Source organism: Streptomyces sp. KR55 (assembly GCF_052245645.1).
GTDB lineage: Bacteria > Actinomycetota > Actinomycetes > Streptomycetales > Streptomycetaceae > Streptomyces > Streptomyces flavusporus.
Genome location: NZ_JBQQCE010000011.1, coordinates 1 through 48,553, shown reverse-complemented (window position 1 = coordinate 48,553; position 48,553 = coordinate 1). Strand labels below are relative to the sequence as shown.

The window sequence follows — 48,553 nt, the reverse complement described above, 5'->3', positions numbered from 1 at the left end:
CCCCCAACCGGAGGCAACCGCGTAAGAAAGGAGCCGCCCCGTGCCGGAGGGCCACACCATCCACCGCCTGGCCCAGGACTACGCCGCCCGCTTCAAGAGCCGCGGCCCCGTCCACATCACCAGCCCCCAGGGCAAGTTCTCCGACGCCGCAGCCCTCCTCGACGGCTCAACCCTCCACACCGCCGACGCCCACGGCAAACACCTCTTCCTCGGCTTCCGGGACCCCGCCCCCGAGAACACCGACTGGATCCACATCCACCTCGGCCTCTTCGGCAAGGTGACCCTGGGTGAGGTCGGCGCCGGCGTTCCCGCACCGCCACCCACGGACACCGTCCGCCTCCGCCTCGCCAACCCCACCGCGTACGTCGACCTCCGCGGCCCCACCACCTGCGCCCTGATCACGGACACCGAGAAGCAGGCGATACACGACCGCCTGGGCCCGGACCCCCTCCGCACCGACCACCACGCCGACCCCGCCACCGCCTACCGCCGCATCTCCCGCAGCCGTACGACGATCGCCGCCCTCCTCATGGACCAGAAGGTCATCGCCGGCGTCGGCAACGTCTACCGCGCCGAGGTCCTCTTCCGGCACCACATGGACCCGTACCGCCCGGGCAGGGACATCACCCCCACCGAGTGGGACGCGATCTGGAACGATCTCGTCGCCCTGATGCGCGACGGCGTCCGCACCAACCGCATCGACACCGTCCGCCCGGAGCACACCCCGGAGGCGATGGGCCGCCCGCCACGCGTGGACGACCACGGAGGCGAGGTCTACGTGTACCGCAGGGCCAACCAGCCCTGCCACATCTGTGGCGGCGAGATCCGCACCGCCGATCTCGCCGCCCGCAACCTCTTCTGGTGCCCGACCTGCCAGCGAAACTGACCCGCCACCCGGGCCACGACCACCAGAACCGTCAGAACCCGTGCGGCAGCCAAGGCGCCACCACGCCCCCGAACCCCACCGACGCCTCCGCCAGCGCCCCCGCCCGCAGCTCCCGCACCCGCCCCGCCGCCGCCAGCGACCCGAGGCTCACCCCGCCGAGATACGCCGCCGCCAACTCCCGTACGGACAAGGCGAGATCAGCCGCATCCGGCGTACGCACACACGACGCCCCCTTCGCATCCCCCGTCAGCCGCCAACGCCCGGCGTTCCAGGGGCAGAAGTCGTCCGCCACCTCGAACACCACGTCCACCGGCGCCTGATAGGTACGCGCCTCCAGCGCGGCCCCGACATCCACCAGCCGTGCGTAGAGCGAGTCCCGCAGCCGTGGCTGGCACCGCCGGATGTCGGACACCAGGTACTGCCACGCGTCGTCGACCGGCCGCCCGCGCACGGTCAGCGTCGTCGTCAGGTCGATCCCGAACAGGAACCGCCACAGCGCCGCCTCCGTCATGGGGTCGAGCGCGGCCGAATCCGCCAGCGCCACCGTGCCGTTGTGCCCGGTCACGCCCCATCCCAGCCTGACTCGGAAGCGCGCGTACCCGGTGACCTCCCCGTCCCGTTCGGCGACGACGCACTGCAGCGGCGACGCCCCGTCCCGCTCGCTCTCCGGATCGAGCAGCCCCACCCGCTCCCAGCCCGGCTGCCGCGCGAGCATCCCGGGACGCCGGGGCACCAGCCGCGCGTAGACCGCCTCGCATGCGTCGAGCACGTCCGCGGGCGCCGCGTACCGCAGTCGTACGTCATCGGTGCCGGCCGGCACCGACAGCCGTACCCGACTCGTGTCGATCTCGGCGCTGAGTCCGAACGTCGCGGCGGCGTACCCGAACCGGCCGTAGATCGCCGGCTCGGAGGCGGTGAGCACCGCCAGCGGCTCGCCCCAGGAGCGGACGTCGTCCAACTGCCGCCGCATCATGGACGTCAGCACCCCGCGCCGCCGGTGTGTGGCGGCGACACTGACCATCGTGACGCCCGCCGCCGGCACCGACGCCCCGCCGGGCACGCTCAGCCGGAACGTGAACGCCCCGGCCGTCCCCACGCAGGCGTCGCCCTCCCAGGCGCCGAGGGACCGGTCGCACTCGGTGAGCGCGTCCCACAGCTCCCGCTCCTCGGCCGGCTCCGGCATGCCACCGAAGGCGCGGATCAGGGTGTCGTACCACAGGCCCCATTCGTCCTGCCGCAGCACCCGTAGCTCTGCCGCCGGGCCTGTCGCGAAGTCTGTCGCCATGAGCCCATGCCTACCAGGGCACTGCGGGGCGGGCGAGGGAATTTCTCCCGGACGGCGGCGCGGCGGCTTTCCGTGGAGTTCACTGTGAAGTCGAGCCTCGGACGGGGGACAAGTGGGACCTCCCGTGCCAAGCAGCTGGTCCGATGGATAGGGTCCCGAACTAATGGCAGCAGGACGAGAGCGGCGCGCGGCGGCCGATACGTTCCCGGCCCGGTTGAGGATGAGGTGGCACCGGGCCCGCGTCGGCGTGCGCAGAAGCGCCGTCGACTACTTCCGCGGCGACGGTTCGGACTGGATCGCGCTGGCCGGACTGCTGCTCACCGTCCCGCTGATCACGATCACCACGCTCGCCAACTCGGTGTGGTGCTCCCCGGCCGCGCTGGTCCTGCCGATCGTCGCGGGCGGTCTGCTGCTGCGCCCGGCGAGCCTGCTCGGCCTGTATGCGGCGGCGGCCACGGCGCTGATCGTGGAGTCGATACAGCTGGGCCCGTACACGGAGGGGCCCTCGCGCGTGACCCCGGGCGTGGTCCTGGTGGTGGCCGCGTGCGGTTTCTTCGGGCTGCTGATCGCGCAGTTCCGCAGCCGGGTCGGCGTGCCCTGGCGGCGCGGCGGCACCATGCTGTTCGACCTGCGCGAGCGGATCCGGGTGCAGAGCAAGCTGCCGAAGCTGCCGCAGGGGTGGCACCGGGAGATGGCGCTGCGGCCGGCGGGCGGCCAGTCCTTCTCCGGCGACTTCGTGGTCGCGGCCCGCACGAACGGCGGCCGCACCCTGGAGGTTGTCCTCACCGACGTCTCCGGCAAGGGCATGGACGCCGGCTCGCGCGCCCTGCTGCTGTCGGGTGCCTTCGGCGGTCTGCTCGGCTCGCTGCCGCCGCACGCCTTCCTCCCGGCGGCGAACGGCTACCTCCTCCGCCAGGACTGGGACGAGGGCTTCGCGACCTCGATCCACCTGGTCCTCGACCTGGACTCCGGCGACTACGAGCTGTACTCCGCGGGCCATCCGCCGGGCCTCCAGCTCAACGCGGGCAGCGGACGCTGGGAGGAGAAGGCGGCGGAGGGGCCGCTGCTGGGTGTGTACGAAGGCGCCCAGTTCGACTCGGTGAAGGGCTCGCTGCGGCCCGGCGACGTGCTGATGCTGTTCACGGACGGTCTGGTGGAAACGTCCGACCGCGACATCGTCGAGGGCCTCGACCGCCTCACCGGCGAGGCCGACCGCTATGTCGCCGGCGGCTTCCACGGCGCTGCCTGGCACCTCATCGAGGCGGTGGCGAAGGACGTCAACGACGACCGCGCCCTCCTGCTGATCTGCCGTGAGGGCCCGACGGCCCTGGCGGCGGCCGCCCGCTGAGACACTCGACGAGTGACCGAGCACCCGCACCTCACCCTGGCCGAAGTGGAGGCCGTCGCCCGCGCCGCCCACCAGGGGCAGACGGACAAGGCCGGCCGCCCCTACGCCGAACACCTCGCCGCTGTCGCCGACGGCGTCCGTGCCCGCGGCGGTGACGAGGAGCAGATCGCGGCGGCCTGGCTGCACGACGCCGTCGAGGACGAGGCCCTGTCCGAGCAGTGGCTGCACGAGGCCGCGCTGAGCCGCCGTACGAAGGACGTGGTGCGTGCGGTCACCAAACGCGCGGGGGAGCCACCGGAGGTGTACGCCGCCCGCATCCTCGCCACGCCGGGCGCACTCCTGGTCAAGGAGGCGGACCTGGCCCACAACGCGGACCCGGCCCGCCTCGCACGCCTCGACGAGCCCACCCGCACCCGACTGACCGAGAAGTACGCCCGCATGCGCACACTCCTCGGCCTGCCGGACGACTGACTAGGCGTCGGCCTTCTGGAGCTGCTTCTCCCGCGCCCGTTCGCGCTCCCGCGCAAGGTCCGCGGCGTCCCGCTTGAACGCCCACTCCATCTTCGGCTCCATCGCGAACCGGAAGACCCGCTGGACGGGCTTGGTGCACAGCAGCGTGACGGCGACGGCCGCGAGGACGCTCACGAGGATCTCGCCGGACGGCCGGTGCAGCCAGGCGTGCTCGTACCAGCCGCCGTACCCACCGGCCTTGACCAGGAAGCCGTGCAGCAGATAGCCGTACAGCGTGCCCGCGCCGAGCGCTGTGAACCACATCTGCCGGCCCGGCACCCAGGCGAAGAAGCAGGCCGTCAGCAACAGCGAGCAGCCGAACAGCGCGAGCACCATGACCGGCCCGGTCCACCAGGGCGCGCCCAGCTCCTGCGCGGCGTCCCGGTGGTAGAACCACCCGGTGTTCATCCGCGGCACCGCCCACCAGCCGACGACACCCGCGGCCGCGAACACCGGCACCGACAGGATCCGCACCGAACGCCGGCGCACCATCTGGAAGTGCTCGGGCTTCATGCACAGGCCCAGCACGAAGAACGGCAGGAACTGCAACACCCGCTGCAGATCCAGGTCGTTGCCGATTCCCGGGGCGGCGGACGCCAGCATGGCGATACCGAGCGCGAGAGGGAGCGGCCACCGCACCAGCTTCCAGACGGGGGTGGTCAACCGCCAGATGAACAGCGCGATCAGGAACCAGGTCAGATACCAGGGGTCGAGCAGACTGATCTTCTGTTCCGGGTCGTCGCCGAAGTAGCGCTCGCCGAGCGAATAGGCGGTCTCGAAGACGATGTACGGCACCACGACACCGGTGATGAGCCGCTGCAGCCGGTCCGCGCGCATGTCGAAACTGCGGGAGAAGAAGCCCGAGATGACGATGAACGCCGGCATGTGGAACGCGTACACGACCATGTACGCGGCCTCCAGGGTCCGGCTGTCCCCCTTCAACGGCTCCCATGCGTGGGCCACGGCCACCAGGACGATCGCCAGATACTTTGCGTTGTCGAAGAAGGCGTCGCGCTGTCGAAACATCTGAGGCACCCTAGCGTCGTCTGCGGGTTCCCGTAAAACCCTCGGCGTCATTCCTGCTTTTCCTCCGCGCCTACCCGTGTTTCCGCAGAGTTGGCATGGCGGACGACGTGACGGTCAACACAGTGAGTCGACGTGGTGGATGACGGAATGTCCGCTTCCTCTCTCTTTATGCGCAACAAATCGAATTCCCTGCGAACGCGTTGTGTGGAGACGGAAACGAACCGGCCGAATTCCTTGCGCAGTTGACTGTCGAATTGCGTCGCCGGCTGCGACAGGGGTGTGTGCGCGCCCGGACGGGTCCGGACTTGTCCGACACGGGTGTGGCGGACGATGCGTCACGGCCCGCATACCAGGGCCGTGTTGGTGGCACGATGGTTCTGCCGGGGGTGCGCGGTCTGCATCCCAGGCCGGGAGAGCGGACCGACCGAGGGTGTGATCAGTTGTGGCCATTTCGCTGTCAGTGGTGCTGCTATTGGCGATCATCCTGGTGGTGATGATCAGGGCAGGGAACATCAAGGCGGGCCCCGCGATCGTTGCGGTCCTCTTCGGCTTCTTCCTCGCCTCGACCGGCATGGCCGACGACATTCAGCGCTTCCTGGACTCGATAGCCCAGACCATCAACGAGATCCAGTTCTGACCGGCCGGCCTCGGCGCTGATCAAGAGCGGACGTACGCGACCTGTGGAACACGAAGGGCCCGGTTCCGAGGAACCGGGCCCTTCGCCATGCAGAGCGGGCGACGGGAATCGAACCCGCGTAGCCAGTTTGGAAGACTGGGGCTCTACCATTGAGCTACGCCCGCACACAACGCGCCGCAGGTCAGCCGACCGCGGCACTGCAGGCATCGTAGCGGGTCGGCCCCCCTCACCGCACACCCCATCCGTAGGGACGCCGACACCGCACCGGTGCTCGGGAAATGCGGCGGCCGCGCTGCCTGCGGGCATGTACCCTACGTGTCGCACCAGACGGGGTGTGGCGCAGCTTGGTAGCGCGTCCGCTTTGGGAGCGGAAGGCCGTGGGTTCAAATCCCGCCACCCCGACCACCCATCCGATCACTTTGCGTGATCGCCTTTTGGGTCGTGTAGCCGCTGCCGTTACTATGCAAGCTGCACGCCCGTGTGTCTCATCACTGATAGTCCTCCGGGCGGCCACATCCGCCGGACCCGTCGGGTCCCGGCAGAACCCGAGAAGTCAGCCACAAGGAGACCGAACCGTGAAGAGCGCCGTGGAGAACCTGAACCCGACCCGGGTTCGGCTCACTGTCGAGGTGCCCTTCGAGGAGCTCAAGGACAGCCTCGACGCGGCGTACAAGAAGATCAACCAGCAGGTCACGGTGAAGGGCTTCCGCAAGGGCAAGATCCCGGCCCGGGTCATCGACCAGCGGTTCGGCCGTGGCGCCGTGCTGGAGGAGGCCGTCAACGACGCGCTTCCGAAGTTCTACACGGAGGCGGTCAACGAGGCCGAGATCGACGTGCTGGGCCAGCCCGAGGTCGACATCACCGAGCTGAAGGACGGCGAGACGCTGAACTTCACCGCCGAGGTCGACATCCGCCCGGCCATCGAGATCCCGGACTACTCCGGCATCGAGGTCGAGGTCGACGCCGTCGAGGTCAGCGAGGAGGACGTCGACAAGGCGGTCGAGGAGCTGCGTGAGCGCTTCGCCTCCACCTCCCCGGTCGAGCGCGCCGCCGAGGACGGCGACGTCGTCACGATCGACCTGGAGGCCAAGGTCGGCGGCGAGGTCCTCGAGGACGGCGTCGCCGAGGGTGTCTCGTACACCATCGGCTCCGGCGAGCTGCTCGACGGCATCGACGACGCCGTGAAGGGCCTGGAGGCCGGTGGCGAGGCCACCTTCACCTCCGAGCTCAAGGGCGGCTCCGCGGCCGGCCAGGAGGCCGAGGTCACCGTCAAGGTCAGCCAGGTCGCCGCGCGCGAGCTGCCCGAGCTGGACGACGACTTCGCTCAGCTCGCCTCCGAGTTCGACACCCTCGAGGAGCTGAAGGCCGACAGCCGCAAGCGCCTGGAGAACATGAAGCAGTTCGACCAGGCCACGCAGGCCCAGGAGCGCGTCCTGGAGAAGCTGCTCGAGCTGGTCGAGGTCCCCGTCCCCGAGAAGCTGCTCGAGGACGAGGTCAACACCCGTAAGCACAACCTCGAGCACCACCAGCTCGCCCAGATGGGTCTGACCCTCGACAAGTACCTGGAGCTCCAGGGCAAGACCGCCGAGGAGTTCGAGACCGAGACCCGCGAGGCCGCGGTCAAGGGCATCAAGACCCAGTTCGTGCTCGACGAGCTCGTCAAGCAGGAGAAGCTCAACGTCAACCAGGAGGAGCTCACCGAGCACCTCATGCGGCGCGCGGCCTCCTCCGGCATGTCCCCCGACCAGTTCGCGCAGGCCGTCGTCGAGCAGGGCCAGGTCCCGCTCCTGGTCGGCGAGGTCGCCCGCGGCAAGGCCCTGGCCGTCGTCGTCGAGGCCGCGACCGTCAAGGACACGAACGGCGAGATCGTGGACCTGGAGGACGAGGACGAGGCCGAGGCCGCCACCGAGACGGTCGAGGGCACGGCCGAGGCCGAGGCCGAGGAGAAGACCGAGGGCTGAGCCCACGGCGCCTGAACGTCGTACGAGGGGCCTGGGGAGCATCACGCGCCCCGGGCCCCTTCGTCGTACGGTGGACAGTGCCCCTTCAAGGGCGCGGGGCGGTGTCGATATGCGGCTCCGCCGGGTGGGCGCGAACGGCCACGACGGGCCCGCAGCCGCCCACCACGGAGTCACCACGGCGCTACGCCCCCGGCGAACACCCCCCTTCGCGGGATTCCCCGAAGGGACCCGCGCGTTAGGGTCCATGAATACGAGGGGAGGGGAGTCTCCGCGGCTCCAGCCCCGCAGGGAAACGTGAGACGGCCCGGCGCCGTCGTAAGACGAGCAGGTGGATTACGTGACGAATCTGATGCCCTCCGCCGCCGGCGAGCCTTCCATCGGTGGTGGCCTCGGCGACCAGGTCTACAACCGGCTGCTCAACGAGCGAATCATCTTCCTCGGCCAGCCGGTCGACGACGACATCGCGAACAAGATCACCGCACAGCTGCTGCTCCTTGCCGCGGACCCGGACAAGGACATCAACCTCTACATCAACAGCCCCGGCGGATCGATCACGGCCGGTATGGCGATCTACGACACGATGCAGTTCATCAAGAACGACGTGGTGACGATCGCCATGGGTCTCGCGGCCTCGATGGGGCAGTTCCTGCTCAGCGCGGGCACTCCCGGCAAGCGCTTCGCCCTGCCCAATGCCGAGATCCTGATCCACCAGCCGTCCGCCGGCCTGGCCGGCTCGGCCTCGGACATCAAGATCCACGCCGAGCGGCTGCTGCACACCAAGAAGCGCATGGCCGAGCTCACGGCCCTGCACACCGGCCAGTCGGTCGAGCAGATCACCCGCGACTCGGACCGCGACCGCTGGTTCGACGCCCATGAGGCCAAGGAGTACGGCCTCATCGACGACGTGATCGCAACGGCGGCCCACATGCCGGGCGGCGGCGGCACCGGAGGCGGCTCCTAAGGGCCGCTCGGGCCCGCAAGGCCCCCGCGTCCCTTCCAGCCCCCAGCCACCGCTCCAGCCCCCCTTCAGGAGACACCGTGAACGACTTCCCCGGCAGCGGCCTCTACGACCGTACGCGTGCCGAGTACACCGGCCCTGCGGCCGAGTCCCGCTATGTCATCCCGCGCTTTGTCGAGCGCACCTCCCAGGGCATTCGCGAGTACGACCCGTACGCGAAGCTCTTCGAGGAGCGCGTGATCTTCCTGGGCGTCCAGATCGACGACGCCTCCGCCAACGACGTCATGGCGCAGCTGCTGTGCCTTGAGTCGATGGACCCCGACCGGGACATCTCGGTCTACATCAACAGCCCCGGCGGCTCCTTCACCGCGCTGACGGCGATCTACGACACGATGCAGTTCGTGAAGCCGGACATCCAGACGGTCTGCATGGGCCAGGCGGCCTCCGCCGCCGCCGTCCTGCTGGCCGCCGGCACGCCCGGCAAGCGCATGGCGCTGCCGAACGCGCGTGTGCTGATCCACCAGCCGTACAGCGAGACCGGCCGTGGCCAGGTGTCCGACCTGGAGATCGCCGCGAACGAGATCCTGCGGATGCGCTCGCAGCTGGAGGAGATGCTGGCCAAGCACTCCACCCAGTCGATCGACAAGATCCGTGAGGACATCGAGCGCGACAAGATCCTCACCGCCGAGGACGCGCTGGCGTACGGTCTGATCGACCAGATCATCTCCACGCGCAAGATGAACAACGAGTCGGTCCGCTGACGCGGATCCTGTATCGTCTGCCGCCCCTTGGCGCGCTGTGTCACCGTGCATCGCAAGGTGCACGTCAAAGTGAACCGTGCCAAGGGGGGCCCGAACGGGGGGCTCGGCAAGGTACCGTCGGACATAAGGCAGCACCAGGAGCCGCTGGACTCATCGCGTCCAGGCGTCTCCCAGGCGAAGGGGAAGCACACCGTGGCACGCATCGGTGACGGCGGCGATCTGCTCAAGTGCTCGTTCTGCGGCAAGAGCCAGAAGCAGGTCAAGAAGCTCATCGCAGGCCCCGGTGTGTACATCTGCGACGAGTGCATCGATCTCTGCAACGAGATCATCGAGGAAGAGCTCGCGGAGACCAGCGAGGTGCGCTGGGAGGAGCTGCCGAAGCCGCGCGAGATCTACGAGTTCCTCGAGGGGTACGTCGTCGGCCAGGAGCCCGCCAAGAAGGCCCTCTCCGTCGCGGTGTACAACCACTACAAGCGTGTCCAGGCCGGTGAGAACGGCGGCGCCCAGGGCCGCGACGACGCCATCGAGCTGGCGAAGTCCAACATCCTGCTGCTGGGCCCCACGGGCTCCGGCAAGACCCTCCTCGCCCAGACCCTGGCCCGCATGCTGAACGTCCCGTTCGCGATCGCCGACGCCACGGCGCTGACGGAGGCCGGCTATGTCGGCGAGGACGTCGAGAACATTCTGCTGAAGCTGATCCAGGCGGCGGACTACGACGTCAAGAAGGCCGAGACGGGCATCATCTACATCGACGAGATCGACAAGGTGGCCCGAAAGAGCGAAAACCCGTCGATCACCAGGGATGTGAGCGGCGAGGGAGTTCAGCAGGCGCTCCTGAAGATCCTCGAGGGCACCACGGCCTCGGTCCCGCCCCAGGGCGGCCGCAAGCACCCCCACCAGGAGTTCATCCAGATCGACACGACGAACGTCCTGTTCATCGTGGGCGGCGCCTTCGCCGGTCTGGAGAAGATCATCGAGTCCCGGGCGGGCGCGAAGGGCATCGGCTTCGGCGCGACGATCCGCTCGAAGCGGGAACTGGAGGCCAAGGACCAGTTCGAGGACGTCATGCCGGAGGACCTGGTCAAGTTCGGCATGATCCCCGAGTTCATCGGCCGCCTCCCCGTCATCACCTCCGTCCACAACCTCGACCGTGAGGCCCTGCTCAAGATCCTGGTCGAGCCGCGCAACGCCCTGGTGAAGCAGTACCAACGCCTCTTCGAACTCGACGGCGTGGAACTGGACTTCGAACGCGAGGCCCTGGAGGCCATCGCCGACCAGGCCATCCTCCGCCAGACCGGCGCGCGAGGCCTGCGCGCCATCATGGAGGAAGTCCTCATGTCCGTGATGTACGAGGTGCCCTCGCGGAAGGACGTCGCGAGGGTCGTCATCACGGCGGACGTCGTCCACTCCAACGTCAACCCGACCCTGATCCCGCGGGATGCGCGGGGGCGGGGGACGGGCGAGCAGAAGTCGGCGTAACGCCGCAGCAGCAGAGCAGACAAGCGAAGGGGCCCCGGTCAACCGACCGGGGCCCCTTCGGCGTTGAGCTGGTGTCAGGCCTTGACGCGGACCTGCTCGCGCAGCTTGGTGGTGATGTCGATCGCGGTGTCCTTGCCGACACCCGTGCCGTTGTTGTCGCCGGGCGAGACCATGGCGACCGTGCTGTAGTCGGCCCAGGCGCAGAACCAGTCGGTCGACTCCTTCTTGGTGAGCGCGTTGGTGCTCTTGGTCGACTGGCACTTGGCGACCGCGCCGTCGATCTCGACCTCCTCCGGCTCGCCGACCAGCTCCGCGTTCTGCATGGTGTTCGAGTCACCTGAGGAGGACTCCTTGACCTCCTTCTGGATGGAGGCGAAGAACTTGTCCAGGGTGGTCTGGGGGTCGGCGATCTCGCCGTAACCGCCCACCATGGTGAAGCCCTTGGCGGTCAGCAGCTCGGACTGGTCGGGAATGGTGGAGGGGTCCTGCGGGTCGTAGTTGCTGAAGTCGGCGGTCGACCACTGCCCGACGACGGCCGTACCGCTCTTGACGCCGCTCTTCTCCATGTCCTCCGCGGTGTCGGAGTCGCTGACCTGGTTGCCCTCGCCGACCCGCTTGTACTCGGTGAGCGCCGTCGCCGGCGTCGTCAGCTTGTGCGGGCCGTCGTCCTCCAGGCCGCCTGCGCCGCCGCCTCCGCCGATCACGAAGTACGCTCCGACGCCGATCGCCGCCACGACCGCCACCGCGCCGATGATGAGGCCCGTCTTCTTCTTGCCGCCGCTCGGGGCCGGGGGCATCGGGGCGCCGTACGGGGCCTGGCCGTAGGGAGGCTGCTGGCCGTACGGGGGCTGCTGGGGCGGGACGCCCTGCGGGGGCTGCTGGGGGTAGCCGTAGCCGGGCTGCGGCGGGGCGGGCTGCTGAGGGTAGCCGTAGCCGGGCTGCGGAGCCTGCGGCTGCTGGCCGTACGGACCCGGCTGGCCGTACGGTCCGGGCTGCTGGGGCTGCCCGCCGTACGGGCCCGGCTGGTTGTAGCTCATTACTGGGTTCCCCTCCAGATGCTTATGTGTTCCTGACATCCTGGCGCAGACACAGCGCACGCATCGCATCGGGGGTCGCACCGTTACAGAGAAATCGAGTTTCGGGACACGCCCGCGACACCCCTAAACTGAGCCCGTGACCGAGAACGCTCAGCAGCAGCCACCAGCGCCCACGACCGAACTGCCGACCCAGTACGCGCCGGCCGAGGTAGAGGGGACGCTGTACGAGCGCTGGGTGGAGCGGGGTTACTTCGAGGCGGACGCGAAGAGCGACAAGCCGCCGTTCACCGTCGTCATCCCGCCGCCGAACGTCACGGGCAGCCTGCACCTGGGGCACGCCTTCGAGCACACCCTCATCGACACCCTCACGCGCCGCAAGCGGATGCAGGGGTACGAGACGCTGTGGCAGCCCGGCATGGACCACGCCGGTATCGCCACGCAGAACGTCGTCGAGCGGGAGCTCGCGAAGGAGGGCAAGTCCCGGCACGACCTGGGACGCGAGGCCTTCGTCGAGCGGGTCTGGCAGTGGAAGGCCGAGTCCGGTGGGCAGATCTCCGGGCAGATGCGGCGCCTCGGCGACGGTGTCGCGTGGTCGCGTGAGCGGTTCACCATGGACGAGGGCTTGTCCAAGGCCGTTCAGACCATCTTCAAGCGGCTCTACGACGACGAGCTGATCTACCGTGCCGAGCGCATCATCAACTGGTGTCCCCGGTGCCTCACCGCCATTTCCGACATCGAGGTCGAGTACCAGGACGACGACGGCGAGCTGGTCTCCATGAAGTACGGGGACGGGGACGACACCATCGTCGTCGCCACCACCCGTGCCGAGACGATGCTCGGTGACACGGCGGTCGCCGTCCACCCCGACGACGAGCGGTACCGGCACCTCGTGGGCAAGCTCATCAAGCTGCCGCTGACCGGCCGTTCCATCCCGGTCGTCGCGGACGAGCACGTCGACCCCGAGTTCGGCACGGGTGCCGTCAAGGTCACCCCGGCACACGACCCGAACGACTTCGAGATCGGCCAGCGGCACGACCTGCCGGCCGTCACGATCATGGACGAGCACGCCGTCATCACCGCCCACGGCCCCTTCCAGGGCCTGGACCGGCTCGAGGCCCGCTCCGCGATCGTCGCCGCGCTGCGCGCCGAGGGCCGGATCGTCGCCGAGAAGCGGCCGTACGTCCACTCCGTCGGCCACTGCTCGCGCTGCAAGACCACGATCGAGCCCAGGCTCTCCATGCAGTGGTGGGTCAAGGTCGGGCCGCTCGCCAAGGCCGCAGGTGACGCGGTCCGCGAGGGCAAGGTCACCATCCACCCGCAGGAGATGGAGAAGCGGTACTTCGACTGGGTCGACAACCTCCACGACTGGTGCATCTCGCGGCAGTTGTGGTGGGGACACCGGATTCCGGTCTGGTACGGGCCCGATGGCGAGGTCGTCTGTGTCGGTCCCGACGAGGAGCCGCCGAGCGGTGAGGGCTGGCGGCAGGACTCCGACGTCCTCGACACCTGGTTCTCGTCCGGCCTGTGGCCGTTCTCCACGCTCGGCTGGCCGGAGCAGACCGAGAGCCTCGCGAAGTTCTACCCGAACTCCGTCCTGGTCACCGGCTACGACATCCTCTTCTTCTGGGTCGCCCGCATGATGATGTTCGGGCTGTACGCGATGGACGGCACCCCGCCGTTCCACACCATCGCCCTGCACGGCATGGTCCGTGACCAGAACGGCAAGAAGATGTCGAAGTCCTTCGGGAACGTCGTCAACCCGCTGGACTGGATGGACAAGTACGGCAGCGATGCGCTCCGGTTCACCCTCGTGCGCGGTGCCAACCCCGGCGTCGACGTCCCGATCGGTGAGGACTGGGTCCAGGGGTCCCGGAACTTCGCCAACAAGATCTGGAACGCCACGCGCTTCGCGCTGATGAACGGCGCGACGGTGGAGGGTCCGCTGCCGGACGCGTCGAAGATGTCGTCGACGGACCGGTGGATTCTGTCGCGACTGAACTCGGTGGTCGCCGAGGTCGACGCGTACTACGAGGACTACCAGTTCGCGAAGCTGTCCGACGCGTTGTTCCACTTCGCGTGGGACGAGGTGTTCGACTGGTACGTCGAGCTGTCCAAGACGACGTTCGCGGCGGGTGGCGAGGCGGCCGAGGTCGGCAAGCGGGTCCTGGGTGAGGTCCTGGACGTCATGCTGCGGCTGCTGCACCCGGTCGTTCCGTTCGTGACGGAGACGCTGTGGACCACGCTGACCGGCGGGGAGTCGGTGGTCATCGCCGAGTGGCCCACGGACAGCGGGTTCCGGGACGCCGACGCCGAGCGGGAGATCGAGACGCTGCAGTCCGTCATCACCGAGGTGCGGCGCTTCCGGGCGGACCAGGGGCTGCAGCCGGGGCAGCGGGTGCCGGCACGGCTGTCGCTCGACGGTACGGCGCTGGCTCCGCACGAGGCTGCGATTCGGTCGCTGCTGCGGCTCCAGCCGGAGGGTGAGGGGTTCGCGGCGACCGCGACGCTGCCGGTGGCGGGGGTTGAGGTCGCGCTGGATCTCTCCGGGGCGATCGATGTCGCCGCGGAGCGGAAGCGGCTGGCGAAGGATCTTGCCGCTGCGGAGAAGGAGAAGGCGCAGGCCACGGCGAAGCTGGGGAACGAGGCGTTTCTGGCCAAGGCGCCGGATCATGTCGTGGACAAGATTCGGGGGCGGCTGGCCAAGGCCGATGAGGATATTGCGCGGATTCAGGCGCAGCTGGAGCGGTTGCCTTCGGCGTAGGTGGTGGTTTTACGTCGGTGCAGGCCCCCGGAGCCGGTTGGTTCCGGGGGCCTGGTGCTGGGTGGGGGCGTTGCGCAGCCCGGCGCTGATGGGGTGCCGCCCGCGCCCACCCGTGCCGCCCTGGGGGTCCCCCCCAGGCCCTTAAGGCACGATTGCCCGCGGATCGACGGCGGCACGATCGCCCGCAGCGAGGTACGTAGACTGGCTTCGTGAGTGAGCTCCCCCCGGATGACAGTAGCGAGCAGCCCGATCCCGTTGAGGCGTTTGACGAGATCATTGCCGCCGAGACCGAGCGTGACCCCGATCTCGCCGTGATCGAGGCCGGTAGCCGGACCCTGCGGACGCAGGGTGGGCCGCCGGAGGCCGATGTGCCGGGGCGGCCGGAGGATCCCGAGGTCGACAAGGCGCTGCGGGAGGTCGAGGCGGAGCTCGCCACGCGCTGGGGCGAGACCAAGCTGGAGCCCTCCGTCAGCCGGATCTCCGCGCTGATGGACGTCCTGGGCGAGCCGCAGCGGTCGTACCCCTCCATTCACATCACCGGCACCAACGGCAAGACCTCCACCGCCCGCATGATCGAGGCCCTGCTGGGCGCCTTCGAGCTGCGTACCGGGCGGTACACGTCCCCACACGTGCAGTCCGTCACCGAGCGGATCAGCCTCGACGGGGCGCCGGTCTCCGCCGAGCGGTTCATCGAGACGTACCACGACATCAAGCCGTACATCGAGATGGTCGACGCCCAGCAGGAGTTCCGGCTGTCCTTCTTCGAGGTGCTGACCGGCATGGCGTACGCCGCCTTCGCCGACGCGCCCGTCGATGTGGCCGTCGTGGAGGTCGGGATGGGTGGCAGCTGGGACGCCACCAACGTCATCGACGGGGACGTCGCCGTCGTCACCCCCATCGACCTCGACCACACCGACCGGCTCGGTGCCACGCCCGGTGAGATCGCCGCCGAGAAGGCCGGGATCGTGAAGCCCGGCTCGACCGTGATCATGGCGCAGCAGCCGGTGGACGCGGCGCAGGTGCTGCTGAAGAAGGCCGTCGAGGTCGATGCGACCGTGGCGCGGGAGGGGCTCGAGTTCGGGGTGGTGGACCGGCAGGTCGCCGTCGGCGGGCAGCTCGTCACCCTGCGCGGGCTCGGCGGTGAGTACACCGAGGTGTATCTGCCGCTGCACGGTGCCCACCAGGCGCACAACGCCGCCGTCGCGCTCGCCGCCGTCGAGGCCTTCTTCGGAGTGGGCGCCCAGCGGGCCGAGCCCCTCGACATCGACACGGTGCGCAAGGCGTTCGCGGCAGTCGCCTCGCCGGGGCGGCTGGAGGTCGTCCGGCGATCGCCGACCGTCGTGCTGGACGCCGCGCACAATCCGGCGGGGGCCCGCGCGGCCGCCACGGCGATCGGGGAGGCCTTCCAGTTCAGCCGGCTCATCGGGGTCGTGGGCGCGAGCGGCGACAAGAACGCACGCGGGCTGCTGGAGGCCTTCGAGCCGGTCTTCGCCGAGGTCGTCGTCACACAGAACTCCAGCCATCGCGCGATGGACGCCGACGAGCTGGCCGCGATCGCCGTCGAGGTGTTCGGCGAGGACCGCGTCCAGGTCGAGCCGCGGCTGCCGGACGCGCTGGAGGCCGCGATCACCCTGGCCGAGGAGGAGGGCGAGTTCGCGGGCGGCGGCGTGCTCGTGACCGGCTCCGTCATCACCGTCGGCGAGGCCCGACTGCTCCTGGGGAGGGGCTGACTCTCGTGCGTACGCTCTGTGCTTCGACCCTGATCGGCGAGTTCTTCGTCATCGGCTTCGCCGGGTTGGTCGCGATGAAGGACCCCGACCTGTCGATGTCGACGGTCTGGACGGTCAGCGGCATCGCGATGTTCCTGTGTCTGCTGCTGTGCGGTCTGGTCACCCGGCCGGGCGGCGTGGCCCTCGGCTGGGCCCTGCAGATCGGTCTGATCGCCTCCGGTTTCGTCGTCCCGACCATGTTCTTCATGGGTGCGATGTTCGCCGCGCTGTGGTGGGCGTCGGTGCACTACGGCAGGAAGATCGACGAGGCCAAGGCACGATTCGCGGCCCAGGCCGGCTCTTCGGCTGACGCTGCGTAACAGGCGCCGGGACCAGCCCTGTAGCCTCATCTCCACCCCGCACACCTTTTCCTTCGAAGGAGCCCGTCGTGACCCAGCGGACCCTCGTCCTGCTCAAGCCCGACGCCGTCCGTCGCGGCCTGACCGGCGAGATCATCAGCCGTATCGAGCGCAAGGCCGGCTGGCAGATCACCGCGCTGGAGCTGCGCACCCTGGACCAGGAGACGCTGGAGCAGCACTACGGCGAGCACAAGGGCAAGCCCTTCTACGAGCCATTGGTGGAGTTCATGGCCTCGGGCCCGGTCGTGGCGATGATCGTCGAGGGCGAGCGGGTCATCGAGGGCCTGCGCGCGCTGGCCGGTCCGACCGACCCGATCGCCGCGGCGCCCGGTTCCATCCGCGGTGACTACGGCGTGATCGTCCGTGAGAACCTCATCCACGCCTCCGACTCCGAGGAGTCCGCGGAACGCGAGGTGAAGATCTTCTTCCCCGGTCGCGCCTGACCGGTCACCGTAGAAGCGGAACGCATTCACCGAGGGTCCTTCTGATGGGCCGTCACCTTTCCCAACCACCTGACCTGGGACGGCCGCGCACTTCCGGCCGTCCTCCGGCATATCCGTGCCGATCGGGGGAACGAGTGCCCCCGATGGCCCGTCTCCACAAGCGAGGCGACACGCCATCTGCCGACAATGGCGAAGACCCTCGCGCAGTGTGCGGGGAGGCGCGTCTACGATGGAAGCCTTCACGTCACAGCAACCCACTTCGCCGACCTGAAAAGCCCTCAAAAGCTCTGTGGGAAGGCCAGACGAATCCTGATGGGGAACTCAATGTCGTTCATCGGCCGTGACATGGCTGTCGACCTCGGGACCGCCAACACGCTGGTGTACGTCAGGGGTCGCGGGATCGTACTCAACGAGCCGTCCGTCGTCGCGATCAACACCAACACCGGTGGCATCCTCGCGGTCGGTGCCGAAGCCAAGAAGATGATCGGGCGCACGCCGGGCAACATCGTTGCCGTACGTCCACTGAAGGACGGCGTGATCGCCGACTTCGAGATCACCGAGCGGATGCTCCGCTACTTCATCCTGAAGATCCACAAGCGGCGGTATCTGGCTCGTCCACGGGTCGTCGTCTGTGTGCCGTCGGGCATCACGGGCGTCGAGCGCCGTGCCGTCATCGAGGCGTCGTCCCAGGCCGGCGCCCGCCAGGTGCACATCATCGAGGAGCCCATGGCCGCCGCCATCGGCTCCGGCCTGCCGGTCCACGAGGCCACGGGCAACATGGTGGTGGACATCGGCGGCGGCACCACGGAGGTCGCGGTCATCTCCCTCGGCGGTATCGTCACCGCCCAGTCCATCCGCGTCGCGGGCGACGAGCTGGACAACGCGATCATCCAGCACATCAAGAAGGAGTACTCGCTCCTGCTGGGTGAGCGCACGGCCGAGCAGATCAAGATCACGATCGGTTCGGCGTACGAACTCGACTCCGACGAGCACACCGAAATCCGCGGCCGGGACCTCGTGTCCGGACTGCCCAAGACCGTCGTCATCTCGGCCGCCGAAGTACGCAAGGCGATCGAGGAGCCCGTCAACGCGATCGTGGACGCGGTGAAGACGACGCTCGACAAGTGTCCGCCGGAGCTGTCCGGCGACATCATGGACCGCGGAATCGTGCTGACCGGCGGGGGTGCCCTGCTGCGCGGCCTGGACGAGCGGTTGCGCCACGAGACCGGTATGCCGATCCACATCGCCGAGGACCCGCTGGACAGCGTGGCGCTCGGTTCCGGCAAGTGCGTCGAGGAGTTCGAGGCGCTCCAGCAGGTCCTGGACGCCCAGCCGCGCAGATGACGTAACTCTTCGACTCCGCCGTACGAGATGATTCCCTCTCGTACGGCGGATCGTTGATATAGAGGCATAAGCTGCCACAAAACAGCCCGCGGGTTTCCCTGGGGATTCCCTTCGGGCTCACCCGATTTCCCGGATTCCTATGAGGAAGGGCACGGCCGCCGCACGTGAGGGACACACGAGAGAGCCGGCTGCTCCTGGTGCTGCTGATCGCCATTGCGTTCGCACTGATCACGGTGGACATCCGCGGCGGGGAGGATTCACCGGTCGACGGTGCCCGACAGGCCGCGGCCACGGTCTTCGGCCCGATCGAGAACGGGGTGTCCTCCGCGGTCGACCCGGTGGGCAACGCGATCGCCGCGATCCGCGACTCCGGCGAGCGGCACGACCGGCTCGCCGAGTTGGAGCGGGAGAACGCGGCCCTCAAGGCCAGACTCGGCAGCGACGACCGCAATCGCAGCCGGCTGCAGCAGCTCGACAAGATGCTGAAGGTCGCGGGCGCCGGCCAGTACGGCATCAAGGGCGCCGAAGTCATCGCCATAGGAGCCGCGCAGGGCTTCTCCTGGACCATCACCATCGATGTCGGCGCGAACGACGGCATCCAGCGCGACATGACCGTCCTCAACGGCGACGGCCTGGTCGGCCGGGTGACCACCGTCGGCCCGAACACCGCGACCGTCCTGCTCGCCAGCGACCCCGACTTCACCGTCGGCACGCGGATGGAGGGCAGCGACGAGCTCGGCTTCGCCTCCGGGCAGGGCGACCGCCCGCTGCGCGTCGAACTCCTCAACGGCAAGGCCCGGATCAAGAAGGGTGACCGCCTGGTCACCTTCGGCTCGCAGGCCGACAAGCCGTTCGTGCCCGGGGTGCCCGTGGGCGTCGTCTACCGCGTCGATCCCTCCGGCGGCGACCTGACCCGCACCCTGTACGTCACGCCGTACGTCAGCTTCACCAAGCTCGACGTCGTCGGAGTCGTCGTCCAGGCCCCCGAGAAGGACCCGCGCGACACGGTGCTCCCGGCCAAGCCCCGGCCCACGCCGACGCCCACCGTGACGGTGACGGTGACCCCGGGCGCGGAAGACGCCGAGGAGCCCACCGACGGGCAGTCCCAGCAAGAGCAAGACCAGTAGGGGGAGCTGAACTCATGCGTTTCAACAGGATCCTGCTCTCCTCCGCCCTGGTCGTCGTCGCCCTGGTGATCCAGGTGAGCGTCCTCGCCCGCCTCCATCTGCCGGGTGCCGTCCCCGACCTGATGCTGCTCACCGTGCTGGGCCTCGCCCTGGTCTACGGCCATGTCGGCGGCGCCCTCATCGGCTTCGGCGCCGGGCTCCTCGCCGATCTGGCCCCGCCCGCCGACCACGCCGCCGGCCGCTATGCGCTGGTGCTGTGCGTCATCGGCTATCTGGCCGGCCTGGTGAAGCCGGAGAACGGCCAGGTGAAGTCGGCCACCGCACCGATGGCGGTCGTGGTCGCCGCCGCGATCGGCAGCACGCTGCTGTACGCCGGGGTCGGCGCCCTCGTCGGCGACACCGCCGCCCGCCATGTCGGCCTGCCGAGCCTGCTGTTCACGGCGGCCCTGTACGACCTGCTGCTGGCCCCCTTCGTCGTCCCCGGCATCATGGCGCTGGCCCGGCGCGCCGAGAACGACCCGCTGGAGTCCGGCTCGGCGTCCAAGGCGACCGACATCTCCTCCGGCTGGCTCTCCTCCGGCACCGGCCTGCGCATCGGCAGCCAACGCGGCGGCCTCGGTGGGCTGAAGGTGAAGGCGGCACGGTCGCGGGTGGCCCGGGCCGGGCGTATCAAGGGGGTCAAGCGGCTGTGAACGCAGGGGAGTCGGCGACCGCCGGGGCTCACAGCTTCGTCGTATATCACTCGTACACACACTGAGAGGGGGAGCAGCCGCAGTGACCAATATCCCCGAGACCGGCCGGACCCCACGGGTCCAGACCCGGCTCATCGTCATCCAGGTTCTCGTCCTCTCCCTCCTCGCCACGCTCGGCGGCCGGCTGTGGTACCTCCAGATCCGCGAGGGCGAGGCCTACGCCAAGGAGGCGTCCGGCAACCACGTCCAGCAGGTCGTCCAGCCCGCTGTACGCGGCTCGATCCTGGACGCGCGCGGCGTGCCGCTCGCCGACAACGAGACCCGGCTCGTGGTCTCCGCCTCCCGTACCGAACTGCTGAAGATGAAGGACGACGGCCAGGGCGTCCTCACCAAGCTGGCCGGTGTGCTGGGCATGCAGCCCAAGGAGGTCATGGCGAAGGTGCGGCTGTGCGACGCGCAGACGCCGCAGCCGTGCTGGAACGGCTCGCCGTACCAGCCGATCCCCATCACCGACGAGGCCACCCCGCGCCAGGCCCTGCAGATCCGTGAACGCGCCGAGGACTTCCCCGGCATCACCGCCGAACCGCAGGCCGTACGCCGCTACCCGAGCCCCGGCGAGGCCAACACCGCCCAGGTGCTCGGCTACCTCTCCCCGGTCACCGACGACGAGATCCAGCAGGCCAAGGACAGCGAATCGCCGTATCTGCGCTCCGACCAGGTCGGCCGGTCGGGCCTGGAGCGGCAGTACGACAAGGAGTTGCGCGGCAAGGCCGGCGTCACCCGCTACGAGGTCGACAACCTCGGCCGGGTCATCGGGCAGGCCGAGTCCGACGCCGCCGAGCCCGGCTCCAACCTGGTCACCAGTATCGATGCACGCGTGCAGCGGGTCGCCGAGTACGAGCTGAACGAGGCGATGAAGGCCGCCCGCAAGGAGTGGGACCGCAACACCAACGAGCGGTACAAGGCCGACTCCGGCGCCGTCGTGGTGATGGAGGCGAAGACCGGCCGCATCGTCGCCATGGCCTCCAACCCGACGTACGACCCCAACGCCTGGGTCGGCGGCATCTCCGCCAAGGACTACGCGAACCTCACCGGGAAGAAGTCCAACTACCCGCTGCTCAACCGGGCCATACAGGGTCAGGCCGCACCCGGCTCGATCTTCAAGGTGGTCTCCACCGCGGCCGCCGTCCAGGCCGGCTACGCCTTCGACGGCCGCTACAACTGCTCCAGCGCGTACTCGGTCGGCGGCCAGGTCTTCAAGAACTTCGAGTCCCAGAACCACGGCCCGATCGACCTCGGCCGCGCCCTCGAGGTCTCCTGCGACACTGTCTACTACCAGCTCGCCCACAGCGAGTGGAAGAAGGACGGCGGCATCAACCCCAAGGGCAAGCCGAAGGACTGGTTCTACAGGGCCGCCCACCAGTTCGGCCTCGGCAAGGAGACCGGTATCGACCTGCCCAACGAGGTCACCGGCCGGGTCCCCGACCGCCAGTGGAAGCAGCAGTACTGGGAGGCCAACAAGGACGCCTGGTGCAAGACGGGCAAGAAGGACGGCGACTACGTCGAGCAGATCGCCTACGAGAACTGCCTCGAGGGCAACAAGATGCGCGCCGGTGACGAGATCAACTACTCGATCGGCCAGGGTGACACCCTTGTGACGCCGATTCAGATGGCCACGGTCTACGCGGCCATCGCCAACGGTGGCACCCTGTACGACCCGACCGTCGGCAAGGCCGTCGTCAGTGCCGACGGCAAGCAGGTCTCGCAGATCGAGCCCGAGTCGCACGGCAGGCTGCCGGTCACCCGGCAGACGCTCGCGCAGATGGACAAGGCACTCGAGGGCGTCGCCACCCGCGGTACCGCCGCCTGGCGGTTCGCGGATGTCGGCTGGCCGCAGGACAAGATCCCGATGCACGCCAAGACCGGTACCGCGGAGGTCTACGGCAAGCAGACGACCTCGTGGTTCGCCACGTACACCGACGACTACGCGATCGTCATGACGATCTCCCAGGGTGGTACGGGTTCCGGCGCCTCGGGCCCGGCCGTGCGCAACATCTACGACGCGCTGTATGGCGTCTCCGACGACGGCACCATCAACAAGAAGAACGCCCTGCTGCCCACCCCGCAGAAGGCCCTGCCGAAGATCCACACGGACGGCTCGATCACCGCGCCGAAGATCTCCGAGGATCCGGCGAAGGAACAGCAGGCCAGCCAGAAGGCGCCCGAGGACGCCGACGGTGAGGTGCAGACCGCGGCCACCGTGCAGACGCCGACCACGGGCAATCGCGACACGCGCAGGCGGCAGGGCCGCAGGGGACGCCGGAGGATGCTCACATGACGGGCGCGAACAGCTTTCAGGTCTCCGGATACGGGCCCGAACGGGCCGGCTGGACACGGCTGTTCGCCCGTGACTCGCTGGCCCGGCGGCTCGACTGGCCGATACTGCTGGCCGCGATCGCGCTGTCGCTGATCGGCTCGGTCCTGGTGTACTCGGCGACCCGCAACCGCACCGAGATCAACCAGGGCGACCCGTACTACTTCCTGATCCGGCACCTGCTGAACACCGGCATCGGCTTCGCGCTGATGATCGGCACGGTCTGGCTCGGCCACCGGACACTGCGCACCGCCGTGCCGATCCTGTACGGCGCGTCGGTCTTCCTGGTGCTGCTGGTGCTCACCCCGCTGGGCACCACGGTCAACGGCGCCCACTCATGGATCCAGATCGGCGGCGGCTTCTCGCTCCAGCCGTCGGAGTTCGTGAAGGTCACGATCATCCTCGGCATGGCGATGCTGCTGGCGGCCCGGGTGGACGCGGGCGACCGGCAGCACCCCGACCACCGCACGGTCGTCCAGGCACTGGGCCTGGCCACCGTGCCGATGCTGATCGTGATGCTGATGCCCGACCTCGGGTCCGTCATGGTCATGGCCGTGATCGTGCTGGGCGTCCTGCTCGCGTCCGGCGCATCCAACCGGTGGGTGTTCGGGCTGCTGGGCGCGGGCACGATCGGTGCGATCGCCGTCTGGCAGCTGCACATCCTCGACGACTACCAGATCAACCGCTTCGCGGCCTTCGCCAACCCGGACCTCGACCCCGCGGGCGTCGGCTACAACACCAACCAGGCGCGCATCGCGATCGGTTCGGGCGGGCTGACCGGGTCGGGCCTGTTCCAGGGCTCGCAGACGACCGGACAGTTCGTGCCGGAACAGCAGACCGACTTCGTCTTCACCGTCGCCGGCGAGGAACTGGGCTTCCTCGGCGGCGGGCTCATCATCCTGCTGCTCGGCGTGGTGCTGTGGCGGGCATGCCGGATCGCCCTCGACTCCACCGAGTTGTACGGCACCACCGTCGCCGCCGGGATCGTGGCCTGGTTCGCCTTCCAGTCCTTCGAGAACATCGGCATGACGCTCGGCATCATGCCGGTGACCGGTCTGCCCCTGCCGTTCGTGTCGTACGGCGGTTCGTCGATGTTCGCGGTGTGGGTGGCGGTGGGACTGCTGCAGTCGATCCGGATACAACGCCCGTTGTCCGCGTGACGTTTCTCCCGTATTAACCCGGTGCTTGCTCTGCCGTCAGACCCCGACTCCCACTAGATTCAGGTCATGGCGGATACGAAGCGTGAGATCGAGCGCAAGTACGAGTCCGACGACAGCGGGCTGCCCGACCTGACCGGTGTCGCCGGGGTGGCGGCCGTCATCGACAAGGGCCTCGCCGAACTGGACGCCACCTACTACGACACCGCCGACCAGCGCCTGGCCGCGTCCTCGATCACCCTGCGCCGCCGCACCGGCGGCTCGGACGCCGGCTGGCATCTGAAGTTCCCGGTCGCGGCCGATGTACGGGACGAGATCCAGGCGCCGCTCTCCGACCAGGTGCCCTCCGCCCTGGCCGGGCTCGTCCGCTCCCGGGTACGCGACGCAGAGCTGGAGCCGCTGGTGCGGTTGCGGTCGGCCCGGGACGTACGCCATCTCGTGGACGCCGACGGACGACTGCTCGCCGAGGTCAGCGTGGACGCCGTACGAGCCGAACGGCTCACCGCACGCGGCGGCGCAGCGGAGTGGACCGAGATCGAGGTCGAGCTCGCCGACGGGGGTGACCCGGCGTTCCTCGACAAGGTCGACAAGCGGCTCCGCAAGGCCGGCGTGCGGCCCTCCCGGTCGGCGTCGAAGCTGGCCCGGGCCCTGGAGGAGACCGGCGGGAAGAAGAAGCGCCGGACGGCGGACCGCACCGCGCCCGTCACCGCCGGTGACCATGTCCTGGCGTATCTGCGGGCCCAGCGGGACGCCATCGTCGAGCTCGATCCGGCCGTACGCCGGGACGTGGAGGACTCGGTGCACCGCATGCGGGTCGCCACCCGGCGGATGCGCAGCACCTTCAGGACGTACCGGAAAGTCCTCGACCGTACCGTCACCGACCCCGTCGGCGAGGAACTGAAGTGGCTCGCGGGCGAGCTGGGCGCCGGCCGTGACCAGGAGGTGCTCGCCGAGCGGCTCACCGCCATCCTCGGGGAACTGCAGCCCGCCCTGGTCACCGCACCGGTGCGCGAGCGGCTGCACAGCTGGTCGCAGTCCCGGCGCGGAGACTCCCGGCGGCGGATCATCGACGTCCTCGACGGCCCGCGGTATCTGGCGCTGCTGGCCACGCTGGACGCCCTGATCACCGACCCGCCGCTGCGCAAGGGGGCGGCCGGAAAGCCGTCGAAGGTGGTCGCCGACGCCGTGCACGAGGCCTTCGACGCGGTGTCGGGGCTGGTCGAGCAGGGCCTCGCCACACCTCCCGGGCACGATCGCGACCTGGCGCTGCACGAGGCCCGCAAGAAGGCCAAGCGGGCCCGGTACGCGGCGGAGGCGGCGGTCCCTGCACTCGGCCGGCCGGCGTCCCTGCTGGTCTCGTCCATGAAGGAGCTGCAGGGCCTGCTCGGGGAGCACCAGGACAGCGTGATGAGCCGGGAGGCCCTCAAGGAGCTCGCCGACCAGGCACACGCTGCCGGGGAGAGCTCGTTCACGTACGGCGTGCTGTACGGCAGGGAGGAGCAGCGGGCCACGGCGGTGGAGGAGGAGCTGCCGGGAGCGTGGGAGCGGATGAAGGGCGGGGCGGGGGTCTGAGCGTACGGGCGAGGGGCCCGGCCGCGTTACGCTTGATGGTCACCCCTGTCAGCTCACGAAAGTCCCACGATGTCTGTCGAGTCGGTTTTCCCGCAGCTCGAAGCCCTGCTCCCGCATGTGCAGAAGCCGATCCAGTACGTCGGTGGAGAGCTCAACTCCACCGTCAAGGACTGGGACGCCTGTGATGTCCGCTGGGCGCTCATGTACCCGGACGCGTACGAGGTCGGTCTGCCCAACCAGGGCGTCATGATCCTCTACGAGGTCCTCAACGAGCGCGAGGGCGTCCTCGCCGAGCGGACCTACAGCGTGTGGCCGGACCTCGAGGCGCTGATGCGGGAGCACGGCGTCCCGCAGTTCACCGTGGACAGTCACCGGCCGGTGAAGGCCTTCGACGTGCTCGGCATCAGCTTCTCCACGGAGCTGGGCTACACGAACATGCTCACCGCCCTGGACCTCGCCGGCATCCCGCTGGAGGCGAAGGACCGCACCGTCGACGACCCGATCGTCATGGCCGGCGGCCACGCGGCCTTCAACCCCGAGCCGATCGCCGACTTCATCGACTGTGCGGTGATCGGCGACGGCGAGCAGGCCGTCCTGGAGGTCACCGAGCTCGTCCGCGCCTGGAAGGCCGAGGGCCGCCCGGGAGGCCGCGAGGAGCTGCTGTTCCGGCTGGCGAAGACCGGCGGGGTGTACGTCCCCGGTTTCTACGACGTCGAATACCTCCCCGACGGCCGGATCGCCCGCGTCGTACCGAACAAGTCGGGTGTCCCGTGGCGCGTGTCCAAGCACACCGTGATGGACCTCGACGAGTGGCCGTACCCCAAGCAGCCCCTCGTCCCGCTGGCCGAGACGGTCCACGAGCGGATGTCGGTGGAGATCTTCCGCGGCTGCACGCGTGGCTGCCGCTTCTGCCAGGCCGGCATGATCACCCGCCCGGTGCGCGAGCGCTCCATCACGGGCATCGGCGAGATGGTCGACAAGGGCCTGAAGGCGACCGGCTTCGAGGAGGTCGGCCTGCTGTCGCTGTCCTCCGCGGACCACAGCGAGATCGGCGACATCGCCAAGGGCCTTGCCGACCGCTACGAGGAGGACAAGATCGGCCTGTCCCTCCCGTCGACCCGCGTGGACGCCTTCAACATCGACCTGGCGAACGAGCTGACCCGCAACGGCCGCCGCTCCGGTCTGACCTTCGCCCCGGAGGGCGGCTCGGAACGCATCCGCAAGGTCATCAACAAGATGGTCTCGGAAGAAGACCTCATCCGGACCGTCGCCACGGCGTACGGCAACGGCTGGCGCCAGGTGAAGCTGTACTTCATGTGCGGTCTGCCGACCGAGACCGACGAGGACGTGCTGCAGATCGCCGACATGGCGACGAAGGTGATCGCGAAGGGCCGCGAGGTCTCCCGCTCGAACGACATCCGCTGCACGGTCTCGATCGGCGGGTTCGTCCCGAAGCCCCACACCCCGTTCCAGTGGGCGCCGCAGCTGTCCGCGGAGGAGACCGACACCCGCCTGGAGAAGCTCCGCGACAAGATCCGCGGCGACAAGAAGTACGGCCGCTCCATCGGCTTCCGCTACCACGACGGCAAGCCCGGCATCGTCGAGGGCCTGCTGTCGCGGGGTGACCGGCGGGTGGGCGCGATCATCCGCGCGGTCTACGACGACGGCGGCCGCTTCGACGGCTGGCGCGAGCACTTCTCCTACGACCGCTGGATGAACTGCGCGGAGAAGGCGCTGGCCCCCTTCGGCGTCGACGTCGACTGGTACACCACGCGCGAGCGCACCTACGAGGAGGTCCTGCCCTGGGACCACCTGGATTCGGGGCTGGACAAGGACTGGCTGTGGGAGGACTGGCAGGACGCCCTCGACGAGACGGAGGTCGAGGACTGCCGGTGGACGCCCTGCTTCGACTGTGGGGTGTGTCCGCAGATGGATACTTCTATACAAATCGGGCCGACCGGGAAGAAGCTGCTGCCTCTTGCGGTCAAGAACGCGGCCCCTGCTCCTAGCGGGCACTCGCACTGAGGTGAGCGAGGCACTCGTTCGGGTGATTGCCCGGCTGTGACAGCGGCCGGGCTCAGCCCCGTCGGCCGGCCGAGGTACCCCTGGGCCGGCAGCAGCCCTCCCGGCCGCACACATGGCGGCGCAGCGCCCACACGGCGACGGGAGCTCCCGCTCCCGTCAGGACAGTTCGCGAGTGGCGCTGAACAGACCCGCCGCGAACCCGGAGATATGACCGGGTGACGATTCCAGGGCCCGGGTCGTCAGGGGGAGAGCGAGGGCGGATCCCACGCCGACGGTCACCAGCCCGGGCAGCAGGTCGGCGAGACCGCCGCGCAGGCTGCCTGAACTGGGCGGTGTAGAAATACACGCCGCTTACTCCCAGCCCCCACAGCAGCTGGGCGATGAGTCCCCCGGTGAAGGGATGTTTACCGAACAGCGTCCGCAGAGCCGGACTCGGGTGGTATGTCACCGCAATTGAGACGCCCATTGCTCCGGTCGCGGCAACAGCGCCGGCGACGACGACTCTCGGTTTTGTGAATCCATACGTGGGCCCTTCGATCAGGGCATGGATGATGGCCGCGAGCGAAAGGCAGGCCAGCGCGACAGGCGCAGCACGCGGACCCGGCAGTGAACACGGTGAGATCAGTCGACAGCGACCAGCGCCGGCCCTTGGCATCGGTCGGATGACCGCCCAGCAGCAGGAAGCTTGCGAGTGCCAGCGGATAGACGGCCGCCACCCACTTCAAGTCCGTTTCGGCCAAGCCCAGTTCTGCGCGCATCTGCGGCAGCGCGATATTGGGCTATGGGCGGCGCCGCACTGTAAGCCATGCCTAATCGCGAAGTACCTGGTCCGCGCTCCGCTGTCGGCGTGTCACCGGAGGTGGAGGACGGCACCGTGTTTCGCTGTTGCCTGCTGCTTCCCCATTTGAATGAAGGTCGGTGACTCGGTGTCATCACCAATGACGGATACACTCAGCCACTGTCTGGCCAATGCAGCGGCTGCCCAACCCGATGAAACTGCTTTCACCTTCGTTGATTACAGCACCGACATGGGGGGAGTCGCTCGCACGCTGACGTGGAGGCAGCTCGAGGGCCGGGTACGCCTGGCCGCAGCCGGCCTGCGCCACGCCGGGGCGGTGGGCGAGAGAGTGGCCGTCGTCGCACCGCAGAGCCTGGACTACGTCGTCGCTTTCCTTGCCGCCGCGTGCGCGGGCTGTGTCGCCGTCCCGCTGTTCCCTCCGTCCCTGCCCGGCCACGAGGACAAGCTCGTGGCCGTGCTCCGGGACGCCGCCACGATGTTCGCGGTCACCACCGAAGGCCAGCGGGCCTTCTTCACGGAATTCTGCGCCACGCGCGGCCTCTCCTCCGGCCTGCGGGTCATCACCGAACGTCAACTACGGGAGACGGCGGCGCATGCAGATGAGACAGGCCGGCCGCGGCATCCCCGTCCCGAGGACACGGCTTACCTGCAGTACACCTCAGGGTCGACACGCACCCCGTCCGGCGTGGAGATCACGCATGCAGGCGTCTGTGCCAACGCACGCCAGGCGCTGGAGGCCTACGAACTCCGCACAGGCCGCAACTGCACCGTGGGATGGTTGCCGCTCTACCACGACATGGGCCTGGTGCTGGCGGTCGCCATGCCGATCGTCGGATGCGTCCCTTCCGTACTCATGGACCCTCTGGCCTTCATCCAGCAGCCGGTGCGCTGGCTGCGCCTTCTGACCCGGCACCCCGGAGCCCTCACCGCCGCACCGAACTTCGCCTACGACTACTGCGTCCGGCGCGTCCAGGGCGAGGAACGCACGGAGCTGGCGCTGGGATCCGTCACCGCCATGGTCAACGGCAGCGAACCCGTCAGGGCCCGGACGCTGGAGCGGTTCCAGACAGCCTTCGCGCCTGTCGGCATGGTTCGGACCATCCTGCGGCCGTCGTACGGGCTGGCGGAGGCGACCGTGTTCGTCAGCGCTTCTCCGGCGGGAGAGGAACCGACCGTCACCTCCTTCGACCGGGACGCCCTCGGGCTGGGGGTCGCCCGCGTCGCGGAGCCGGCCGACGGCGCGGCCGTGGCCGAACTCGTGGCTTGCGGCCGCCCGGTCGGCCAGGAGCTCGCGATCGTCGACCCTGTCACGAGCCAACTCCAGGAAGACGGCCGGGTCGGAGAGATCTGGCTTCGCGGTCCCAACATCGGGCGCGGCTACTGGGGTCGTTCCGAGCAGAGTGAAGCCACCTTCCGCGCCACTGTGCACGGCGACGACCCGAGCGACCCGGCGAATCACTGGCTGCGCACCGGGGACCTCGGCATGTGGCACGGCAAACAGCTCTACGTCACCGGACGCCTCAAGGACCTGGTGATCATCGACGGGACGAACCACTACCCGCACGACATCGAAGAGACGGTCCAGGACGCGCACCCGGCCATCCGGCCCCACCACGTCGCCGCGTTCGCCGTGGACACCGGCGACGGGGAGCGCCTCGTCGCCGTCGCCGAGCACCGCCCCGACGTCACGGACCCCGGCCCTCTCATCGACGAGGTGACACGTTCCGTACGCGCGGCGGTAGCCACCGGGCACGGCGTCTCCGTCCACGACTTCGTCCTGGCCGCGCCGGGCACCGTCCCGCACACCACCAGCGGAAAGGTCGCCCGCACCGCATGCCGCGAGCGATACATGGCGGGTGCCTGGACGGCGGACACGCACGCCCAGGAAAGGACCGGCAGCGTATGACGGCTCACCCGGAGGGTCAGACGGGGCCGGGCGCGGAAGCTGCCGCCGTATCCGGGCGCACTCCGGCTCAGGCCACGCAGATGCGTGCGATGCTGCGCCGGCTCGTCACGGAAGTCTGCGGCATCCCCGCCGCGGACGTCGACGAGGCCCGCCCCTTGGCCGAGTACGGCCTGACCTCCCGTGACGCCGTCGCCCTGACCGGGCATCTGGAACGGCTGCTGGACCGGTCGTTGCCGACGACGCTGCTGTGGGAGAACCCGACCATCGAGCGACTCGCCGCTGCCCTGGCCACCACCCAGCCCCGTGAGCCGGGGACCTGGGCTGGGGCAGCGGAGCCGACCGAGTCCCGCCCCGTCGCGGTCCGCGCCGAGACCGGCGGCGACAGCGGCGACGCCTGTGCGGCCCCCCACGCCATCGCCGTCATCGGCATCGGTTGCCGCCTTCCCGGCACGATCAACGGACCGGACAACTTCTGGAAGCGTCTGCTGGCCGCCGCGGACGTCGTGGGCCGCGTCCCCGGCAGACGCTGGCGGGACTTCTCCGCCGGCCCCGGCGGCGCCGCACTCCTCGAACGCACCACCCGATGGGGTGCGTTCCTCGAGGACATCGAGGCTTTCGACGCGGACCACTTCGGCATCACCCCGCGCGAAGCCGAGGTCATGGACCCGCAGCAGCGTCTCCTGCTGGAAGTCGCCTGCGAGTCCCTCGACCACGCGGGAACGCCCGCCCACGTGCTCCAGGGCAGCAACACCGGGGTCTTCGTGGGCCTCAGCTCCCTCGAGTACGGCCATCTCACCACCGCGGACCCCGCCTTGCTCACCCCTTGGACCAGCACGGGTGCCGCGGGAAGCATCGCCGCGAACCGCCTGTCCTACCTGTTCGACCTGCACGGCCCGAGCATGACCATCGACACGGCCTGCTCGTCCTCCCTGGTGGCCGTGCACCAGGCATGCCGCAGCCTGCGCAACGGCGAATGCGACACCGCACTCGCGGCAGGAGTCAACGTTCTGCTCTCGCCGGCCGTTACCGCCTCCTTCCAACAGGCCGGCGCGCTCGCGGCGGACGGACGCTGCAAACCCTTCGACGCGGCAGCCGACGGCATCACCCGGGGCGAGGGCTGCGGCGTCGTCGTACTGAAACGGCTCGCCGACGCCCAACGCGACGGCGACAGGATCCTCGCCGTCATCAAGGGAACAGCGGTCAACTCGGACGGCCGCTCCGCCGGCCTGATGGCCCCGAACCCCAAGGCCCAGGAGACCCTCCTGCGCAGCGCGCTCAGCGATGCGCAGGCCGGGGCCGCCGACATCGACTACGTCGAGACACACGGAACCGGCACCCTCCTGGGAGATCCCATGGAGGCAGGCGCCCTCGGTGCCGTCCTCGGCAGCGGCCGACCAGCCGACCAGCCGCTCCTCATCGGATCCGTCAAGAGCAACCTGGGCCACCTGGAAGGCGCCGCCGGCATCGTCGGCCTCATCAAGACCGTGCTCGCGCTCCACCACGGCCGGATCCCTCCGAGCCTGCACTTCCGGGAACCCAACCCGCACATCGACTTCACCAGGCTGCGGCTGCGCATCGTCACGCAGCCCACCCCCTGGCCGAACCGGGACGACGGCCCCGCCCGGGCCGGCGTATCCGCCTTCGGTTTCGGCGGCACCAACGCGCACGTCATCCTCGAACAGGCACCCACGCCATCCCCGGGCACCCCCACATCCCGGCAGCCCGCCCATGGCCGCGACTCCGGCGCGGACATCCCGTACGTCCTCGTCGTCTCCGCCCGGAGCAGGGGCCGCATCGCCGACGTGGCTGCCGGCCTGGCCCGATGGACGGCAGCGGAGGACGCACCCGTACTGGCCGACATCGCCCATACCCTCGCCCGCCACCGCAGAGGACCGGCGTGCGCCGCCGTCGTGGCGCGCACCCACCAGGAGGCGACCGACCGACTGGCGGCCCTCGCACGCGATGAGGAAGTCCCCGGCGTCGTCGCCCCCTGCGCCGACAACCCCGCGGCGCGGTCGTCCGGCACGCGCCACCCGGTCTTCGTCTTCTCCGGGTACGGCTCCCAATGGCAGGGCATGGGACAGCACCTGCTCCGGCACGACCCACTGTTCGCCGCCGCTGTCGACGAGCTGGACCCGGTCTACACCGTGCACGCGGGCATCTCCCTGCGGGACATGCTCGCCCGAACCGAGCCCGACACCGGCGTCGACCACACCCAGCCCCTGCTCTTCGGTGTGCAACTCGCTCTGGCCCGCACCCTGCGCGCCTACGGAGTACAACCGGCCGCCGTCATCGGCCACTCGATGGGGGAAGTCGGCGCAGCCGTCGTCGCGGGAGCCCTCGAGGACTCCGAGGGCCTGCACATCATCCTCCACCGCTCGGCGGAACTCGCCGCCATCGACGCCGAACGCGCCGGTGCGATGGGCGCCGTCGAACTGCCCGAGACGGAGCGAGCGGAGGTCCTTGCGCGATTCCCCGGTGTCGAGGTCGCCGTTCACTCCTCGCCCCGCAGATGCACCGTCGCGGGACCGGCACAAGCGGTGCGGCGCCTGGTCGAGGAGCTGACCGAACAGGGCACTCTCGCCCGCCTGCTCGACGTCGGCGGTGCCGGACACTCCGCGGCGGTCGACCCGGTCGTACCCAGGCTGCGCGAGCTTCTGGAAACGCTGCATCCCCGCACCCCGGAGGCGGCCTGGTACAGCACCGTGCTCGACGACCCCCGGGCCGGCGTCCACGCGGACGCCGAGTACTGGTGCGCCAACGTCAGGCGCCCCGTACGCCTCCAGCAGGCGGTGGCCGCTGCCGCAGCCGACGGACACGACCTCTTCCTGGAGATCTCACCCCACCCCATCGCTCTCATCCCCCTGAGTGAAACACTGCAGGTGGCGGCGTCCACGCCCGAAGTCGCGGTGATCGGGACTCTGCGCAAGAACGGCGACGACGCTGTCGACCTGCGTGCCGCTCTCGCCCGGCTACACCTGGCCGGCGTGCCCGTGGACGAGCGAAAGCTCTGGCCCGACGGCCGACGGACCCCACTTCCCACCCCCGCGTGGCGCCACGAACGCTACTGGATCAGCCGCCGGGGTCCCGCCGCCCACGTGGGCCACCCCCTGCTGGGCCTGCGGACCGACGACCCCCGGACGGGCGCCGTCCTCTGGCAGGCGGACCTCGGCACCGACCGGGCGCAGCGCTCACGGCGAGGCCCGCACGGCCGCTCGGTCCTCACCCTCCCCGCCTCCGCAGCCCTCATGATCGCGGCAGCCCGGGACATCCACGGGCACGACGACATCGGCCACCTGCGGATCGAGGACCTGACGATCCATCAGTGGCTGCCGCTCGCCGGCAGCACCCCCGTCACCATCGTCTGGGAGCCCGCCACCCCCCACGCGGCCGTCACCATCAACGCCCGCGGCGCCGACGGCACCTGGCGCTGCCACGCCTCGGCACGGGTGCACACCGGCCCTGCGCGCTCCGACGACGACACGCGCGCCACACCACCGGTCAGAGTCACCGACTGGACCTCCGCCGCGCACGAGGAGCCCTCACCACAACCACCGGACCACGAAGAACTTCTCACCGCGATGCTGTACGCGCCGGCCGAGTCCCCCGCGGCGGAGCCCGGCAGCGACACCGTCCACACGGCTCCCGACGCCGCCGAGGCCGTGCCGACCGCCCTGCGATCCCTGCAGCTTCACGGCCTCACCGTGGAGGACGCCCCGTACCGAATCGAGTGCTTCCCCGACGGGACCGGCCACCACTGGGACATCGCGGCGTGCGCGCCACAGACACGGATCACCGCACAGGGAGTGGAACTACGGCCCACAGAGCGCCGCGACGTGCCCCAGCCCCTCGAAGCATTCACCTACGACATCCAGTGGCAGAAGGCCCCCCTGCCGGTTCCGCGCCCGCTCGACCGGGTCCTGTTGCTGACCGACGAGCCCGACAGCAGCGCAGGCAGCCTGCCCGCCGCCCTGAGCGCGGCTCTTGAGGCGAAGAAGGTCCGGGTGACCGCCGCATCCTGGACCACGGACACCGACCAGCTGCTCGACAACTGGCTGAAGGACGCCGCACAGGACACTCCTGGTGCCGTCGTCCTGCTGCTGACCCGGCCCGCCGCCTCCCGCGAGGACGCCGAGGCATTGCAGGCAGCCGCACGCCTTGCACGACGCCTTGCCTCCAGCCCGCCCGGACAGCACATTCCCCGGCTCTGGCTGGTCACCGTGCAGGCGCAGGCCATGGCACTCGGAGAACCCGGCGAGCCGGGCGCGGCGTGCCTGCGCGGTCTCGTCCGCGTACTGGCCCTCGAGCAGCCCGCCCTGAGGGCCAGTCTGGTCGACATCGACACCCAGCCCGGCGCTGTCGACGACCTCGCGTCGGAACTGCTCGGGGACAGCGCCGACGACGAGGTCGCCTGGAGAGCGGGCACCCGCCTCGTCGCCCGCCTGGCCCGCGCCGATCTGACCGGGCAGCAGTACGAGGCACCGTTCGTCCGCCGTGACGGCGCCTACCTGATCACCGGCGGCCTGACCGGACTCGGCCTGGCCACCGCCCGTCGGCTTGCCGAACGGGGAGCCGGCCGCCTGGTCCTCAACGGAAGACGGCCCCCCGGACCCGAGACCCAGTCGGTCATCGCCCAGTTCCAGGCCGCTCACGGCACATCCGTCGAGGTCGTGCAAGGAGACATCGCCGACCCTGAAGTCGCACCGCTCTTGGTGCAGGCCGCCCTCGGCGAGGGGCACGTGCTGCGCGGTGTCGCCCACTGCGCCGGAGTCCTCCACGACCGCATGATCACGGACCTCGAGGCCTCCGACATCGACACCGTGCTGCGGCCCAAGGTTCTCGGCGCGCTCCACCTCGAAGCCGCCACCGCGACCCACCAGATCGACTGGTGGGTGTCCTACAGCTCCGCCGCGGCACTTCTGGGCTCTCCCGGCCAGGCCGCCTACGCCGCCGCCAACGCCTGGCTGGACGCGTTGGCGCACCGGCGCAGAGCGGAGGGCCTGCCCGCCGCCTCGATCGCTTGGGGACCCTGGAGCGAAGCCGGTGCCGCGCCAGCCAATCCGGCTCTGGCCCTCGACCCGATCACGCCGCCCGAGGGACTGGACGCTCTGCAGGTGCTGGTCGTGCACAACCGGGCGCACACCGGCGTCGTCCATCTCGATGCCCTGCGGGTGCTGGAGGCCTTCCCGGGCCTGTCGGACATCCCCTACTTCGCGGACAGCCTGCGGGCGGCCGGCTCCCAGGCGGACGACTGGGCCGGCCCCCCCGGGATCGAGGCCCTCGGGGACGCCGCCGCGGACAAGGTGTACGAGCGCCTGGTCAAACGCACCGCGGCCATCATGGGATTCGGTGTGCGGGACCTCGACGACGCGGTCCCCCTGATCCACCTGGGCCTCGACTCGCTGATGACGGTGCGGATCCGCAACGCGGCCCGGCAGGACTTCGCCGTCGACCTTCCCGTGAACTTCATGCTGCGCGGTGCGACGCTGCGGCAGGTCGGCGACACCGTACTGGAGAGTCTCGGGCTGAAACCGGGCACAACGGACACGGCTGCCTCACGGAGTCCATCCGAAACCGGCTTCCTACCGGCAGCGGCACAGCCTCCCGCCCCCGACCTGCCCAACTCGATCCAGCCGCGCGATGCTGCCGAGCGCCTGGTGGCCGGTGTCTGGGCGGAAGTTCTGGGGCACCGTCCCGCCGATGTCCGCGTCGACTTCGTCGCTGACGGTGGTGATCAGCGGGCAGCGGAGGCGCTCGTCGATGCCGTCCGCGGCCGCCTGGGCGATGCCGAGCCGGCCCTCACGGCCGAGGCGGTACTCGACCAGCGCACGGTTTCCGCCATCGCGGAACTGATCCGGCCCATGGTGAACCCGCAGGGCGAGTCCGCGGTCACCGTCCTTCGTCCGCCGCGGGCCGGCTCCCGGCGGCTTCCGCTGTTCACCTTCCACCCCGCGGGCGGCCCCACATCGGTCTACCTGCCCCTCAGCCAGCTCCTGCCGGCCGACCAGGCCGTGTACGGGATGGAGCGGCTGGACGCGGTCGCCTCGATGGAGGACAAGGCCGCCCACTACCTCACCCTGATCCGGGACATCCAGCCGGAGGGGCCGTATCAGCTCCTCGGCTGGTCCTTCGGTGGCTGCCTGGCCTACGAGACGGCCCGCCAACTCGAAGAAGGTGGCCAAAGTGTCACCTTCCTCGGACTGATCGACACCATCCTGCCCGCCGCCCTTCCGGACCTGGACTCACAGGGCCTCCTGCTCGAACGCTTCGCACGGTTCGCCGAGTACATCGAGAAGACGTACGGGCATCGCCTGGAGCTGCCCTGGGACGAACTCGTGGCCACCCCCGAGGACCGGCAGATCGATGTGATCATGCGCCTTGTGGCCGAGGCCGGCCTCGACATGAGCCCCGGGATCATGGAGCACCAGCGCACGTCGTACGTCGATGCACGCGTCGGTGAGCGTTACGTGCCCCGCCCCTACGACGGCCATGTCGTGCTCTACCGCGCCCGACAGACCCAGCCGCTCACGACGGCCCTCGACCCGCGCTACCTGCGGTCGGAGGCCGACCTCGGCTGGGCGCCCCTGTGCCCGTCCCTCGAGATCGTCCCCGTCGAGGGCGACCACCTGTCCCTCATCGATCCTCCCCACGTCGCCACCATCGCCCGGCACCTCTCCAGGGCTCTCCAGTGGCACGACCCCGACGCCGCAGCATCCGAACCCCACGACCGGACGCCGCCGCATTCCCTGTAGTGCGGCGTTCACACGCGGAAGATGTTCAACCGTCGCTCGCCGATCCGGGCGCGTGCCTGCGGATCGGTGACTCCCAGGCCGGGCCCGGGTGCGAGGCACAGCACGCCCACCTTGCCGATGTGCTGGTTGGTCTGGACACTGCGGGCTGCCTCGCCGACTTCGTCCAGCGTGTACGTCTTCGACAGAGCCGGTACCAGGTGTCCCAGTGTGATGAGCCGGTTGACCTCGAACTGCTCATGCAGGTTGGCGCCGTGGCTCCCGATGATCCGCTTGAGGCGCATCCACAGGTACCGGTTGTCGTAGAGGTGCTCGTAGCCCGTGCTGGATCCGCAGGTCACGACAGTGCCTCCGCGCCGGGCGAGGAAGACCGACGCGGCGAACGTCTTCCTGCCGACGTGTTCGAACACGATGTGCGGGTCTTCTCCGACGAGGGAGCGAATGACCCGTCCCATCCTCTTCCATCCGTCGGGTCGCTCCAGCAGCGTCGGATCCCCCTCCTCGAGCTCCGCGCGATTGATGACGGCTTCGCACCCAAGGGATCTGAGGGCTTCGGCCTTGGCTTCGGAATTGACCACGCCCACCGGAATTCCGCCACCGTTGAGGACGAGTTGGACGGCGTAGGCCCCCAGGCCGCCGGTCGCGCCCCATACGAGCACGACGTCACCTTGCTTCATCCGAGCGCCGCGGTCGCTGACCAGCATGCGGTAGGCGGTACTCGCACACAGGGGGTTGACCGCCGCTTCCTCCCACGTCAGCGCCGCGGGTTTGGGAAGAAGCTGGCTGGCCCGTACGACGGCGTAGTGCGCCAGCCCGCCGAAGTTGGTCTCGAATCCCCATGCCTTCTGGCCTTCGCCGAGCATGCCGTCCCGATGAGTGTCGGGCTCCTGTTCATCGACATACGCGGGGGAGACCACGACGTGGTCACCGACTTTCCACCTGCGCACGGACAATCCCGTCCGAACGATGACGCCCGAGGCGTCGGACCCCACGATGTGGTAGGGGAGGTCATGGCGTGCCTCCCAACCGCCCCTTTTCCCCATCTGCTTCAGGAACCGGAAGGTCGGAAGCGGTTCGAACATCGCCGACCACACGGTGTTGTAGTTGATCGAACTCGCCATCACCGCGACCAGGGCCTCGTCGGGCGCCAGTTCCGGCATGGGCACCTGGTCGACGAACAGGGACTTGCGGACGTCTTTGTCCTCCATGCCCTTGAAGAGGTCGACATCGCTGTCCCGCACGGTAGCCGCAGGGAAATGGCCCGGCACAGGGAGCGATGCGAGGTCCGCTGCGTCAGCACCCGCGACAACCGCTTCGGACATCTTCGGAGAAGACTGCATCGTGACTCCCTGTCCCTGTTCTCGATCGTTTTGCGACTGTCTCCAGCAAGCGGTCGTACCGCCACTGACGCAACCGCAAAGGCAGGCCACCCACCAGCCGTCGGATGGCAAACGCAGGTCAGAGAAGCATCCGGGCAGCGGTGTCCACCGCCACGAAAAGAACGACACCGATACCGCCATGCGGGGATGTTGCCGCTGTCGTGCTGCGGTCGTCTGATCTTTTTGTAATCGGATCGGTGTGGTTGTTGGCACTTGACGTTCCGAATTGTCACTGTCTGTTCCTGTGCGTGCTGAATCCTCCGCCTTCGCCGGCCGGGCGCGACCTGCCCGCGGCTCGCTGCTCGCCTGCTTGCTGCTTCTTCCACTGCTCTGTGGCGCCGGGCCGGCTTCGGCCGCCCGCGGCGCACACACCCTGGCCCGTTCGGTCGGCACCGATGCCCAGATCACGAAGGTCAGGAAACTCGACGAGCGCACACTGGACATCACGGTCAGCTCACCGGCCATGGGGGACTTCATCCCCGTTCGGGTCATCCTCCCCCGGAACTGGCGCAGCAACAGGGAAAGCAGGTTCCCCGTGGTGTACCTGCTCCATGGCGGGAACGACGATTACACCTCCTGGACACGTGAGACGGATGTCGAGGACCTGACCAGCCATTCCGACGTACTGATCGTGATGCCCGACGGAGGGAAAGCCGGCTACTACAGCGATTGGCGCGCCGGCGGGCTCCTCTGGGAGACCTTCCACACCGCCGAGCTGGTGCGGCTCATGGAGAGGGAATTTCGCGCCTCTTCCGCCCGGGCTGTCATCGGCCTGTCCATGGGCGGCTTCGGAGCGCTCAACTACGCGGCACACCATCAAGGAATGTTCCGCTACGTGGCCTCCATGAGCTCCTACGTCGACCTCAACGACCCGGCGGTGTGCGCGGTACTCGGCCTCGGCTCCTGGCGGGACGGCATCGACCTCCGCGACGTCTGGGGCGACCCCGTGGTGAACGCCGACGTCTGGCAGGCCCACAACCCCGCCGCCATGCCACGCGCCTTCAGGGGAACGAAGGTCCATCTCTCCACCGGCGATGGGGACATCGGGCCCATGGACGGGAACCGGTCGATCGACGAGCTTGTGACGGCCGCGGTGGGTGAGAAGTTCCTTCCGGAGTCGGTTACCAGGTTTGCGCGGTCGCTTCGCTCGGTGGGCGTCACGGTGACAACGCACCTCTACAGCCCCGGGACGCATTCCTGGCCCTACTGGGAGCGCGAACTGCACGCCATCTGGCCCACGGTGATGAAGGAAGTCACGTAGGCACCCGCTCTCCGTGGACAAGGACAGGGTCATGGGCAGAAAATTCGTGATTTTCGCCGCAGGATCCCGCGGAGACGTCCAGCCGTGTCTCGCGCTGGGCCGAGGGCTGGCGTGTCAGGGCGACGAAGTGCGCGTGCTCGCCAGCAGCCGTTATCAACAGCTGATCACTGCGGCGGGGTTGGAATTCCACCCTCTGTCGGCGGACCCGGCCGAAATCATCGGATCGCCCGAGGGACAGGAACTGCTCGCCGGTCGGAGCAACCCGGTCGCATTCATCCGCGGCATCAACCGGATCCTTCGACCGCTGATGAACCGGATCCTTGCGGAGACCCAGGTCGGCGCCAAGGACGCCGATCTTGTGCTCGCTCCCACGTTCGGCTTTCTCGGCCTTCACCTGAGCCAGTACCTGCGGGTCCCGCACGCGATCATCCACTTCCAGCCGAGCCAGCCCACAGGGATGTTCCCGCACCCCTTCCTGCCGGCCGCGCGGTTCCTCGGAGCCCTGGGAAACCGCCTCAGCTTCGAAGCGGTCGACCGGGGAGCCTGGCTCGTGTCCCGTGAGTTCCTCAACGACTGGCGCCGGAACGACCTAGGCCTTCCCGCTCTGTCCATGCGTGCCCTTCTGCGCCTGGCACGGCAGGCCCCGGTGCTCTGCGCGTTCAGTCCCACGGTCGTGCCACGGCCGGCCGACTGGGGACCGAACGTCCATGTGACAGGGTTCTGGCACCACGAGCAGCCACTGTGGAAGCCGCCGGAGCGGCTTCTCGACTTCCTGGACAACGGGACCCCGCCCGTGTACGTGGGGTTCGGCAGCATGAGAACCAGCGACCCCGAGGCCACGGATCACCTCGTACGGACAGCACTGCGGCGCGCAGGACTGCGGGGCGTGCTGGCCGGAGACCCCGCCACCAGTGAAAGCGACATGCTCGTGGTCGGCGAGGCCCCCCACGACTGGCTGTTCCCGAGGATGGCCGCAGTCGTCCACCATGGTGGGGCGGGCACCACCGCCTCGGCACTGCGGGCCCAGGTCCCCTCCCTGGTCTGCCCCTTCTTCGGTGACCAGACCTACTGGGCGGCCCGCGTGCACAGCCTCGGTGCGGGCCCCGAGCCTCTGCCGAGCCGCCGTCTCACCGTCTCGGCTCTCACCGAACGCCTGCGGGCCGTCACCGACAACGCGGCCCACGCAGAGGCTGCCCGTCGACTCGGCCGGGCACTGGGGGCAGAGGACGGCGTCGCCCGCGCCCGCCGCGTCGTGCAAGGGCTCGTCAGCAGCTGAGCCCGACAGCAACGCGGCGGCGTTGCTGCGCAGGGTGTGCCGGGATTTCAGGCGGGTGGCAGAAGCGGACCGAGTGGGCCCAGGTCGAGGTTGAGGTCGTCCATCGTGAGGTCGTAGCGGCGGCAGAGTTCCGTCATGCGGTCGTGGAGGATCATCAGGGTCAGGCCCAGTCGTTCCTCCTGCTCCTCGGTGAGGCCGCCCTGGTCGACGCGGTGCAGGGCCTGGCGTTCCATGAGCTGGCGGAGCAGTTCGACGATGGTGAGGACGAGCTTGACCAGGTCGCGTTCCACCGTCTCCGGATCGGTGCGGAGGCGGCGGGCGACCGACGATCGGTGGTCCTGGTTGCCGAGGGGCGGCACCTCGTCCGGTCGGGCGGGGAGGAGTGCGAAGGCGCGCTGCGCGGCGTCGGCGACTTCCTCCAGGCGGTCGGCGTGCGGGCGGTCAGCGGGGTTCGTCATGCCGGTCGTCGCCTCCGACAAGGGTCGCTCCGGGGAGGGGCGCTGAGGGAACGAGGGCTTCCCACTGCTGCTCGTGCACGGCGACGAACACCGCGCGCAGCGAGATCCTGACCAGGTCGATGTCCGCGATGGACAGGACGATGTCGCCGGTGAGCACCGCGCCGCCGCTCAACAGCCGGTCGAGCAGGTCGATCAGGGCCACCTGGCGCTGGGCGAGCGGCGGATCGGGCGGGTCCTCGTACGCGGTCACCGCTGTTGCGCTCCCTCCGGGGCCTGGAGTTCCGGCGCCTGGGCGAACGAGTACGGCACCCACGGGCCGGTGACCTCCACCCGTACGCCCGGGAATTCCTCGGCGGCGTGCAGGACCCGGTCGCGGAACTCCTCGGCGAGGCGGCGAGGGACGAGATAGGCGTCGTTGGCGACGTTCTCCCCGGTTCCGCCGGCCAGCCTGCCCTGCTGGGGCCGGTGCCGGGCGTGTGCCACGGCGAGGTTCCAGACCTGGTCCTCGATGCGGCGGACGGCCTGGGCGGCGGACGACCAGGCGTCCTCGCGTGCGTGCTGCTGGCGTCGGCGTTGCTGCAGGTAGGCGCGGCCGGAGGCGGGTTCGTCGGCCGGGGTGGCCGCCTGCGGCCGAGCGGCTGTACGGGAGGCGTCGGCGTAGACCTTCACGCCCCACTCGACATGGTCGGCGAGCCGGTCCAGCAGCGCGGTGAAGGTCTTCTCCTGTGCGCCGAGCATGTCGCGGACCCGGGCGTCGTCGAGGTACACCGTCGCCAGGCGGAGCGGCAGCACCGTGGTGTGAGCGCCCAGGGTTTCGACGACGTGGTGGTGGGCCCGGGCCACGCTCTCCAGCCAGTCCAGGTCCTCCAGGTGAGCCTTGAGGGCGGCCTCGGAGAAGTCGGCCCGTGGGACCGGGCTGACCGCTGCCGCCACATCGCCGTGGTGAACCAGCGTGACGGGCGCGTCCGCGACCCCGCGCACGCCGGGGAGTGCGTCCCGCTCCAGGGCAGCGACGGGCCGTACGACGGCGTAGGCGTAGCTGAGCTGGTCGTCCATGGCATCAACTCCGGCGGTCGTCGTCCGCTGCGGTTCTGCGGTTCCTGCGCCGAGGCTCCGCCGTGGTCTCCCGCTCACGCTCCCGCTCACGCTCGCGGTCGTGAGGACGGCGGCGGCTGCTCGAAGCGCCTTCGGGCAGTTCCGCCTGCGACTCGGCCACCTGCTTGCGCAGCTGCTTGATCTCGTCGCGCAGCCGGGCGTTCTGCTCCTCGAGGTCGCGCGCGCCGTCGGCGCGGGACGACAGGGCCGGGTCGCGCTCCCACCAGTCGATGCCGATCTCCTTGGCCTTGTCCACGGAGGCGACCAGCAGGCGGAGCCGGATGGTGAGCAGTTCGATGTCGAGCAGGTCGATCTTGATGTCGCCGACGATGACGATGCCCTTGTCGAGCACGCGCTCGAGTATGTCGGCAAGGTTCGCGCCCTGTGCCTGGCCGTACGGCTGGAGCGTGCGCGCGGGGGAAGGGCCGGCGGAGTGGGGCTCGGTCACGGCGTCTTCGACCTCGTTCCTGAGAGTGGCTCGGCGCCTTCGGCTACCTGCGGCGCCGAGGGCTCTCGTCGGCGGGTGCTTCGTCGTCGTAGCGGTCTTCGGGCTCTTCGTTCTCCTCCTCGTCTTCCTCCTCGTCCTCGTCCCGCTCGTCGTAACGGTCCTCGGGCTGCTCCTCGTACTCCTCCTCGTCCCGCTCGTCCTCCTCCTTGTCGCGGGGCCGCTCTCTCTCCTCCCCACGGGCCTCACGGCGCTCTTCCTCGGCCTCCTCCTCCGGGCCGCGGACCACTTCGCCCTCGCGGATCTCGCCGCGCCAGGCGCCCGTGGCCTCGCCGCGCATCATCACGAACTTGCGGAAGAGCTTCAGATCGAGCCGGGTACGGCGGCCCTGGGCCCGCACCAGGCTCCCGGCCTTCTCGATGACGCCCTTGGGGAAGTACTCGAGGACCAGCAGCACCTTGGTGAGGTTCTCGGCCAGCGGATGGAAGGTGACCACGCCCCTGGTGGTTCCCTTGGCCCCCTCGGAGGTCCAGGCGATCCGCTCGTCGGGCACCTGCTCCGTGATCGTCCCGGTCCAGGTGCGGCTCGCCCTGGCGATCTTGACCTGCCACTGGGTCGTGGTGTCGTCCTGCTGCTCGACGTCGACCACGCCCTTGGTGAACCGGCCGAACTCCGTGAACTGCGTCCACTGGTCGTATGCCTCGCGCACCGGAACGCCGATGTCGATGTCCTCGATGATGGTGAGGCTCTTGGGTCCGCCGCCGGACGGCGGCCCGTGCTTCTTTCCGGTCGTGGCGACGTCCTTGACCTTCTCCGCCACGGTGTCCTTGGCGTGCGTGGCGGTCTCCTTGGCCTGGGACGCGACCCGCGCGCCGAGTTGCCCGCCGAGCTTCCTGCCGCCCTTGCCGACGGCGTGGACGAGACCGCCGGGACCTATGTGGGCGGAGCCGAGCCGGTTCGCCGCCTCGCCCATCTTGTGTCCGACGCCTGTCAGGACGCGTTCCAGGCGGGCCTCGGCGTAGGAGCCCAGCTCCTCCACCAACCGGTTCGCGCCCGGGGTCTTCAGGGTTCCGGTGTCGGCCGGCGAGCCGCGTTCGGCCCTGTTGCCGTCAGCCATCGTCCGGCCTCCTCGCCCGCTCGCTGCCGCGCGCCTTCGCGGAGGGCGTCCTGCCCTCCTCCTTGTCCCGTTCGACGTCTTCGCGGTCCTCGGGCTGCTCCTCGTACTCCTCCTCGTCCCGCTCGACGTCCTCGCGCTCCTCGCGCGGTTCCCTCTCGTCCCGTTTTCCCTGGAGACCGAGCGTGCGTTCGTGCAGGGCGTCGGCGAGATGGTCGGCCTGGGCGCTCAGCACGGAGCTCGCCGCGGCCTTGCTCGCGCTCGTCAACTCGGTGCGGACCTGCCGGTTGAGGTTGCCGAGCACGGGAGTGAGGGCCTTGGCGAGGTCGCCTCCCTTGGCCCGCCTGGCGGCCATCGCCAGGGCGAGCCCCAGGGCGACCCCGGCCTTCCTCCTGCGGCCCAGCACGTAGCCGCCGATCAGGGCAGTTCCGATCTTGGCGTTGTTCATGATGCCGTTCTCCTCGCCCGGTGACCGCTTTCCCCCGTCATGGCTGCACTTGCCGGAGCTGATACATCCTGATCTCCTCCAGCCGCTGCAACAGCTCCTGCTCGCGCTGTGCGAACTTCTCCTCGTCGATACGGCCCTCGGTCCGCGCCCGCTCCAGGTCGGCGAGCTCCGCCTGCACCGGGGCAGGGTCATAGGCCTCCTGCTCGGCCGCGAGCACGATCTTGTCCAGCACCCAGGCCGCGCCCCGCACAGGAGCGAGGGGGAGGGCCAGGATCTCCAAGACCAGTCCCACGGTGCCTCCTTGTGTCGTACGGTCCTGTGCCCGTCGGCTGCCGTCACGCGAAGCTGTAGGGCGGCAGCGGGCCGCGGAGCTGGAGCTCGACTCCCTCGGGCAGCTGCTCGGCCAGCTCCCGGCCGGCCTCCGCGAAGGCCTCGGACTTCTCGCGGTCCACGAGGAACGAGGCGTTGACGAAGTACTGCTCGGAGGGCGGCGACAGGCTCTCTGCGTACACGAGCGGTCGCAGGGCGGCGACGATCTGCGCGGCGAGCGCCTCATGGCGGCTCTGCACCTCCTGGGCCACGAGCTGGCCGAGTTCCAGCCGCTGCTCGTAGCTTCCGCCGCCCTCGCGGGTCGCCTCGTTCAACTCGCGTATCCGCGGGGACTCTTCGACGATCTGCCGCAGCAACGCATCCTCGTCCTGTACGCCCTTGACGTTGAACTCCACGCGGTCGGTGAGCACCGCCAGCCGCTGGGCGTATTGCTCGGCGCCCTGTTCCAGAACGGCGCGTACGGCGTCCTCGTCCTGGGCGACGAATCCGAAGCTCAGCGGCAGCGAGGTGCCCTCGGACCACAGCCGCTCCTGCACCGCGTGATGTGCCTCGATGTCCCGGCGTGCGACGGACAGGTCGTCGGGGGCCTCACTGACGACGGCGCACAGCGAGTCGCCGTGCACCACACGCAGCTCGGAGGGCGACTCGCCGACGCCCTTGAGGTCGTCGAGTCGCAGGGGATGCGATGCCTCGGTGATGGCGTACACGTACAGCGACATCGCTCACTCCTCGCGCTCCCTCGAGGAACGGCGTTCCGAGCCGCGCTCGACGGGCTCGCGCTCGCGCTCCCGCCGCTCCTCCTTGCCTCGCCGAGGCCGTTCACCGCTTTCGATCTCGTCGTGGCCGCCCTTCTGAAGGGACTCCGTGAACGCTTCGACGGCTCCGCTCAGAGCGCCCTTGCTCTTGCCCTTGGAGCCGCCCTCGGTGACGCGCTCCATCACGTCGGGCAGCTGTGCGGGGGCCTTGCGGCCCGATTCGAGGTCCAGTCGGTTGCATGCCTCGGCGAAGCGCAGATACGTGTCGACGCTGGCCACGACGACGCGCGCGTCCACCTTGGCGATCTCGATGCCGACGAGGGACACCCGTACGAAGGCGTCGATCACCAGCCCGCGGTCCAGGACCAACTCCAGCACGTCGTACAGGTTTCCGGAGCCCTGGGTGGGGGCGGGTACAGCGCCGCCGCCCGGTGTCACGGTCACGGTGTTCTCCCTTCGGGGAAGGGATGACCACGTCAGTGGTCGCCCCGGTCGATCTGGGCGCGTGTGTAGCGGCGCCCGCGTTCGTATGCCAACAGCCGGCCGGCCGGGTCCAGGACAACCTCGTAGCTGGCCAGCACACTTGTGGTCTCCGGGATGCGCTCCAGCTCCACGACCTCGACCTCGGCCTCCCAGCCCTGGTCCGTCGGCTTCAGCGCCGAAACGGACTCCGGGGGCCGCCCGAGCAGCTCGGTGAGCTGCTCGGTCGCCTGCCGCATCGCCTCGGCGGCCGACACCCGTTCTGGCTGCTCACTGTCGTTCGTGATCATTCACCTTCTCGGGCATACCACCACCAAACGTCTTCAAGTAACCCGTGTCTCCCGAAACATTCGTCTGTATCTCCTCGGCCGACAGAGTTTTCGAGGGGATCCGGATCGGGGCGAGGGGATCCGGATCGGTGGCTGTGGCGTCTACGTCGGTATGGATCTGGAAAAGCCGCCGGCTCAGCAGACGCCCGAGGGGTGTCTCGCCGTCGCGATCCGCATTCCGGTGCGGATCGTCATGCTCGTGCTCGTCCTCCCGGTACGGATGGTCTGGGACGCGCTGGCCGTCGCCGGGCGGTTCCTCAACGACACGGTGTTCAGGCCGCTGGGGCGGGCGCTGCTGTGGCTCGGGCGGGTGGTGTTCGTCTGGCCGTTCGTCGCCCTGTGGCGGTACGTCGTCGTGCCGGCCGGCAGGGCGCTCGCCTGGCTCGCGAACGTGCTCGTCGTGGTGCCGTGCGTCTGGCTGTACCGGTACGTCCTGACGCCGGTCGGGCACGGGATCGCGTGGGTGGCGCGGGGGATCGGTGCCGGGCTGGCATGGGTGTACGCGCGCGTGCTGACGCCCGTCGGGCACGGGATCATGTGGCTGCTCAAGGGCATCGGAGCCGTGCTCGTCGCCCTCGGGATCGGTGTGTACACCGCCGTGGCGTGGCTCGTGCGGTACCTCGTCGTCGTTCCCGCGCGGTGGCTGTACGAGTGGGTCCTCGCGCCTGTCGGGCGGGCGGTCGCCTGGTGCGCGAAGGGGCTCGTGTGGTTCCTGGGCGTGATCGTCACCGGGATCGGCGTGGCCCTGTACTGGACGGCCCGGATCCTCCTCGTCCTGCCCGCGCTCGCGTTGTGGCGCTGGGTACTGGTACCGGTCGGGCGGGTGCTCGCCGTCATCGGGCGGGAGGTCGGGGCGGCGCTCGGGCACGCCTGGCGGGTCGCCGGGCACATCTCGCTCGCCGTCGGTCGGTTCCTGGGGACTCTCTTCCGGTGGATCTTCGTGGAGCCGGTGCGCTGGGTGTACCGCAGCGTGCTGACGCCCGTCGGGCACGTCGTACGGGACACGGTTCTGCGGCCGGCCGCCGAGGCCGCGCGCGCCGTGGGGCGGGCGACGCGGCAGGCGCTGGCGTCGGCCCGGGCATCCGTACGGCAGACGCGGGCCGACGTCCGGCGCATGCTGTTCGGCGAGCCCCGGCAGCGGGAGGCGGCGGCCCGACGGGAACCTGCGGCCGCCGGCACACGTACTCTTGGTAGCAGTACGACCGCACTCACTAAGGACTGAACGACACTGGGCAAGCGACAGCCCGAAGGCCCGCCGCCGGCACCCGCGGTGCAGCGCGTCCGACTGCGCTACACCAAGCGCGGCCGCCTCCGGTTCACCAGCCACCGTGACTTCCAGCGCGCCTTCGAGCGTGCGCTGCGCCGCGCCGAGGTGCCCATGGCGTACTCGGCGGGGTTCACCCCGCACCCGAAGGTGTCGTACGCCAATGCCGCACCCACCGGCACGGGCAGTGAGGCGGAGTACCTGGAGATCGCCCTCACCGAGCCGCGCGATCCGGAGACCCTGCGCACGCTCCTCGACGAGTCGCTGCCCGACGGGCTCGACATCGTCGAGGCGGTCGAGGCCCGCATCTCGGGGCTCGCCGACCGGCTGACGGCCTCCGTCTGGGAGCTGCGGCTGGACGGCGTGGAGCCGGCCGACGCCGCCCGCGCGGTGGCCGCCTTCAACGCGGCCGAGACCGTCGAGGTACAGCGGCTGACCAAGAACGGCGTCCGCACCTTCGACGCCCGCCCGGCCGTCGCGAGCCTGGACAGCGTGGCAGGCTCTGAAATGCACAGTTCGCCTGCTGATAGGCCGACGGACCAGCCCTGTGCGATACTGCGGCTGGTTGTTCGGCACGTGACGCCTGCCGTACGACCCGACGACGTCCTGTCCGGTCTCCGCGCCGTGGCCGACCTGGCGCCGCCGGTCCCCGCAGCGGTGACCAGGCTGGCGCAGGGGCTGTTCGATGAAGAGACCGGCACGGTGACCGACCCGCTCGCGCCCGACCGCGAGGCAGTCACGGCCGCCCCGGCCACCACTCCGGGAGCCGCCGATCCTGCCGCCGCGAAGGCGTCGGCGTAAGGAAGGTTCCGCGCAGGGACGCACGTCGTAGCGCCGCCCTCGTACTCGGGAGCCACCTGGGTCGGGCAGCGCACCGACCACAAGACTTTCGCCAGGCCGTACGCAACACGGCATACGGAACCGGCGAGACAGGACTACAGAGAGCTCCCGTGC

At 69.5% G+C, this 48,553-nt stretch carries 39 protein-coding genes and 2 tRNA genes; 26 read left to right on the top strand and 15 right to left on the bottom strand.

What is annotated here, in order from left to right:
- Nucleotides 1-40: 40 nt before the first annotated feature.
- Nucleotides 41-886 carry an Fpg/Nei family DNA glycosylase gene (locus ACTWQJ_RS03085; protein ID WP_443305061.1) on the top strand — a complete coding sequence of 282 codons (846 nt, stop codon included), beginning with the start codon at nucleotides 41-43 and terminating at the stop codon, nucleotides 884-886.
- A 31-nt stretch (nucleotides 887-917) separates the two neighbouring features.
- Here ACTWQJ_RS03085 and ACTWQJ_RS03080 read toward each other — a convergent pair whose 3' ends face one another.
- The gene (locus tag ACTWQJ_RS03080) at nucleotides 918-2,171 is read right to left on the bottom strand and encodes a GNAT family N-acetyltransferase (protein WP_443305060.1); all 1,254 of its coding nucleotides are present in this window, start codon (nucleotides 2,169-2,171) and stop codon (nucleotides 918-920) included.
- 163 nt (nucleotides 2,172-2,334) lie between these two features.
- Between ACTWQJ_RS03080 and ACTWQJ_RS03075 the strand changes: the two genes are divergently transcribed.
- A complete protein-coding gene (locus ACTWQJ_RS03075) occupies nucleotides 2,335-3,519 on the top strand; it encodes a PP2C family protein-serine/threonine phosphatase (protein WP_224735897.1) in 1,185 nt (394 codons plus the stop codon).
- A 12-nt stretch (nucleotides 3,520-3,531) separates the two neighbouring features.
- Nucleotides 3,532-3,990 carry an HD domain-containing protein gene (locus ACTWQJ_RS03070; RefSeq protein ID WP_443305059.1) on the top strand — a complete coding sequence of 153 codons (459 nt, stop codon included), beginning with the start codon at nucleotides 3,532-3,534 and terminating at the stop codon, nucleotides 3,988-3,990.
- Here the strand turns inward: ACTWQJ_RS03070 and ACTWQJ_RS03065 are convergent, their stop codons facing one another.
- The gene (locus ACTWQJ_RS03065; protein ID WP_443305058.1) at nucleotides 3,991-5,106 is read right to left on the bottom strand and encodes an acyltransferase family protein; all 1,116 of its coding nucleotides are present in this window, start codon (nucleotides 5,104-5,106) and stop codon (nucleotides 3,991-3,993) included.
- Between the two features lie 391 nt (nucleotides 5,107-5,497).
- Here ACTWQJ_RS03065 and ACTWQJ_RS03060 point away from each other — a divergent pair, with 391 nt between their 5' ends.
- The gene (locus ACTWQJ_RS03060) at nucleotides 5,498-5,692 is read left to right on the top strand and encodes a hypothetical protein (RefSeq protein ID WP_129802323.1); all 195 of its coding nucleotides are present in this window, start codon (nucleotides 5,498-5,500) and stop codon (nucleotides 5,690-5,692) included.
- Nucleotides 5,693-5,785: 93 nt separating this feature from the next.
- Here the strand turns inward: ACTWQJ_RS03060 and ACTWQJ_RS03055 are convergent.
- Nucleotides 5,786-5,856: transfer RNA gene (locus ACTWQJ_RS03055), tRNA-Gly, on the bottom strand.
- 164 nt (nucleotides 5,857-6,020) lie between these two features.
- On the opposite strand from ACTWQJ_RS03055, the gene ACTWQJ_RS03050 reads away from it, so the two are divergent.
- The 5 genes from ACTWQJ_RS03050 (at nucleotide 6,021) to clpX (ending at nucleotide 10,851) form a co-directional block, all read left to right on the top strand.
- Nucleotides 6,021-6,097 (top strand) — tRNA-Pro (locus ACTWQJ_RS03050).
- Between the two features lie 170 nt (nucleotides 6,098-6,267).
- Nucleotides 6,268-7,653 (top strand): trigger factor, encoded by a 1,386-nt coding sequence (tig, locus tag ACTWQJ_RS03045; RefSeq protein ID WP_443305056.1) that lies wholly within the window; start codon nucleotides 6,268-6,270, stop codon nucleotides 7,651-7,653.
- Between the two features lie 349 nt (nucleotides 7,654-8,002).
- Entirely contained in the window at nucleotides 8,003-8,614 is a 612-nt protein-coding gene (locus ACTWQJ_RS03040) for an ATP-dependent Clp protease proteolytic subunit (RefSeq protein WP_165396475.1), read from the top strand.
- 77 nt (nucleotides 8,615-8,691) lie between these two features.
- Complete coding sequence (locus ACTWQJ_RS03035; protein WP_129802326.1) at nucleotides 8,692-9,372, top strand: ATP-dependent Clp protease proteolytic subunit; 681 nt, start codon at nucleotides 8,692-8,694, stop codon at nucleotides 9,370-9,372.
- A 192-nt stretch (nucleotides 9,373-9,564) separates the two neighbouring features.
- On the top strand, nucleotides 9,565-10,851 hold the full coding sequence (gene clpX, locus ACTWQJ_RS03030) for an ATP-dependent Clp protease ATP-binding subunit ClpX (protein WP_129802327.1): 1,287 nt from the start codon (nucleotides 9,565-9,567) through the stop codon (nucleotides 10,849-10,851).
- A gap of 74 nt (nucleotides 10,852-10,925) precedes the next feature.
- Here the strand turns inward: clpX and ACTWQJ_RS03025 are convergent, their stop codons facing one another.
- Nucleotides 10,926-11,888, bottom strand: a complete 963-nt coding sequence (locus ACTWQJ_RS03025; RefSeq protein ID WP_443305055.1) for a hypothetical protein — start codon at nucleotides 11,886-11,888, stop codon at nucleotides 10,926-10,928.
- 136 nt (nucleotides 11,889-12,024) lie between these two features.
- Here ACTWQJ_RS03025 and ACTWQJ_RS03020 point away from each other — a divergent pair, with 136 nt between their 5' ends.
- The 13 genes from ACTWQJ_RS03020 (at nucleotide 12,025) to ACTWQJ_RS02960 (ending at nucleotide 36,968) form a co-directional block, all read left to right on the top strand.
- On the top strand, nucleotides 12,025-14,649 hold the full coding sequence (locus tag ACTWQJ_RS03020) for a valine--tRNA ligase (protein ID WP_443305054.1): 2,625 nt from the start codon (nucleotides 12,025-12,027) through the stop codon (nucleotides 14,647-14,649).
- A 209-nt stretch (nucleotides 14,650-14,858) separates the two neighbouring features.
- Nucleotides 14,859-16,379, top strand: coding sequence for a bifunctional tetrahydrofolate synthase/dihydrofolate synthase (gene folC / locus ACTWQJ_RS03015; RefSeq protein WP_443305053.1), 1,521 nt, complete (start codon nucleotides 14,859-14,861; stop codon nucleotides 16,377-16,379).
- Between the two features lie 5 nt (nucleotides 16,380-16,384).
- Nucleotides 16,385-16,738 (top strand): DUF4233 domain-containing protein, encoded by a 354-nt coding sequence (locus tag ACTWQJ_RS03010; RefSeq protein ID WP_385510384.1) that lies wholly within the window; start codon nucleotides 16,385-16,387, stop codon nucleotides 16,736-16,738.
- Nucleotides 16,739-16,806: 68 nt separating this feature from the next.
- Complete coding sequence (gene ndk / locus ACTWQJ_RS03005; RefSeq protein ID WP_129802331.1) at nucleotides 16,807-17,220, top strand: nucleoside-diphosphate kinase; 414 nt, start codon at nucleotides 16,807-16,809, stop codon at nucleotides 17,218-17,220.
- A 324-nt stretch (nucleotides 17,221-17,544) separates the two neighbouring features.
- Nucleotides 17,545-18,564 (top strand): rod shape-determining protein, encoded by a 1,020-nt coding sequence (locus ACTWQJ_RS03000; RefSeq protein WP_129802332.1) that lies wholly within the window; start codon nucleotides 17,545-17,547, stop codon nucleotides 18,562-18,564.
- Nucleotides 18,565-18,728: 164 nt separating this feature from the next.
- Nucleotides 18,729-19,691 carry a rod shape-determining protein MreC gene (gene mreC / locus ACTWQJ_RS02995; RefSeq protein ID WP_443305052.1) on the top strand — a complete coding sequence of 321 codons (963 nt, stop codon included), beginning with the start codon at nucleotides 18,729-18,731 and terminating at the stop codon, nucleotides 19,689-19,691.
- Between the two features lie 14 nt (nucleotides 19,692-19,705).
- Nucleotides 19,706-20,383 carry a rod shape-determining protein MreD gene (gene mreD / locus ACTWQJ_RS02990; protein ID WP_443305051.1) on the top strand — a complete coding sequence of 226 codons (678 nt, stop codon included), beginning with the start codon at nucleotides 19,706-19,708 and terminating at the stop codon, nucleotides 20,381-20,383.
- 82 nt (nucleotides 20,384-20,465) lie between these two features.
- Nucleotides 20,466-22,721 (top strand): penicillin-binding protein 2, encoded by a 2,256-nt coding sequence (gene mrdA / locus ACTWQJ_RS02985; protein WP_443305050.1) that lies wholly within the window; start codon nucleotides 20,466-20,468, stop codon nucleotides 22,719-22,721.
- Nucleotides 22,718-23,917 (top strand): rod shape-determining protein RodA, encoded by a 1,200-nt coding sequence (gene rodA, locus ACTWQJ_RS02980; RefSeq protein ID WP_443305049.1) that lies wholly within the window; start codon nucleotides 22,718-22,720, stop codon nucleotides 23,915-23,917. Before mrdA ends, rodA begins: the two co-directional genes overlap by 4 nt.
- A 66-nt stretch (nucleotides 23,918-23,983) precedes the next feature.
- Nucleotides 23,984-25,486, top strand: a complete 1,503-nt coding sequence (locus tag ACTWQJ_RS02975) for a CYTH and CHAD domain-containing protein (protein WP_443305048.1) — start codon at nucleotides 23,984-23,986, stop codon at nucleotides 25,484-25,486.
- Nucleotides 25,487-25,555: 69 nt separating this feature from the next.
- A complete protein-coding gene (locus ACTWQJ_RS02970) occupies nucleotides 25,556-27,511 on the top strand; it encodes a TIGR03960 family B12-binding radical SAM protein (protein ID WP_443305047.1) in 1,956 nt (651 codons plus the stop codon).
- Between the two features lie 908 nt (nucleotides 27,512-28,419).
- Nucleotides 28,420-30,216, top strand: a complete 1,797-nt coding sequence (locus ACTWQJ_RS02965; RefSeq protein WP_443305046.1) for a fatty acyl-AMP ligase — start codon at nucleotides 28,420-28,422, stop codon at nucleotides 30,214-30,216.
- A complete protein-coding gene (locus tag ACTWQJ_RS02960; RefSeq protein WP_443305045.1) occupies nucleotides 30,213-36,968 on the top strand; it encodes an SDR family NAD(P)-dependent oxidoreductase in 6,756 nt (2,251 codons plus the stop codon). Before ACTWQJ_RS02965 ends, ACTWQJ_RS02960 begins: the two co-directional genes overlap by 4 nt.
- An 8-nt stretch (nucleotides 36,969-36,976) precedes the next feature.
- On the opposite strand, the gene ccrA is transcribed toward ACTWQJ_RS02960, so the two are convergent.
- Entirely contained in the window at nucleotides 36,977-38,287 is a 1,311-nt protein-coding gene (gene ccrA / locus ACTWQJ_RS02955) for a crotonyl-CoA carboxylase/reductase (RefSeq protein WP_443305062.1), read from the bottom strand.
- Between the two features lie 301 nt (nucleotides 38,288-38,588).
- Here ccrA and ACTWQJ_RS02950 point away from each other — a divergent pair, with 301 nt between their 5' ends.
- The gene (locus ACTWQJ_RS02950) at nucleotides 38,589-39,605 is read left to right on the top strand and encodes an alpha/beta hydrolase (RefSeq protein WP_443305044.1); all 1,017 of its coding nucleotides are present in this window, start codon (nucleotides 38,589-38,591) and stop codon (nucleotides 39,603-39,605) included.
- A 31-nt stretch (nucleotides 39,606-39,636) separates the two neighbouring features.
- A complete protein-coding gene (locus ACTWQJ_RS02945) occupies nucleotides 39,637-40,881 on the top strand; it encodes a glycosyltransferase (RefSeq protein WP_443305043.1) in 1,245 nt (414 codons plus the stop codon).
- A 47-nt stretch (nucleotides 40,882-40,928) separates the two neighbouring features.
- Here the strand turns inward: ACTWQJ_RS02945 and ACTWQJ_RS02940 are convergent, their stop codons facing one another.
- Genes ACTWQJ_RS02940 through ACTWQJ_RS02895 form a run of 10 tightly spaced genes read right to left on the bottom strand, consistent with a single transcriptional unit; the run spans nucleotide 40,929 to nucleotide 46,296 of the window.
- Nucleotides 40,929-41,339 (bottom strand): gas vesicle protein K, encoded by a 411-nt coding sequence (locus ACTWQJ_RS02940; RefSeq protein ID WP_443305041.1) that lies wholly within the window; start codon nucleotides 41,337-41,339, stop codon nucleotides 40,929-40,931.
- Nucleotides 41,323-41,589, bottom strand: a complete 267-nt coding sequence (locus tag ACTWQJ_RS02935) for a gas vesicle protein (protein ID WP_443305040.1) — start codon at nucleotides 41,587-41,589, stop codon at nucleotides 41,323-41,325. The genes ACTWQJ_RS02940 and ACTWQJ_RS02935 overlap by 17 nt, the downstream gene beginning before the upstream one ends.
- Complete coding sequence (locus ACTWQJ_RS02930; RefSeq protein ID WP_443305039.1) at nucleotides 41,586-42,395, bottom strand: GvpL/GvpF family gas vesicle protein; 810 nt, start codon at nucleotides 42,393-42,395, stop codon at nucleotides 41,586-41,588. Before ACTWQJ_RS02930 ends, ACTWQJ_RS02935 begins: the two co-directional genes overlap by 4 nt.
- Before the next feature lie 4 nt (nucleotides 42,396-42,399).
- On the bottom strand, nucleotides 42,400-42,882 hold the full coding sequence (gene gvpJ / locus ACTWQJ_RS02925; protein WP_443305038.1) for a gas vesicle protein GvpJ: 483 nt from the start codon (nucleotides 42,880-42,882) through the stop codon (nucleotides 42,400-42,402).
- A gap of 43 nt (nucleotides 42,883-42,925) precedes the next feature.
- Nucleotides 42,926-43,996, bottom strand: a complete 1,071-nt coding sequence (locus tag ACTWQJ_RS02920; RefSeq protein WP_443305037.1) for an SRPBCC family protein — start codon at nucleotides 43,994-43,996, stop codon at nucleotides 42,926-42,928.
- Nucleotides 43,989-44,441, bottom strand: coding sequence for a hypothetical protein (locus tag ACTWQJ_RS02915; RefSeq protein WP_443305036.1), 453 nt, complete (start codon nucleotides 44,439-44,441; stop codon nucleotides 43,989-43,991). The genes ACTWQJ_RS02920 and ACTWQJ_RS02915 overlap by 8 nt, the downstream gene beginning before the upstream one ends.
- A 37-nt stretch (nucleotides 44,442-44,478) precedes the next feature.
- Nucleotides 44,479-44,733: a gas vesicle protein GvpG gene (locus tag ACTWQJ_RS02910; protein ID WP_443305035.1), complete on the bottom strand. Its 255-nt coding sequence runs from the start codon at nucleotides 44,731-44,733 to the stop codon at nucleotides 44,479-44,481.
- A 43-nt stretch (nucleotides 44,734-44,776) separates the two neighbouring features.
- Nucleotides 44,777-45,490, bottom strand: coding sequence for a GvpL/GvpF family gas vesicle protein (locus ACTWQJ_RS02905; protein ID WP_443305034.1), 714 nt, complete (start codon nucleotides 45,488-45,490; stop codon nucleotides 44,777-44,779).
- A 3-nt stretch (nucleotides 45,491-45,493) separates the two neighbouring features.
- A complete protein-coding gene (locus ACTWQJ_RS02900) occupies nucleotides 45,494-45,970 on the bottom strand; it encodes a gas vesicle structural protein GvpA (RefSeq protein ID WP_443305033.1) in 477 nt (158 codons plus the stop codon).
- Between the two features lie 32 nt (nucleotides 45,971-46,002).
- Nucleotides 46,003-46,296, bottom strand: coding sequence for a gas vesicle protein GvpO (locus ACTWQJ_RS02895; protein ID WP_443305032.1), 294 nt, complete (start codon nucleotides 46,294-46,296; stop codon nucleotides 46,003-46,005).
- Nucleotides 46,297-46,447: 151 nt separating this feature from the next.
- On the opposite strand from ACTWQJ_RS02895, the gene ACTWQJ_RS02890 reads away from it, so the two are divergent.
- Nucleotides 46,448-47,557 (top strand): hypothetical protein, encoded by a 1,110-nt coding sequence (locus tag ACTWQJ_RS02890; RefSeq protein ID WP_443305031.1) that lies wholly within the window; start codon nucleotides 46,448-46,450, stop codon nucleotides 47,555-47,557.
- A 48-nt stretch (nucleotides 47,558-47,605) separates the two neighbouring features.
- On the top strand, nucleotides 47,606-48,400 hold the full coding sequence (locus ACTWQJ_RS02885) for a TIGR03936 family radical SAM-associated protein (RefSeq protein ID WP_443305030.1): 795 nt from the start codon (nucleotides 47,606-47,608) through the stop codon (nucleotides 48,398-48,400).
- Nucleotides 48,401-48,553: the final 153 nt, after the last annotated feature.

Coding starts and splice junctions, on each gene's coding strand:
- ACTWQJ_RS02940 (WP_443305041.1), bottom strand. CDS start 41,339: ATGACGAACCCCGCTGACCGCCCGCACGCCGACCGCCTGGAGGAAGTC.
- ACTWQJ_RS03025 (WP_443305055.1), bottom strand. CDS start 11,888: ATGAGCTACAACCAGCCGGGCCCGTACGGCGGGCAGCCCCAGCAGCCC.
- ACTWQJ_RS02965 (WP_443305046.1), top strand. CDS start 28,420: ATGAAGGTCGGTGACTCGGTGTCATCACCAATGACGGATACACTCAGC.
- rodA (WP_443305049.1), top strand. CDS start 22,718: ATGACGGGCGCGAACAGCTTTCAGGTCTCCGGATACGGGCCCGAACGG.
- ACTWQJ_RS03040 (WP_165396475.1), top strand. CDS start 8,003: ATGCCCTCCGCCGCCGGCGAGCCTTCCATCGGTGGTGGCCTCGGCGAC.
- ACTWQJ_RS03080 (WP_443305060.1), bottom strand. CDS start 2,171: ATGGCGACAGACTTCGCGACAGGCCCGGCGGCAGAGCTACGGGTGCTG.
- ACTWQJ_RS02905 (WP_443305034.1), bottom strand. CDS start 45,490: ATGTCGCTGTACGTGTACGCCATCACCGAGGCATCGCATCCCCTGCGA.
- mreD (WP_443305051.1), top strand. CDS start 19,706: ATGCGTTTCAACAGGATCCTGCTCTCCTCCGCCCTGGTCGTCGTCGCC.
- ACTWQJ_RS02915 (WP_443305036.1), bottom strand. CDS start 44,441: ATGAACAACGCCAAGATCGGAACTGCCCTGATCGGCGGCTACGTGCTG.
- ACTWQJ_RS03075 (WP_224735897.1), top strand. CDS start 2,335: ATGGCAGCAGGACGAGAGCGGCGCGCGGCGGCCGATACGTTCCCGGCC.
- ACTWQJ_RS02945 (WP_443305043.1), top strand. CDS start 39,637: ATGGGCAGAAAATTCGTGATTTTCGCCGCAGGATCCCGCGGAGACGTC.
- ACTWQJ_RS02930 (WP_443305039.1), bottom strand. CDS start 42,395: ATGGACGACCAGCTCAGCTACGCCTACGCCGTCGTACGGCCCGTCGCT.
- ACTWQJ_RS02960 (WP_443305045.1), top strand. CDS start 30,213: ATGACGGCTCACCCGGAGGGTCAGACGGGGCCGGGCGCGGAAGCTGCC.
- ACTWQJ_RS02890 (WP_443305031.1), top strand. CDS start 46,448: ATGGATCTGGAAAAGCCGCCGGCTCAGCAGACGCCCGAGGGGTGTCTC.
- ACTWQJ_RS03065 (WP_443305058.1), bottom strand. CDS start 5,106: ATGACGCCGAGGGTTTTACGGGAACCCGCAGACGACGCTAGGGTGCCT.
- ACTWQJ_RS02970 (WP_443305047.1), top strand. CDS start 25,556: ATGTCTGTCGAGTCGGTTTTCCCGCAGCTCGAAGCCCTGCTCCCGCAT.
- ACTWQJ_RS02920 (WP_443305037.1), bottom strand. CDS start 43,996: ATGGCTGACGGCAACAGGGCCGAACGCGGCTCGCCGGCCGACACCGGA.
- ACTWQJ_RS02975 (WP_443305048.1), top strand. CDS start 23,984: ATGGCGGATACGAAGCGTGAGATCGAGCGCAAGTACGAGTCCGACGAC.
- ACTWQJ_RS02895 (WP_443305032.1), bottom strand. CDS start 46,296: ATGATCACGAACGACAGTGAGCAGCCAGAACGGGTGTCGGCCGCCGAG.
- ACTWQJ_RS03000 (WP_129802332.1), top strand. CDS start 17,545: ATGTCGTTCATCGGCCGTGACATGGCTGTCGACCTCGGGACCGCCAAC.
- ccrA (WP_443305062.1), bottom strand. CDS start 38,287: ATGTCCGAAGCGGTTGTCGCGGGTGCTGACGCAGCGGACCTCGCATCG.